This is a genomic window from Ruegeria sp. N10 (assembly GCF_056531545.1).
This window is the reverse complement of record NZ_JBQFLY010000003.1, coordinates 115344-169781: the sequence shown is the minus strand read 5'-3', so window position 1 is coordinate 169781 and position 54438 is coordinate 115344. Positions and strand designations below refer to the sequence as shown.

Genomic DNA, 54438 nt, shown 5'->3' with positions numbered 1-54438 from the left:
CGCCGACAGGCTGGGTTGGCTGACATTCAGCACTTCGGCGGCCAAACTGAACCGTCCGAGGCGGCTGACCGTGACGATGTATTCCAATTGGCGCAGGGTTGGACGCATTTCATAACCTGAAACTATATTAAACTTAAAAAGATAGTATTTGGCGAAATCAATTTTGCAAGGCACCTAGCCCTGAAACGAGGGATCAGGAGTCAAGTATGCCCGGAGTGATCGAGACGCTGTCCAGCAACCTGCTGGTGCCCACCATTTTGTTTTTTGCCCTAGGGCTTTTGGCCGCTTTTGTGCGCAGCGATTTGTCTATCCCGGCCGGAGCGGCCAAGTTCATGTCGCTCTACCTGCTGTTGGCCATCGGGTTCAAAGGCGGTGCCAGCCTGGCCGCGCACGGCATCCATTTGCAACTGTTCCTGACCCTGCTGGGCGGAGTGGCCCTGTCCTTTACCATCCCCTTCGTGGCCTTTGCCCTGCTGAGGATGATGACACGGCTGGATGCGTTGAACGCTGCGGCGGTCGCAGGGCATTACGGGTCGATTTCGATTGTCACCTTTGTCACCGCCACCAGCCTGCTGGATCTGGTAGGTCTTGCCCATGACGGGTTCATGGTAGCGGTGGCGGCAGCGATGGAGGTACCGGCCATTCTGTCGGCGCTGTGGCTGGCGCACAAGACCGGCGGCAATGGCGTCAAGGATGACAAGCTGTGGCGTGATCTGCTGGCCAATGGATCAATTGTGCTGCTGACCGGGGCGTTCCTGATCGGGGCCATAACCGGGGGTGAAGGCATGCAGATGATCGCGCCTTTCATCGTCACGCCTTTCACCGGCATCCTGTGCTTATTCCTGCTGGATATGGGGCTTTCGGCGGGGCGCAGCCTGATCAGCAATCGCGACAAACTGTCGGTTGGCCTGTTCGCCTTTGGCGTATTGATGCCCTTGATCGGCGCGCTGATGGCCTGGGCCGTCGGTGCGGTAATCGGATTGCCGCAAGGCAGCCTGTTCCTGTTCATGGTGCTGTCGGCCTCGGCGTCTTATATCGCGGTTCCGGCCGCCATGAAAATCGCACTGCCAAAGGCCGAGGCCGGGATTTATCTGACCCTGTCGCTGGGTGTGTCCTTTCCGTTCAACATCACAGTCGGATTGCCGCTGTACCTGTGGTGGGTCAGTTGACGAGCAAGACCGCCTCGACCCGGCGGTTCAGCTCTCGCCCTTCGGGGGTTGCGTTCGATGTGAGCGGGGACAGATAGCCGACGCCCTGTGCCTCGATCCGGTCGGCGGCCACGCCATGCGCATCAATCAGACGGGTGCGGACGGACTCGGCCCGACTTTTGCTGACCGCAATATTGGCCTGCAACGCGCCGGTGTCATCGGTGTGCCCCACCAGCGCCAGGCGCATCTTGGGGTTTTCGGCCAGATATCCGGCCAGCAGGGTCAGAGAGGCATAAGTCCCCTCGTCCAGCGCAACCTCACCGGTTGGGAAATGCAGATCGTCCAGTATCACGTGACCCGATGTTGCCAGTGCTTCGAGCAGCCCGCCCGACCCCTCGACAGCCTGTTCGATCACGACCGGAACAGGGTCCGGTGCATTCTGGGGCGTGACGCGGATCATCTGGACATACCCGTCCGGGGGGTTGCGGCTGACCAGCAGGCTGAGGGCAACAGACCCCTTGGTGGCCGACAGGAAACGGTAATCCTGAATGGCGACGTACATGTCCGGGGTCGGAACGACCTCGGTGCCAAAGCGGAAGTCGAACCCGCCACAGGCGCGGGCATCACATTCGAACAGAATCTTGTAGCCCTGCGCCTCGATCTGGTCGCGCAGCGGGGCCAGTAGCTGGAGGGTTGTGCTGGAGCCCGCCTGAAGCCGCCACGTGTAGCGTTCAACCCGGCCTTCGAGAGTGTCAGCAGGCACCGCGCCATTCGCAAAAGGCCCCGTTGGCAGGTCATAGCTGTCCAACGGCGAGGTGCGGTCGCTGATCTGGCGGGCGCTGGCTGGCAGGGTCAGGTCCTGCGCCAGAACCGGCCCCGCAAAAAGCGTGGCAATGAGGGCGGCTGACCGGATCATCGAAACTGCGCGTGATACTCGGGGTTGGGCACCATTGCCGTGGCGCTGGCCACCCGGTTGGACATGTTGAAGAACCCGGCAACATTGGCAATGTCCCAGATATCGCGGTCGGTAAAGCCTGCATCGCGCAGTTTCTGGCGGTCGGGTTCTTCGATCTCGGCGCTGGCGGTTGTCATTTTGGCGGCAAAGTCCAGCATCGCGCGCTGCCGGGGCTCGATCGGTGCAACACGGTAATTCATCACCAGCATCTCACCCAGTTGCGGGTTGCCCGAAAGCTGCCGGACCGCGGCACCATGCGCGACCAGACAGTAGAAGCACTTGTTGATCGACGAAACGACCACGGCAATCATCTCGCGCTCCAGCTTGGACAGGCCGCTGTCGGCCAGCATCAGATCGTTATACATAGCCGTGAACGTGTTCAGCTTGTCGATGTCGAAGGCGTTTGCCTTTAGCACATTCGGCACCATGCCCAGCTTTTCGACACAGATATCGAAATATTTCTGCGTTTCCGGCGGCAGTGGATCGACCATGGGCAGGTTCAGCGCGGTGGGCATGTCTTTCTGTGTCATGGCGACCCCTTTTGCTCAGACAAGGTGACGGTAATGGTATTCGCTGGTGATCTCCATCCCGAGGGCGCGATAGAGACCATTGGCACCTTCATTGGCCTTGGTGCAGATCACACTGAGGCTTTGTGCGCCGTTGTCACCTGCCCAAATCGCCGCGGCCCGCATGGTCCACTGACCCAGCCCCTGACGGCGGTGCGCGGGCAGGATTTCAAGCGCATGAAGCATCGCGACATCGTCATGCATTGCTACGAAGGCTGCACCGCTGGGCTTGTCGTTGTGGCGCAGAAGCAAACCGGTTTTGGGACCCTTCGCGCGCTCCATCACCGCCAGACGTTCGGGCCCGATCCCACCGGCCGCCCAGATTTCACGCATGATTTCAAGCGGCTCCCAGACCGAAAACACCATGACCGGAGGGATCGGCTGATCGGTGAGGTGAGAGACGGGGCACGTATAGATGTTGACCGGATCAAGGATGTCATATCCCCGTTGCGCCAGCTTTGCATCCAGCGCCTCATCCCCCGGACGCAGGCAGAATATGGATTTCTGCCCCATGGCCTGCATCGCGGCCTCGGCCGCGTCGATATCGGCATCGCTGGCCGGGGCCAGTGCATTGGCCGCAGAAACACGCGAGCCACCGCCCTGCCCTTCGCGCAGTTGAAACGGCCCCAGCCTGCGATACCGCGCGGCAGGCCATGTGCCATCGACGATGTCAGCCCAGTCGCCGCTCAAAGCGCAAGCTCTTTCGCCAGACGGGTCATGGCCGCGTCAATCCGGCTGCCATCGGTGCCGCGCACCACCACGTTGGCCCCAAAGGCCCCGTTGATTTGAAACGGATAGCAACCGATGGACAGATCGCTGAAATCCTCGGCCAGCGCAGACAGGTTTGCGGCGATATCGCCTTCGCCCCGGTCGACGCGCAGGGTTTGCGACAACAAGGGGCTGCCACCGGTCAGCGTGGGCAGGACGCTGGCGACCATAGCCTGAAACACCAGCGGCACCCCGGCCATCACATGCACGTTCTTCAGGGTGAAACCCGGCGCCGTCGAGACCGGATTGTCGATCAATGTCGCGCCCTCCGGGATACGCGCCATGCGCAGGCGGGCGGCGTTCAGTTCCAGCCCGGATTTGTCGTAATGCGCCTGCAACAGCGCGCGCGCGTCGTCGCGAACGTCAATCGGGGTGTCGAAGGCGCGCGCAATGCAATCGGCGGTGATATCGTCATGGGTCGGGCCGATGCCGCCGCTGGTAAAGACGGTGTCGTGGCTGTCAGACAGCGCTTTGACCGCCGCTTCGATGGCGGGGGCGTCATCGCTGACGATGCGGACCTCTTTCAGATCGATGCCGTGTTTTGCCAGCTCCTGCGCCAGATAATGCATGTTTGCATCGCGGGTGCGGCCCGACAGGATTTCATCCCCGATCACCAGCATTGCTGCGGTTGGATTGGCCATGGCGCGGACTCCTCTTGATCGTCTTCAGGGGCAGGTATAGGCCGTGAGACATGCGTTTTGGAACCCCTCTTGTCCCCGCCCGCCTGATCCGTCGCTACAAACGCTTTCTGGCCGATTGCAGGCTGGATGACGGGCGCGAAGTGACCGCCCATTGCGCCAATCCGGGATCCATGATGGGGCTGGCCGAGCCGGGCCAGTTAATCTGGCTTGAGCCCAACGACGACCCGAAGAAAAAGCTGAAATTCGGCTGGCGGCTGGTGGATCACGAAAACGGGCATTTCACCGGGGTCGATACTTCCGTCCCGAACCGCGCCCTGCGGGCAGCGCTTGAGGCGCGCGAGATCCCCGAGCTGGCCACTTATGACACTGTCCGGCCCGAGGTGAAATACGGGCAAAACAGCCGTATCGATTTCCTGCTGAGCGGCCCCGGCCTGCCAGATGCCTATATCGAGGTCAAAAGCGTGACGCTGTCCCGCCAGCCCGGTCTGGCCGAGTTCCCCGACAGCGTCACCGCGCGCGGCACCAAACATCTGGGCGAGCTGGCACAGATGGCAACGCAGGGGCACCGGGCGATCATGCTGTACCTGGTGCAACGCACCGATTGCGACCGGTTCGCGCTGGCCGCGGATATCGACCCGTCCTATGCAGCAGCGTTCGAGGCGGCACAGGCTATGGGCGTAGAGCGGATGATTTGCGGGACGCGGATATCACCGGATGGGGTTTGGGTTGACACGAGTGAAACCCGGTTTGGTGTCTGATGGCTCTGAATGGGTGCGAGTCGCCCAGAGTGGACATCGTCTTTAGCAAGTTGGTCTGAAGAGGCTTATCAACTATTGTCGAGTGCATGTCGAACAATGGACTACATTTGCAACGAAAGTTGGCGGCTATACTGGCCGCTGATGTCGTCGGGTATTCGGCACTCATGCATAACGATGAGCAAGCAACACTGCAAATGCTCGATCATCTGGAAACCGACATCGTCACTCCAACAATAGTGGGCCAATCAGGTCGGATCGTGAAAAGCGTGGGCGATGGTTGGTTGGTTCGATTTGACAGTGCGGCACAAGCTGTGACTGCAGCAATTCAGATACAGGAACAATTGGCTGAGCACCCGTTAATGAAAGTGCGGATCGGCGTTCATGTTGGGGATATTACAGAAAAAGCCGACGACATACTGGGTGACGGTGTAAACATTGCTGCGCGGCTTGAGAGCATTGCTCCATCCGGCGGCATCGCTATTTCTGAACCAGTACACTTGAACCTTGACCGCACTCTGGCGGCTGCTTTCGAATCTGTCGGGAAGAAGAAGCTTAAGAACATCGAGCGCAGCCTAGATGTCTGGATGCATCATGGACTGTACGTGGCACCCACGCATAGAGCAGTTTCTTTCGCTGAAACGAACTTGCCAAGGCTCTCCATTTATCCCGTCTCATGCCGCGACCAACGCGTTGAACTAAAGGAAATGGCCGCAGCTCTGACTTCGGATTTCGGTTCCTATTTTCGAACAATCAACTGGTTGAATGCAGCGGTATCCTCGACGGAACCATCAAAGGGATATGCACTTCGTAGCGTGCTACGTGGATACGGGGATCGATTGCGTCTGGAAGCCCGCTTACATGATCCTTCTGATTCTGAAATCTGGACCGAGAAGTTCGATGGGGTGGTCGAAGCCATCTTCGATTGGCAAGATGAGGTGGTAGAAAAGCTGTTGGACGCCGTAAGCGGAACCTTGATCGAGTTTGAGACCGCAAAGCTTTCGGTACTGCCTGAAAACGAACTAACTGCCGAGCAATGCGTCCTGAAGGGTATGATCGCTTGGTCTGGTGCCGGGATCGACAGCTACGAAGAAACGTTATCGTATCAAGCCAAGGCGATTGAAGCCAAACCAACTCTCACGGCCGCCTATGCCGAAGCTATTTGGACAATGAATGGCGCGAGGACTTACAATCTGCGTTGCGAACTGTCGACCTACTACGAGAAACTGCCATCTTGGATTGAGGCCGGGCGACGCATGGCAGGTCAAAACCCAACGCTTGATCTGAGTGTCGCCGTGGCTGACTATAATGTGGACGGGGATGCAGATAAGTTGTCCGTGGCGCTTGAACAAATCCAGAAAAGAGCACCGTTAGATGCCCGTCTTCATTTGTTTATGGGGTGGGGGTATAATTGGGCTGGGTTTCCTGAAATGGCATTAAGCTGCTTTCAAACGGCGCTTCGCTTGGGCCGGTATGGGGCTGTTTTCGTGGGCGCTTCCGGAGGTGCCGCCACTTCTTGCGTAATGCTCGGCCGAGACCGTGATGCCATCGCCTATGCAGAAGCAGGTATGCGATTCTCAAAGGATTATGCCGCTCTTCACAGCACGAGAGCTGCTGCACACGCAATGCTTGGGGAAACTGAAAAAGCGTCTGCAGCTTTGATGCAGATGCTGCAATTGGAACCTAGCGAAACGATCTCGAGGTGGCGTAGCAACGTGGATTATGGTGGTTCAGAAGGCGCTGAACGTTATTTTGAGGCGCTTCGACGGGCAGGGATGCCAGAATAGCGGCGCTGAAAACGGATTGTGCTGGCAAACACGTCCTCAAAGCCCGTAAAACCGTCAGTTCGCCCAGGTCCTGATTTTGCGCCCGTAGCGAATGCCGGCAATGTGGGTTGCACCCGCAGCACCCAGAACACCTTGTGAATCTTGGCCCTGGCCGCATTCACAAGAAAGTTCTACGGATTTCCCAAGTTAAGATGGCTTTGATGCCAAATATCGAGTGGCTGCGGAAAACAACTCTGCCTGTGAACTGACGCCCAGCTTGGAGTAGGCGTTGTGGCGATGCACTTTGACTGTACCTTCGGTGATCCCGAGAAATGCGGAAGCAGAGCCGGCTGAGTGGCCTTGCAAAACAAGGCGCACGACCTCGGCTTCTCTTGGGCTTAACCTGTCCGCACCAAAAGTGGCCAACCGTTCCTCAACCTGATTCAGGGCTTCCGGTTGTCTTTCGGCACCCCTCAGGTTCCAGTTTCGGATCACGGCGGCCGACAGGGTCTTATGGATGGAATTGATCTTCGCGACATCCTCAGGGGTAAACCGGGGCTGACGGGCGCCTCGCGACAGAGATATTACGACCCAGTCCCCGCTGTTTAGCCTTATCAGCACCCCCAACTCATCGCTGATCCGAACCTTGCGATAAAAGGTCCGGTAGTACTCTGAACGAAAGAACGCCTCATTGACTAAATCGGCCAGACGGTAAGCGCCGGGTTCTTTTCCCGATCTACACGCTTGCGAAAACGGATCCAGCAGGTATGGGCCGGTTGCATAAAACTGAATTGATATGGCCGCTTGCACGTCGTCGAGATCGTGATAGAGCGAGACAGGTGGTGCTTGATCCTGATAGCGCGTGAAGATCATCGATTCAAAACTGACATGCAGTTCCAACATCTTCCTCAGAGCTGTTGGGAAGAAGTCTGTTTCCAACCGCTCCAACAAGATTGCGTAGATCTCATCCCACTTGGCCGCCGAGATGTCGCCGCTATCTGGTAACATAGCCAATTCCTATAACTAAAGATATATATCCTACCGCAAATTTACAGTGATGGCCATTCGATTCCATTGTTGATGTCAGAACGCTCGCCCGGGGTGCTGACTGTGCCTCGTCACCAAAGCCTCTCCGGACGTGAAATTTCAGGGCGGAATCCTGCAACAAGGAGGAGAAACAATGAAACCGCATTTTGGCCTTTCGGCTGTTGCCATTGCCTCAAACCTCGCGATCGCTTTTCCGGCTTCAGCCGAAGACCTCTCAATCTACAATTGGGCTGATTACTTTGGTGAAACGACAGTTTCGGACTACGAAAAGGAGACCGGCACACATGTCAGCCTGGACTATTACGATTCAAACGAAGTTCTGGAAACCAAGCTGCTGACAGGGGCGTCAGGTTACGATGTCGTTTTCCCCGCCGCGTCCAATGCGCAACGAGAGTTTCAGGCCGGGGCGTTGCATCCGATCGACCCCGCGCGCCTGAGCAACTACGGCAATCTCAATCCGAAAATTCTGGCGTCGCTCGACAGTATACCCGGTGCCCGGCAATTGGGCGTACCTTACACTTGGGGCACAGTAGGGCTTGCCTACAATCCAACCATGATCAAAGAGCGACTGGGCACGGATGTCATCACATCCTGGGACGTTCTTTTTGATCCTCAGATCGCCGCCAAGCTTGCCGACTGTGGGATTGCCGTGCTGGACTCACCGGTAGAAATGGTCTCAGTGGCGCTGAACTATCTCGGGGCTGACCCGTACTCCGATGACCCCGCCGATCTCGACAGGGCTCAGGACCTCTTCGAGGCCGTCACGCCGTCCATTCGTTATTTTCACAACCAGAAAGCATCTACAGACTTGCCCGGTGGAGATGCCTGTTTGGCAGTGATGTACAGTGGTGATGCCGGCATAGCTCAGGCCCGCGCCATGGAGTCCGGCAATGGTGTCGAAATTCTGTATACAATTCCGAGCGAAGGCACGTTGATGTGGATCGACCTCATGTCCATCCCGGTGGATTCAACACGGGCGGATGAGGCATATCGATTCATTGACTACATGCTGCGGCCTGATGTCATCGCAGGAGTGTCCAACTACGTCTATTTTGCGAATGCGAATTCCGCAGCAGATACGTTCGTAGATGAAGCCATTCTGACCGACCCGGGAATCTACCCGGATGAGGCGACATTGAGACGGCTCTTCCCTGATCTGAGTGTCGGCGCGAAAACGCTGCGCAATCGCAACCGTCTTTGGACGAATGTAAAATCCGGCACCTGAACCCTGCCAAGCCCGGCAAAGGCGGGAAAGAATTGCAATACCCCGCCACTCGGGCAGCAATCATCAAAATGAACGGAGCCAATAATGGTGACTTCAACCGACCGCGCCTTTCTGGCGCAAAATGAAATGGGCATGGGGTATGAGCCGACCTTTAGCGGTGCGACAAGTCTGTTCCGGCGACAATATTGCCGCAATCTGGAGCGCGCGGATATGGTCACGTGGGGCGTTCCCTATGATCTCTCTGTGACCAATCGCCCGGGATGCAGGTTCGGGCCACGTGCCATTCGTGCTGTATCGACCAACCTCGCCTGGGATGGTGGGCCCTGGCCCTGGGGATTTGATCCCTTCGAAATCCTGAACATGGTTGATTACGGCGATTGTGATATCGACCCAGGCTTTCCAGAGCAGATTGCGCTACAAATTCAGGACCAAGCGCGGGAAATCCTGAAATCCGGTGCCTTTCTTCTGACGATGGGCGGAGATCACTCGGTCACCTATCCGATCCTGAAGGCGCAGGCAGAACGCCACGGCCCCATTTCGCTGATCCAGATTGATGCCCATTCGGATACATGGGAAGAACACCCAAAGCGGATCGACCATGGTTCAATGTTCTACCATGCCACTGTCGAAGGCATCATATCCCCTGAGACGTCAGTGCAGGCAGGCATGCGCACGCTGAATGAAAAGACTCACGGGTTCACGGTACTCGACGCAAATTGGGTTCACGAGAACGGGATTGATGCAACGGTTGCGCGCATCAAAGAGACAGTAGGAGACCGGCCTGCTTACCTGACCTTCGATATTGACGCGCTTGATCCGGCATTCGCGCCCGGAACCGGAACGCCGGTATGCGGAGGACTGTCTACCTATCAAGGGCAGTCTTTGGTACGCAAGCTCGACGGGGTCAACCTTGTCGGGGCCGATCTCGTCGAAGTCTCCCCTCCGTACGATCATGCAGAGATTACAGCTTTGGCCGGTGCATCGCTCTTGCTGGATATGGTTTGCTTAATAGCAAAGGCGCGAAAATAACGGATAAAGAGATGGCTTGTGAGTGATGCCGCCGCCCAAAACTCATTCGCACAGCGATCGGGGCCGTGCAACACGTCAGACGTCCAAGCGAAATGGTCGAAAAGTTGCATGTGGCGCGGTGAACCAGTTTCTTTTTGGGCGACGATAGAAATCGTGCAGATCAATGATCCATCCAGGACAAAGGGTGACAGTCAAATGTCGGTCAGACCTTGGTTTCCATTGAGTGAGTCGCGAGTTTTGCAGCTTTCTCAGCGGCCTCCAGAGCGCCTTCAAGATATCCGCCGAACCCGTGCGCGGTTTCGGTTGAGCAGAAATGGACACCTCGTGCTGCAAGGCTGTTAAGGATCGAAGGCAAGCCGTAGCTTGGGTGGAAGCGAGCCGGAACATGATCCTGCATGCGGGAGATTTCCGCGATTGTTGCCCAATCTTGCAGTTCCAGATCAAGGGGTTGCGCCATCTTGGGGCCAAACATGGCCGTGAGTTGCGCCAAGGCCTGGTCCATCATGGCTTCTTTGTGTGTCGCGCGCATATCGGCGGGGTATCCGACGAATCCGAACAGTGCATAAGGTCCTCCCTTCATGGGGGAGGCATCATGAATTTCGACCATGGGGCCGCGGTGGCTCATCGCGTCACCTGAAAGCCCAGCGTTGCGCCAATGGGGCTCATCGTAAACCGCGAGAATCTTGGCTTGCCCGGCCATCCAGGTCGGGATGTTTTTCAAGGCTTGGATCTGATCCGCATCCAGCGCTGGTTCAAAATTGACGGTATCCGCAATCACCCGCGGCGGGATGGCCAGCATGATCTGTCTGGCTTCGACAGAATAAGGTCCGCCGTCATGGTCGAGAAATGCGGTGATCTTGCCGGGAGAATGCCGGACCGATCTGAGTCTGGTATGTGTCAGGATACGCCCTGCACCCAGCGATCCGGCAAGCGCGCCGGTCAGGGCACCCATGCCTCCGGCCAGCCGGTAGGATCCTTGCATCGACGCATAGCCGCGGGCGCGTTGGACAGCGCCGGACTGGTCCTGATACATCTGATCCCCGGTTGAATACTGTTCGAAGACCGGGATGTCGAAGCGCTGCGCCAGGGTGGCCATACGCGGCTGGCCAGGCCAGAACCATGCCGGACCAAGGTCGAATTTTCCACCCGACAGCTCTTTGGTCAGGATGCGACCGCCGAGGCGGTTCTGCGCCTCGACCAGAAGGAAATCTGCACCCCTTTGCGTCAGGTGGTCCGCGAGGGCGAGGCCAGACAGGCCGCCGCCAACGATGAGAATATCCGTTTGCATCAGAATGTCTCCCCCATGGGTCTGAGATCCAGTTCGTGAGTCCAGGTGGATCTTGGCTGGCTGGCGAGCGCGAGATAGGTGTCTGCGATATCTGCCGGTTGCATCATCCGCGACGGATCCATGCTGTGCAGATCCCGGCTGGCTTTTGTATCGACGATCCCGTCAAGGATCACATGCACGACGTGCACACCTTTGGGTCCATATTCCCGGGCCAGAGACTGGGTCAATGCCCGCAGACCTGCCTTGGCCGAAGCGAAAGCCGAGAAGTTCTTGCCACCGCGCAGGCTGGCCGTGGCGCCAGACACGATGAAGGTGCCGCCCCCGGTGTCAGCCATCGCGGGCAAAACACCTTGCGCCAGAATGACCGCTGACAGGACCATGGAACGCCAGGTCGCCTCGAAGTCATCCGTGCTTGTCTCCTCGAAGGGCGAGATGACAAGGTTCGCCGTGTTGTGGACCACAAGCTTGGGCGGGCCATGGGTGCAGATCATGTCCCGGAGCTTTGCCCTGCTCCAGCGCTGTTCGGTCAGATCGACAGCCAGCGTGGTACTTGCGCCTTGCGGCACGGTCCGGTTCAGGCCAAAGGCCGTATATCCGTTCTGAGCAAATGACGTGACCAGCGTCTGTCCAAGGCCGGGGCCGGCACCGGCGACGATCGCGAGAGGTTTGTCCATTGTCCTATCCTTGGGTCGGGATGATTGGCGGTTGCGCCAGGTGGTCGGATTTGATCCAAAGACGGGCACCTTCCAACCCGGCCGTGGCATTGAGCGCCATGCCGGGTGGCAGACGCAGCCATGAGTTCTTCTGGAAGACCTCTCCGCCTTCGGTGAAGCTGCCGTCGATCACCAGTGCCTCGAACCCCTTGTGCCCGGTCACGTTTACATGTGCCGATGCGTCCCAGACCTCGATCCGGACCCGTTCACGGGAATCCTCAAAGAGCGGGATTTCGGATATGCCATCTGCAACCGGGCGCGGGTCCTGCGCGTTTGTCTCGATTGTCAGCTGTGTGCGGTCCTCCGGGTCGAACTGCCAAAGCTTGACCAGGATCGTTGCCCCGTCCGCCGCGCTTGGCGTATGCGACGTGGTCGGCGGATTGCGCACATAGGTGCCAACGGGAAAATCCCCGTGTTCGTCCTGAAAGACCCCATCCAGCACCAGAAACTCTTCGCCCCCTGTATGTGTATGGGCCGAAAAGGCGCTGCCCGGTGCATAGCGAACAATCGTTGTTGCCCGTGCAACCTCATCGCCGATCCTATCCAGCATCCGACGGTCGACACCTTTCATAGGTGAGGCGATCCACGGTTCATTTTCCGAATGGACAACCGCACGTTCATCAAAGTTTGCGTTGAATTCCATCTTCTTGTCCTTTTCTCAAAGGTTGAACTTCATGCCGACGCCGATTGGCACGACCCGCTTGCCGTACCGGCGTTCCAGTGCGTTCGTCGCACGCCACCCGGTACAGTGGCCGGGCATGATCAGGTCGACGTCGAATTGCGCAAAGTCGGCGACGGTCTGGTCGATGATCTTTTCATTGCCACCGGCAAAGTGAAAGCCGCCGGTTAGGCAATGGATCGGCACGCCGGGAAAATCGCGCTGAGCGGCATGAAGGACGTTGACGATACCCGCATGTGAACAGGCAGAAAACACCACCAGACCTTTGCCCGCAATATTCACCGCGACATAGCGTTCGTCCATGAGCAGCGGGTCGTCTTCCCAACCCGCGCCGTCTTCGGTGCGGCGGACATGGCCCGGAAACCCGACCTCGTAATCCGTGACACGGGGAATTTCGCCCGAAATATAGAACATATCGTCCAACACGCTGACCGGTTGATCCGTGACAACGGGTGTTGCGCCCTGCGCAGCCAGTTCTTCGGGTGTGGCGATTTCTTGTATTTCGATCAGTTCTCCTGACGAAAGCGGAAAAGCACGTTTTCGGAACATTCCGGGATGCAGATAAACCGGTAACTCGCCGGTCCGGCCGTCCTTGCGGATCAGATCGATGGCCGCTGGAATACCGCCCGCATGATCCCAATGGCCATGCGACAGAGCGATCGCGTCGATGGTGCCAAAGGATGCTCCAAGCCGCGACGCGTTGTATTCGACGGCAAAATCGACCGGCCCGGCGTCAAAGAGCAATGTATGTTCCGTCTCGCCGCGCCGGGCTGTGATGATCAACGCCAGGCCGTGATTTGCACAACATTGACCGGCACCCGAGATCTGCTCCATCCCGGCGTTGTGGAGATTGTCCCACTCATGGGTGAACCCCACGGGCACGCTGGACAGGCTGTCCGTCCGGTTGTCGATGAGAACAAGAATCTCGACACTGTCGATGGGTTGAAGCTTGGTGGGCATGGTCTTCTCCGTTTCGGGTTGCCAGGGCGGACAATTGCCCGCCCCGGCGATTTGCGTCAGGCAGCAAGACGCTGCTTGAGCGCTTCCGCGAGTGGGGGTGCCGACGCCGGGCTCTGGCCAGTCATCAGGGCGCCATCTTCGACCACGTTGGCTTCCCAGTTGGCCTTGCTGACGTAGGTGGCGCCACGACGTTTCAACTCGTCTTCAAGCGAGAACAGAAGGTGATGCAGAAGCTCGATCTCGTTGTCTTCGTCGTTCTTGAAGCCGGTCAGGCTGAGGCCCTCAACCAGGTAGCTGCCGTCTGACTTCTTGACATCCCGCAGTATGGCCGGCGCGTGGCAGACCATCGCGACAGGCCGGTCGGATTCGTAGAACTCCCGGATCATCTTGATGGCATAGCTGTCAGAAGCCAGATCCCAGATCAGGCCATAGCCGCCCGGAATGAAGAGCGCATCGAAGGTCGAATAGTCGATCTCACGCAGTTTGCGGGTATTCTGTACCGCGAACATGGCCACCGGATCGTTGAAGAAGCGGTCAGTGTTTTCGGTAGTGAACGGAGCCTTCATCGACAGCAGGTCAATGGGTGCGTTGCCGCCTTTGGGCGAGGCAAAAACAACCTCATAGCCCGCTTCCGTCAGGACGTAATACGGGGTTGCGACCTCTTCGAACCAGGTGCCGGTTTGCTTGCCCGAGATGCCCATCTCGTCAACGGACGACATGACCAGCAAGACGCGTTTTTGTTTGTTTCCAGTAGCCATCAGCGTGTTCCTTTCATGAATACCTATCTATCACTAGGTAGATAACAGTTAGAAGTTGATTCCTGGGCTGTCAACGTTTATCTATCAATCGGTAGATTGGAGGTAGTCATGCCACTGACAATGAAAGAAAAAATTCTTATCGCCGCCGAGAAACGCGTGCGCAGTGCGGGCTTTTCGGAGATGAGTTTCCGTGACCTGGCCAACGATGTGGGAATCAAAAGTGCCAGCGTACACTACCATTTCCCAACCAAACCGGATCTCGGGGAGGCTCTCGTCACCCGCTACGCCGAGCAGTTCAAGGCAGAACTGGACAAGATTGACCTGAACGACCTGCATTCTGCATTGGAAGGTTTCGTGGCGCTCTATTCCGGCGCGCTGGTGCTGAACGAGTCCATTTGCCTTTGCGCCATCATGGGTGCCGAAGCCATTGGGCTGCCCGAAAACGTCAATCAGCGCACTAAAGCCTTCTTTGAGATGAACAAGGCATGGTTAGAAAACCTATTCACCAAGCACGAGGTCAAGAATGCCGAAGATACCGCAGGCCTCATCGTCGCAGCCTTGGAGGGCGGCATGATTGTCGCCTCCGCTTCTAGCGACCGATCAATATTTGATCAGGTCGCCAAAGCGGCAATTCGCGGCATTGGCCAGGGATAGGAACCGAGTTTGGAGCTGCCCAGTTCGACTACGACATTCTTCATCAAAACGATGTTCTCGTAAGTGTCATCAAGGTAGAATGCGTAATCTCACCGTAGCCTTCCTTTCCAACGCGTGTATTGCGAACCGAGGCTTACAGTACGCTCCTTACGCAGGAACCGCCCTTCTCTTCGGTAAAAAATCTGGCGCAGCTGTTGTTGGTTGTTCCTGGATGCAGCAAAGAATTGTTCAGATTTTGTAGAAATCTGCACGGCTGAATGCCCGCAAGCGGGAACCTCGCGGCGCTACCGATGACCCATCGCTGTGAATGCGAGGGTTTTCTGCGTCACGAAACGCCATTCCCAACAATCAAAACACCCCTCGGTCAGCCGATGCTTGAACTTGCTGCTTTTTGCCCCATCTGACACCCGCAACCTGACGCCCTCTGGTACTTTCTGCACAAGCAGCGTAAAAGAAGTGCCGCGCGTAACATTTGGAGCTTTGCGTCGATGAAAGAGCATCGTGGCCGCCTGACCAAGGACGGTATTCGCATCTATGAACAGGGTGATTTTGCCGGGATGCACGCGGCGGGCGCTCTGGCGGCGCGGATTCTGGATGATATTGCCGCGCATGTCTTTCCCGGTCAGACCACGGGTGCGATTGACGGGCTGATCACGCAGATGGTCGAGGATGCGGGCGCGACCTCGGCCACGATCGGCTATAAGGGGTATGAGCACGCCAGCTGCATCAGTGTGAACCATGTGGTCTGCCACGGTATTCCCGGTGACAAGAAGTTGAAGGAAGGCGATATCCTGAACATCGATGTGACCGTCATCGTGGATGGCTGGTTCGGTGACACCTCGCGCATGTATGTGGCGGGCAAGCTGCCGCGCAAGGCCGAGCGTCTGATCCAGGTGACCCATGACGCACTGTTCAAGGGCATCGAGATGGTCAAGCCGGGCAACACGTTCGGCGATATCGGCCATGCCATTCAGGCCTATGTCGAAGCGCACCGGATGAGTGTTGTTCGCGACTTTTGCGGGCACGGTCTGGGCCGCGTGTTCCACGCGCCGCCGAATGTGCTGCATTATGGCCGTCCCGGCACCGGCGCGGTTCTTGAGGAAGGCATGTTCTTTACCATCGAGCCGATGGTCAATCTGGGCCGTCCCGAAACCAAGACGCTGGCCGACGACTGGACCGCCGTGACCCGCGACAAGTCGCTGTCGGCACAGTTCGAGCATTCGGTAGGCGTAACGGCGAATGGGGTCGATATCTTTACCCTATCACCGGGCGGCAAGTTTCACCCGACCTATTCGTCCTGATCGGCGGCCTGTTCGCGCAGGAGCTTCAGCAACATCGTCTCAGCCCCCCAAGGGGTAACCGCGTCGTGAATGAACACCGGCGCACGCAGGGGTTTGCGGTCAGGTTTCGTGGTGACCTCGGCGTCGCGGGAGATTTTCCAGGCAAAGGGTGTCAGAGCATGGTCCATGGCTGCACCATAGCACAGTTGGGGGTCAAAGTCGCAACAGCGGGTGTGCCTGAGACATATCCGTGATCACCTCGGCCCCCAGATCGGCCAGCCTGTCACCACCGCCATGCGGCGCGTAGGCCAGACAGCGCATATTGGCCCGGATTGCAGCTGTAACACCATTGTGGCTGTCTTCGATAACCACGGGGGCCTGTGCGCCAAAATGTTCCGCCGCCAGTTGGAACATCTTTGGATCAGGCTTGCCGGTGCCAAGCACATGGGCCGAGAACATCACATCTTTGAACCGGTCCCAGAGCCCGTTCTGGCCGAGCGTGATCTGCATCTTGTCCGGGCTGCCGTTTGAGGCCACGCAATAGGAGATGCCCCGCTGATCCAGCGCCGCAAGCAGGTCCGCGACACCCGGCACCAAAGGCACACCGGCGCGCAGGCGGTCGTAGGTTTCGGCATAGACCTGATCAATCCAATCTTCGGGCAGGTCTGCGCCCATCGCACGCGCCTTGTCGCACACCCCGACCATGGTTCCGCCCACAAACAAGGACATGCATTCGGGCAAGGTCAGGTGCAGGCCATAGCCCGCCAGATTGTCCGCCAGCACCTGGTTCGAGATCACCTCGCTGTCGACCAGAACGCCATCGCAATCGAAAATGACCAGATCATGCACTCTTATCACCGTTCCGCATCAATGAGATATACGTGTCGCCATATTTGCGGCTGTCGTGCAACGTGAACCCGGCCGGGGCCTGCATCCGTGAGTTTTCTTCCCAAACCAGCAGCGCATCATCCGCGATCCAGCCATTGGCCAGCGCGGCGATGGCTTTCTGTCCCATGGCCTTGCCATAGGGCGGGTCCAGAAAGATCAGATCGTAGGGCGCGTCCGGATTTTCGCCCAACCGGGTTGCATCGCGGCGGATCAGGTCGGTGCGCCCGGCACTGCGGGTCAGGTCGATATTCTTGCGGATCAAACCCTGCGCCACACGCCCGTCATCGACGAAGGTGACATGCGCCGCACCGCGTGACAGTGCTTCGAGCCCGAGCGCGCCGGTGCCAGCAAACAGGTCCAGCACGCGCAGGCCGTCGAAATCGATCTGATGGGCCAGCACGTTGAACAGGCTTTCGCGCACCCGGTCGGTGGTCGGGCGCAGATGCGCGCCCGCATCGCCTTTGCCGACGGGGGTCAGGGCGCGACCGCGGAACTCTCCAGCGATGATCCTCATGCCTTGAGCAGCGATTTAAGGTCTGCATCAGGGTCGGCCACGACAGCCGGGTCGGCCGTTTTTCCCATTTCGATCAGGCGTTTGCCGACCATATAGGCGCGCGGATCGTTCATCGCGTCGACCGCAATCAGTTTATCCCCGTTGTAGTACCAGAAGGATACGGTCTGCCCGTCGCCCTGCCGGGTCACCACGCGGTCATATCCGGTGTTCAGACCCGCGATCTGAAGCTTGACCTCGTATTGATCCGACCAGAACCACGGGGTTGCCACATAGTCCTTGGCCGCACCCAACATGTTCTGGGCCACGATCTCGGCCTGATCAATGGCATTGGGGACGCTTTCCAGACGGATGCGGCCTTCGCCATGCGGAAAGGAGGCGCAATCGCCAGCCGCCCAGATCGACGGGTCGGACGTGCGGCCTTGGGCGTCGGTTCTGATGCCGTTGTCCAGGTCCAGCCCCGCCATCTCGGCCAGTTGGGTTGCGGGTGCAATGCCGACGCCAACCACAACGAAATCAACGTCCAGCTTTGTTCCGTCAGTCAGAACCGCACCGGTGACCTTGCCGTTTTCGCCGATCAGATGATCCAGCCCGACGCCTTCGCGGATGTCAGCGCCGTATGCACTGTGCAACGCGCGGAAATAGTCGCTGGTCTCGGGCGCTGCGACACGTTGCAGGATACGGTCGGCCATCTCGACCAGAGTGACCTTGACGCCGCGCTTGGCGCAGACGGCGGCAGCTTCGAGGCCGATATACCCGCCGCCCACGATCAGCGCGCGGGCGCCTTCGGTCACTTTGGGCTCCATCTCGTCGATATGGGCCAGATCGCGCACCACATGCACACCGTCCAGATCGCCACCAATCGCTGCGGGCAGGCGGCGCGGGTCAGACCCGGTGGTCAGCGCCAGTTCGTCGTAAGAAATAACCTCATCCCCCAGGGTGACCGTTTTGGCCTTGGGGTCGATACCGGTGACGCGCTGACCCAAACGCAGGGTGATGTTGTTTTCCGTGTAAAAACTTTCGGGGCGCAGGAACAGACGCTCAAGCTCCATCTCGCCCAGCAGATAGGCTTTGGACAGGGGTGGGCGCTGATAGGGCAGATGCGGCTCGGCCCCGATCAGAGTGATCTCACCCGCAAACCCGTCCTTGCGCAGACGAGCCGCCAAAGAGGCGCCTGCCTGCCCCGCGCCGATCACGACAATATGGCTCATGCTTTGTCTACCCCGTAGTTTTCAAGTGGTCACTGTGACCAGACCACCTATATTGCGGCTAAGCCCATTTCTGCAAATCCAAACGACAGGAGCTGAATAATGATTTCAACAGGAGATACCCTACCCGAAGCAACGCTGATCCAGATGGGTGCGAACGGGCCGGAAGAGGTGCGGATTTCAGACAAGACCAAAGGCCGCAAGGTGGTGATCTTTGCCGTGCCGGGGGCCTATACCGGAACCTGCACGACCGCCCATGTGCCCAGTTTCATCCGCACAAAGAAACAGTTTGACGCCAAGGGCGTGGACGAGATCCTGTGCCTTTCGGTCAATGATCCGTTTGTGATGCAGGCGTGGGGGCAATCCACAGGCGCGACCGAGGCGGGGCTGACCATGGTGTCGGACGCAGCGGCAGAGTTCACCAAGGCCATCGGCATGGATTTCGACGCGCCGCCCGTGGGGCTTTTCGCGCGGTCCAAGCGGTATGCAATGCTGGTCGAGGATGGCACGGTCACGGTGCTGAATATGGAAGAAAACCCCGGCGCCTGCGAGATTTCCGCCGGTGAAGGCCTGTTGGATGTGATCTGATTTTGATCGGCCCCGGTCCGACCGGGGCCTTTCGCCGCCAAATTAACTTGAAGCACCGCCCCAGAGCGCGAATACTTGGCGTATTCATACGGGGAGTTTTTTCATGAAACTTAACGCGTTCTACCTATTACTGTCCGGCGCAGCCCTTTTGGCGGCCTGTGGACCGGCCCCAACCCCGCAACAGCAAGCTGCACGCCAGCACGAAATTGCCTGTCTGGGCGGAACGTTGGGCGGGGCGCTTATCGGGGGCGCGATCGGCAACCAGTTTGGTGGCGGATCAGGCAAGACGATCCTGACCGCAGCGGGCGCTGCCGCTGGCGGCATCGAAGGTCAGAGATTCGCGTGCTGAGGAGGTCGATATGAAACAGCTAAGCCTAGTGATGTTCATGGTGGCTTTGGCCGGTACGGGTCACGCCGAAAGCGTGGCTGAACTGCACGAAAACGAGTTGAAGGCCATCGACGCCAACAATGACGGGTTCCTGTCCAAAGACGAGTTCGATGCTTTCTCGGATTACGCCTTTCAGACGATGGACGAAGACAGGAACGGCACTTTGGGTCAGGCCGAGGCCAAACCGTTCATGGATATCAAACTGTTCCGCAGCGCTGACCGAAACGGCGACAACGTAATCTCAAGACCTGAATTTGACACCCAGATGGGCGAGGATTTCCAGTCCGCCGATCAGGATGGGAATGGTCAGCTTGACTAACAGCAGGAGCATGAGATGAACAAATGGCTTGGGGTGACGGCGCTGGGGCTGGTTGCAGCCTGTGACGTGCCGCAGGCCCCGATGGTGACAGGCCCGGACGGGCAGGCCCGCATACAGATCAACCTGTCTGGCCTGACCTGTTATGAAAACAAGTGTCTGGATATCAACCCGGCCGCGCGCAGCGTGCGGCAGATCGGAAACAAGACCACGGGTATTCCAAGGGCGATTGATGTCAGCGACGGCACTGTCACGCCTGTCGAGTTCCGGCAGATGGGCACTGCCGCATCGCTGGCTGGCGGTGAAGGGTCAGGCCGCAACGATCGCTAGCACAGACTGTCCATCTTGCGGGCCAGCTTGGCATCCAGCGACGACAGGCCGCCCACGTCATGGGTGGACAAGACAACTTCGACCGTGCGGTAGACATTGAACCATTCGGGGTGATGGTTCCACTTCTCAGCCCAGATTGCCACCTGTGTCATCCAGCCGAAGGCGTGGACAAAATTGTCGAAAATGAAGGTCTTGGTGATCGCATCGCGGCCTTCAACCATGGTCCAACCGTTTTTGAACAGCGGATCCAGCAGCGGGCCACGGGTTTCGGTCGACAAGAGTTCGGTCATTGCTGTTCCTCCGGGTTCGATTTCCTGAACGGGCCGTAATCCGTCAGAATCTCGATCTCTTCTTCCACTGCGTGGCCTTCGGCGTCCAGATATTTCTTGACCGCATCGGCAAAACCCGGATCGCCTACCCAATGCAAGCTATGCGTGCGTGTTGGCAGGTACCCTCGCGCCAGCTTGTGTTCACCCTGTGCGCCTGCCTCGACCCGGGCCAGACCTTGGGCAATGGCAAAGTCGATTGCCCTATAATAGCACAGTTCGAAATGCAGGCAGGCATGATGTTCGATGCAACCCCAATAACGCCCAAAAAGGGTTTCACGGCCGATATAGTTCAACGCACCCGCAATGGGAAATCCATTCCGTTCGGCCAGCACAAGGGCCATGTCATCTGCCATCGTATCCTGTGCAATATCAAAGAACCGCCGCGTCAGGTAGGGTGAGCCCCATTTGCGCGATCCGGTGTCCTGGTAGAACCGCCAGAACGCGTCCCAATGTTCGGGGCGCAGCTGGTCACCGGTCAGAGTGCGGATCTCACCACCAAAACCACAGGCCTGCGCACGTTCTTTCCGGATAGTCTTGCGCTTGCGCGACGACAGCGCGCTCAGAAAGCCGTCGAAATCCGAATAGTTATCGTTCAGCCAGTGAAACTGCTGCGATCGGCGCAGCATCAGACCCATCTGTTCGCCAGCCAATGCTTCATCCTCGGTACAGAAGGTCGCGTGAAGGGACGAAACCCGGTTGTCAGCCGCAAGCTGCACCGCCCCCTGAACCAGCGCCGACATACCGATCCGTTCATAGCCCGGACGCACCAGAAACCGCCGCCCGGTTGCCGGGGTGAACGGCACCGCGATTTGCAGTTTGGGGTAATACCGCCCGCCCGCGCTTTCATAGGCATGGGCCCAGCTGTGATCGAAGATGTATTCGCCCTGGCTGTGCGACTTGGCATACATCGGGGCCGCCGCGATCAGCATCCCGTCATGATAGGCCGTCAGGTATTGCGGCTGCCAGCCGGTGCCACGCCCTACCGAGCCGCTGTCTTCCAGCGCCAGCAAAAAGCGATGTGTGGTAAAGGGATCAAGCGGCCGCCCGCCATCGGCAGCTTCGGGGCAGGCGCAGGCATCCCACTCTGCCGCTGCAATCTGCGACAGAGCGCCCAGTACCTGAACCTCGATCTGTGCCTGATCCATATGTCCTCCGCGCCTGTCCTTTATCTGTGACCGCACGGAGGGGGTTCAAGTCGAATGCGCAGCCAAATAGCCTTCGAAGGTCACATTGTCGGCAACCTTGCGGGCTTCTGCCTCCTGTTCGGGCGACCGGATTGTCCAACACAGGATCGGCACGCCCCGCGCCTTGAGTTCCGCCACGCGGGGGCGCGACAGGTCTGCGGCTTCGTGGCTGATGAAACTGGCGCCGACACGGTCGAAATCCGGGATATCGCGCAAGTGATCGCAGACGCTTTGCGGCAAAAGCTCGACACTGGGCTCATACGCGCAGGTCGTGATCCCGCGCGGCAGATGCGGGGCCAGCCGCGCCAGTTCAGCGACCGAGTTGGGATTGAAGGACATCAGGGCCACCGGGCCTTTGTAGCCCTGCAACGCGCGTAAGGTGTCGCGTTCAAGCGCGCCCACCTTCGTGCCCATCGCCCCGTCCTGATCCTTTAATTCGATCAGCAACGGCACCCGGCCCGCGACAATTTCCAGCACATCATCCAGTGTCGGAATGCCATCATCCCCATGCAGAAGCGGCGTACCAGAGGCGGCCAGTGCCGTGACCTGCTGAATGGGCCCCGACCGCCCGGTCAGGCGGGTCATGTCATAATCGTGAAAGACCATTGCCTGGTCATCCGATGTCAGCTGAAGATCGATCTCGATCCCGTAGCCAGCTTCAATCGCGGCCCGAATGGCCGCCCGGCTGTTTTCCGGGCGGTTCTTGGTAATGTCGTGCAGCGCCCGATGCGCAAACGGGGCCTGCAAAAACACATCTGGTAGGGGCGGCGTCATTCGATTTCGAAAATGCCTTCGATCTCGACCGCGACACCCAGCGGAAGCGACGCCGCGCTGACGGCGGCACGCGAATGGCGACCGGCATCGCCCAGCACCTCGACCAGAAAATCGGACGCGCCGTTGATCACCTGCGGCTGTGCCGTGAAATCAGCGGTCGAGTTCACGAATCCGGTCAGCTTGATCACGCGGACCAGCTTTTCGATATCGCCGCCGCAAGCCGCCTTGACCTGTGCCAGCAGGTTGATCGCGCAGACACGCGCCGCCGCAGCCCCGGCTTCGACATCCAAGTCATCGCCCAGTTTTCCGGTGATCAGCTTATCAGTCTTCGAGATCTGGCCAGATACATAAAGGATGTTGCCGACACGCACGAAAGGCACATAGTTGGCCGCAGGCGCGGGCGCGTCTTCCAGCGTTACACCGAGGCTTTCCAGTTTTGCAGCGATGCTCATTGCGAGGGTCCTTCCCTAATATCAACTCAGCGGGACGCTAACCGGGAAGCACGGATTGGGAAAGACGGAAACCGGCAAATTTCGGCCTTCATGCGATCTGAGCGTATCTTTACTGAAAACTCACTGTTGATCGACGGTCACTTTACCCCACCGTGATGAACAGGTTACACGCAAGGTGTTTCATTTAAGACCTGAAACGACTATGTGACTGCAACTTGTGCCACCCCGGCACGTGGATTTTGGTGAATTATTGATTGAATGTCCGGCGGGCGCATGTGCCGGGCCATTTAGGAGAAACAAAGATCGTGTCGAGCAGATTTCGCCTGAAACACCTTGTTTTACTGTCGGTCATGGCCCTTGTGTCCGCTTGCGCAACAACGCCGCCAGAGGGTGCCTTGCGCAGCGACGTGTTTGATCCGTACGAAAATGCGAACCGGGGAATTCACAAGTTCAATCTGGGTGTTGACCGGTTCCTGTTCCGTCCGGCCTCGAAAGGGTATGTCAAAATCGTTCCTGACCCGATGGTCACCAGTTTCAGCACTTTTGCCGAAAACATCTCGCTGCCCGGTCAGGCAGTTGACTACCTGCTTCAGGGCAACCCAAAACAGATGGGCAATGCTCTGCTGCGCTTTGTGATCAACATGACCGTCGGCGGCTTTGGCTTGTCCTCGCCCGCTGATGAGCTGAACCTGCCACCCGTTGACACTGATTTCGGTGAGACCCTGCATGTCTGGGGGGTTGGCGAAGGCGCTTATGTCGAGCTGCCGTTCTATGGCCCGTCGACCCAAAGGGATGCGATCGGGGTTGTGGTCAACCTGTTCTCGAATCCGATCAATTTCAGCCCGACCCGACCCGCCGACAATCTTGGTGTCTACGCCGAAATCGTGCGGCGCATGGGGGATCGGGGCCGGTTCTCGGATACTGTCGATTCCATTCTTTACGAAAGTGCCGACAGCTATGCGCAGGCTCGCCTGATCTATCTACAAAACCGCCGCTTCGAACTGGCAAGAGATGACGAAGACGCCTATCTGGATTTGTATTCTGACCCCTATGCCGAAACCGGGACGGACCCGGTCAGGGACCCCTATCTTGACCCCTATGAGGACCCCTATGCTGAATAACGCGTTGAACCGTCGTCATTTTATCGCAGCCGGGCTTGCGCTGGCAGTGCTGCCCGTACCTGCCTTTGCCCAGACCGAGGCCGCCGCCAAGGCGCTTGTGACCAACGTGGTTTCCGACATCAACCGGGTGATCGAGTCGGGTAAATCCGAAAAAGCGATGCTGCGCGATTTCGAAAAGATCTTTGTTCAATATGCTGATGTGCCGATCATGGCGCGCTATGCGTTGGGTGCGGACGCCCGCACAGCCAGCCCGACCCAGCTGAAACAGTTCACCGCTGCATTTCAGGGCTATATCTCGCGTAAATACGGTCGCCGTTTTCGTGAATTTATCGGCGGTGAGGTCGATGTTCGCAATGCCCGCAAGATCAAAGCCGGGTACGAGGTTCGCACGTTGGTCAAGCTGCGCGGATCAGCCCCGTTCGACGTAACGTTCCTTGTTTCCGACAAATCAGGTCGGGACAAGTTCTACAACATGTTCATCGAAGGCGTGAATCTGTTGCTGACCGAGCGAACCGAAATCGGCGCGATGCTGGACGCCCGCAAAGGCAATCTGAATCAACTGATCACGGACCTGAAAAAGACGGGTTAAGCCGTTTCCGGCACAAAAGTGTGCCGGACAGCTCGTGTTTTTGGAAGTTCAAGAGGGTCGGGTCTGCCTGACCCTTTCTCGTGATGCGCGTGCCTGACAGATTTACGGCATGTAGCTGCGAACCAACGCGCCTGCGATCAAAGCCCACCCGTCAGCGATTACGAAAAACGCCAGCTTGAACGGCAAAGACACGATGGCAGGTGGCACCATCATCATGCCCATCGACATCAATACCGCTGCAACCACAAGATCAATGATCAGAAAGGGCAGGAAGATCAGGAACCCGATCTGAGAGGCGCGCGCGATCTCGGACAGCATGAAAGAGGGCATCAATACCGATAGAGGGGCCTGGGCTGACAGCTCGATCGCGTCACCGCCGGGGCGCAGGGCCGCCATTGCATAAAACGTATCTGAATCCAGCCGGTTCGCCATGAAGGTACGAAACGGCTCTAACGCGCGTTCCAGCGCGGGCTCGACCGCCATGGTTTCTTCCATCATCGGGCGTATTCCCGCGGTCCAGGCCTCGGTGAACACCGGGTCCATGATGAAATAGGTCAGAAACAGCGCAAGACTGACCAAAAGCATATTCGGCGGTGATTGCTGAAGGCCAACACCCTGCCGCAGGATCGACAGCACGGTGATCAGAAACGGGAAGCAGGTGATCATGATCGCCAGACCCGGAGCAACGCTGAGCACCGTGATCAACAGGATCAACTGTATGGTGCGGGCCGAGATCGAACCGCCTTCGCCCAGCGACAGGGTCACATCCTGAGCCGCCGCCATCGACGGCAGGGACACCACTACAGCCAGACCCAGCCAGATCACATAGCGCATCAGCCGATTCCGTTTTGCAGATCTGCAATCTCGGTCAGGCGCACGGCCAGTTGCCCCGCCTGATCGCCATCCATCTCCTCAAGCACCCCGCGCGCCACCAGCTGATCCCCGACATACAGGTCGACCGGGTCTTCGATCCGCTTGTCCAGGGTCAACACCGCGTTCTCACCCATGTTCAGCAAATCCCGGATCAACGGGCGGGCGCGACCTACCGAAACGGTCACTTCAATCGGAACAGTTTCAAAAGGATTGGGTTTTTCGGTTTTCGGGAATTGGGTGTCATTCATTGGACAAAGCCTTTCTTGCCTCAAAGACGTATGCGTCAAATGCCTGTGCGATGGTGGACAGCAGGGTCGCGCAATCAATCTCGCGCCGGCTTGTGCCGACCTGCAATCGCGCCTGTCCGGGGACCAGGCCAGGGTCTTCGATGACGCGCGGTGCGGAGTGCAGGGTCTGCGGCAGCAGGGATTGCACTGCTTGCGCGCACCCTTCCGGCACCATGATCTGCATCGGTTGTTCGATTTCCGTGCGCGCCATTTCGCAAAGCTGTTCGACGATCCGGGCGGCCAACCCGCGTTCGACCATGTCAGGCAATACGGTCTGAACCAGGCTTTCGAACATCGGTTCCAGAGACAATATCATCCGGGTAAGCGCCTCGTGATAGGTGAAGGACATATCCTCGAGCGATCCCGCCAGTTCGGCAGAAACGCGGTCGCGGTTCTGTTCCTGCGCCTGCGCGGCGTCTTCCCAACCGGCGCCGTACCCGTTTTCGAACGCGGCAAGGCGTTGTTCCTCCAGCGTTTCCTCGTCCAGATAAAGAACGGCTCCGGCGCTGGTCCGGGTGGTGAAATCCTCAAGCAGATGAGCGATGGACATCACACGCGCTCCTCACCTTCTTCAAGCCAGCTGCGCAGGATCTCGACCGTTTCTTCCTGCTTGTCGCCGATCATTGCGCGCAACCGATCAACCGGATCCCCGATGGCACTGACCCCAAGCACGGGAACGGCCCCTTGTTGGGGCAGCGGCGTGAACTCTGCCGTTCCGTCCGCCGCGATTTCACCGGTCAGGACCGACGGGGCCGGAGCCCCTCCGTCCGCGGCCGGCAACAGCGCCGGGACTATCGCGGGTTTCATCAGGATTGGACGGATCACGAACAACGCCAGCACCAGTGACACCAGCGCCAGCGCTGCCATCTGAATCAGTGACATGGCGTCCAGATGGATGTTTTGCCAAAGCGAAGAGGAAACCAGCGTGCCTTGCGGCGTGACCACTGGTAAATCCAATGATTTCAGCGTGATGACGTCCCCGCGCGCGGCGTCAAATCCCACAGCCGAGGCCACCAGCTCCTCAAGTGCGTCGAGTTCTGTTTGCGGCAGCGGCGTGAAGGATTCAGCGCCCGAAGCATCCAGCGCCCGCGTTCCGTTGACCAGAACGGCAACCGTCAGGCGTTTGATCGCACCGGGGGCGGTGTGCACTTCCAGCTCGGTTTCGGAAACCTCGTAATTCACCCGCTCACGTGTCTGGGTCGCGATCGAATTCGATTCGTCCCCCCCCGCACCATCGCCGTCGGGCAGGTTTGAGGCCACCGTGACATCGGCTGACTGGTTGCGCGCGCTGTCGGAGCGTTCCTCGACATCCGTGCTGATCGCCACCCTGCCCTTGGGGTCAAAGCGCCGCTCACGCAGGGATTCTGTCCTGGTTTCAGTATCGACGCTGACCTCGACAACCGCATTCCCCGTACCGACACGCGCTTCGACCAGACGCAGAACCCGTTCCCGCAGCTGCCGCGCCTTGTCATCTGCCGTGTCAGCGGCCACGGCGGTGTCCTGCCCGCCAATCACGGACCCGTTCGAATCGATCACAGTCACGCTTTCTGGCGACAGACCACTAACGGCCGAGGCGACAAGAAACCGGATGGCCTTGGCCTGATCACCGGTGATATCGCCCCCCGAGGGCACCAGATAAACCGAAGCCGTCGGTGCGACGCTGCGCTGAAACGGATTGGCCGAGCCATTGGCGATATGAACGCGGGCCTGGCTGACATGCGGGCTGCCCACGATCGTGCGCGCCAGTTCCCCCTCTTTCGCGCGCCAGTAGGCGGCATCAAACATCTGGGATGTTGTGCCGAAGCCGTTTAGCGAATCCAGCAGTTCATAGCCCTTGTTGCCGTTGGCAGGCAGTCCTTCGCTGGCCAAAGTCATCCGCAGCTCGTCCCGTTGCGCGTCAGAGACGTAAATTGATCCGCCCCGAATCTCGTAGGTCACGCCACGCTGATCCAGCGCACGCACGATATCCCCGGCGGCACTGCTTTCCAGACCCGCGTAAAGCAGGGTCATCGACGGTGCCGTCGCAAGGCGCGACATCCCGAGGATCCCCAGAAACACCAGCACAACCGCACCGGCAACGACGATTTGCTTACGCCTGTCCAAACTTGCCCAGACAGTTCCGATCTGCTGCACGCTCACCTCCGACTCGCCGACATTCTGCCCGGCGCATCCTCTGTTTGGACGATTGCCCTTAACAATCGGTTAGTCCCTGCAAGGTTATGACTGGGCGGATCACAGGAATGAGGACGTCATGACCGACGCAACGGCTGAACAGGCGGAAGCCCCGGAAAAGAAGGGAAAAAAAGGGATCATCGTCGGGGTGATTCTGGCCATCGCCGGTGCCGCCGGTGGGTATTTCCTGACCTCGTCCGGGCTGCTGCCGCTGGGGAACAAGGCCGAGAAGGCGGAAAGCCATGACGTGGAAAAAGAAGAACCGGCCAAGGCATTGGCGGATGTTGCCTTTCTCGATTTGCCGCCGGTGATCGTTTCAGTGAGTTCCGGCGGCGCGCGGCATCTGAAGTTTCACGCACAGCTTGAGGTTAACGCCCCGTACATGACTGACGTGGAAAAAATGCGACCGCGAATCATGGATGTCCTGAACGGGTATCTGCGGGCCGTCGAATTGAAGGATCTTGAGGATTCACTGGCGTTGACGCGTATCCGGGGCCACCTGCTGCGCCGTATCGAGATTGTCGTTGGCGAAGGTCGCGTGCGCGACGTGCTGGTGATGGAATTTGTTCTGAACTAGGAGGCGAAATTGGAGCTGATTGCGGATATTTTGCTGGTCGCCGGCGCCATGGGTGCGGGTCTGTATTGTCTTGTTCTGTCGCGCCGTCTCAAGCGTTTTGCCGATCTTGAAAAGGGCGTCGGCGGCGCGGTGTCGGTGCTGTCGACCCAGGCGGAAGAGTTGCGGAAATCACTGGATGATGCGCGCAACGCCTCTGACCAGTCGGGCGATCAGCTTAGGGCGCTGACGGGGCGCGCCGAAACGGTGGCACAGCGGCTGGAACTCATGATGGCGTCAATGCACGACGTCGTGCCCGAAAAAGACGCTGATCCCCAACCCGAGGCAGAGGTTTCAGAGACAAGTACCATCACCGAAGTTCAGGAGAGCGTGAAGCACGAAGGCAAACCCGAGCCGCAGGCCAGCGAAGCCGCTGCGCCCGAAGAACAGACACGCGTACCTGAGGGGCTGATGTTCTTCCGGCATGACCGCAAGCAAGGCGAGGCGCAGATATGAGCCGCCCGCGGATCAACACTCCCAACGCGCGGCCCCGCGGAGGTGTACTTGCCGTGATCTCATTGCTGATGATCGGCTCGGCTGCCATCCGCATCGGGCTGGAAGCCGGACCCGCCTTTGCCAAACCTGCTAAACCTGAGGCGGAACACGATGAACCCGCCCCGTCCGACACTCGTGACATGCGGGTTCTGCTGACTGAACTTCTGCGCCGGGAAGAACGTGTCAAACAAAAGGAAGACATGCTGCGCGAGCGGGAAAACGCTCTGGAAATCGCGGGTCAGGCTATCGAGATGCGCATGGCCGCGCTTGAGGAGGCCGAGGAGTCGTTGCGCACCACTCTCGCGCTGGCAGACAGGGCGGCGGAAAACGACCTGACGCGCCTGACCGATGTCTATCAGAACATGAAGCCGAAGGATGCAGCAGCGCTGTTCGAAACCATGGACCCAACCTTTGCCGCCGGGTTTCTGTCACGCATGTCACCGGATGCGGCAGCTGGGGTTCTGGCGGGGCTCAGCCCCGAAGCGGCCTATACGATCAGCGTTGTCATGGCGGGCCGAAACGCCTCGGCCCCGCAGGAATAGTCGCCCGTGTTCCCCGCGGTTGCAACACACATAGCCGGAGATCTCAGATGATTGGAATTGTTGGAATTGTCGTCATTTTCGTGATGGTCTTCGGCGGCTATCTGGCCGCTGGCGGCAAGATGACCATCATTCTGAAATCGCTTCCGTTTGAAATGATGATGATCGGTGGTGCCGCGGTTGGTGCCTTTTTGATCAGCAACGACATCGGCGGCGTGAAACACACGATCAAGGACATGGGGAAGGTCTTTAAAGGCCCGAAATGGAAGCCCGAGGATTACCGCGACCTGTTGTGCCTGCTGTTTTCCCTCATCCGCATTGCCCGCGCCAATCCAGTAGAGGTGGAACAGCATATCGAAGACCCCGGCAGTTCTGACCTGTTTTCGTCCTACCCTAGAATTCAAGCCGACAAGGAAGCGGTTGATCTGATTTGCGACACGATGCGATCGGCAGCAATGAATTACGACGATCCGCATCAGGTCGAAGAGGTTCTGGAAAAGCGAATGGAGGCGAATTTCCACCATGCCCTGCATTCGAGCCACGCCTTGCAAACCGTGGCCGACGGCCTGCCCGCGCTTGGAATTGTCGCCGCCGTTCTGGGGGTAATCAAGACAATGGGGTCCATTGATCAGCCACCGGAAGTTCTGGGAAAACTGATCGGCGGTGCCCTTGTGGGTACCTTTCTGGGTGTCTTTCTGGCCTACGGTCTGGTTGGTCCCTTTGCGGCCAAGCTGAAATCCGTGGTCGAGGAAGACAACCACTTCTATCAGCTGATCAAGGAAGTTCTGGTTGCAAACCTGCACAACCACAATGCCGCCATGTGCATTGAGGTCGGACGCCAGAACACACCAACGCACAACCGCCCCGGTTTCTCTGAGCTTGAGGATGCGTTGAAAGAGCTCAAACGGGCCGCAGCATGAGGCAAACCGCGATACTGGTTGCAGCGTTGATCACGCTTGCAACGGCCGCAACCTCTGAAGAGGTGACTGTGCGGTCCGGTGAACATGACGGCTACACCCGGCTGGTTTTCACCGTTCCACCGGATACGGGTTGGGTTCTGAGCCAACGCAAGAACGGCGCCAAGCTGGCAATTGACCTGAAGGGTGTCACATTTCGGACGGGTTCGGTGTTCGGGCGGTTGACATCAGATCGGCTGGCCGCGCTGTCGCAAGCGCAACCCGGTGGCGCGCTTGAGCTGGAATTCGGTTGCAACTGCACCGCGTCGGCGTTCCTGTTTCGAAACTCGATGATCGTTCTGGACATTGCGCCAGCAATAGCCCTGCCCCCCTTGCTTGCGGAAATCCCTCCGCCGACTCGAAAAAAACCGGCAGCGCCGAAAGCTTCTCCCGCGGAACACAAGCTTCTTTCCCAGCTGGACCTGCCGCTTCTGACCGGGAAGACGCACGGGATCAGGGATCAGTTGTCGACCCGTCTGGTGCAAGGGGCGGACCGTGAGCTGCTGGACCTGAATCTGGCACCTGTCGGACCGCGCCGTTCTGCCTCGTCCGAGGCCGTGACACCGTTACCCGGATTGACGTCGAACATACGCGTGACCTCGGTTCTGGATGATCTGCAGGACATTCTGAACTCTGGTTTGCAGCAGATCGATAACAACCCGGTTTGTATCTCAACGGCTGAACTGGGCTTCACGACATGGTCCGGGACGCGCCCGTTTCCAGAGCAGGTGTCCGTCCTGCGCACCGCCCTGTACAAAGAGTTCGACCGTCTTGACGCGGAAAGCGCGCTGAGCCTGGCAAAGCTCTATGCCTATCACGGCTTTGGGGCCGAGGCGCAAAAGGTTTTGCAGTTATTGAACACCCCATCGGAAGAGGCTGGACATGTTGAAGGGATTGCACGGCTGGTGGATGAGCGGCCAGCACAGGTGCCAAATCCATTCAGGGGCCAGCAACGGTGTAACGGCGACGTGGCACTTTGGGCCGTGCTGTCCGAAGGTCAGCTGGCATCCGACGCACATCTTGAAGCCATCGAACACAGCTTTGCAAAGCTGCCAGAGCATCTTCGCCGCCATCTTGGCGCGCGGCTTTCGGATATCCTGACAAACGCGCAAGAGCTTGAGGCCGCGCGCAGGATCATGCGTTCGGTCGACCGGGTTGAACAGAACCCGTCCCCGAACGCCACGCTGGCCCGGGCTGGTGTCGCCGAAGCTGAAGGCGACAGCGCCCTTGAAGAGGCGCTGCTGACCAAGGTCACGACCTCGGCCGGGGCCAAGAGCGAAGCGCCGGTGGCTTTGGCGCGGCTGGTGGAAAAGCGGTGGTTCGACCGCAAGACCGTGTCTTCAAGGGAACTTGAACTGGCCGCGTCTTACGCGATCGAATTCCGGCGATCCGATCTGGGCCCGATGATGAACCGCACCTATGCGATTGCTCTGGGTCTGAGCCAGGATTTCGACAGCGCATTCGATGTGATCCAATCTTTGCCAGACGGCCCGGACAGCAACAGCGCCATCAATCGTCACCTGCAATTGCTGGCGGAGCGATCCGACGACCTTACCTTTTTGCGTCAGGTTACGCTGGTGCAGCAGTCGGGTCGGGCGGCGGCGCTATCCACGGATACCGCGATTACACTGGCCGAACGCCTGGCCGTGCTTGGCTTTGCCGATCAGGCCGTTGCGCTGGCAAACAGGCCTGAAGATCGGGCCCGGCGGTCAGAGCGTGCCCGTCTGCGCGCCCGTGCGGCGTTGTTGTCGGACCGCCCGCAACAGGCCATGCTTGAGCTGGCCAATGATACCTCGGACGCGGCGCTCGTCCTGCAGGCGCAGGCGTTGGACAAGGTGCAGGACTACGCCGCAGTGGCCGAACTCATGCAGAACCGCGGGCAACAGGAAGAAGCAAACCGATACCTATGGCTGGCCGGGTTACCGGAGGAAAGGATTGGGCCCTCTGACGGAAAGTACGCAAGCCTCAACCAAACCTCCGAGGCCCTTTTGGCCCCGCCGGCTCGCGTGTCAGGCAAGCCGTTGGCGGATGCGGGAAGCCTGCTGGAGGACAGTCTGGCAACGCGGCAGAGGATCGTCGAAATGTTGAACACGGTCAGGGTGGAGTGAGGTTTCCCAGCCAACCGGAGCAGTTGCTCCGGATCGATGCAGGCGGGACGGGGGCGCGGTTCACGGTTCTGGCGGATCAATAATCAGCGGTGTCAGGTCTGCATACCGCGCGCTTTTGTCCGGCCAGCCAAGTATCACTTGACGGATGCGGTCGGCACGATCCTGTCCAAGCACAGGGGCTGCAAACTGCATGTATTTGGCGATGACGTCGTCCCGTGTCATGGGGGCCTCGGGGCCGCCGCGGGCATGAATATCCCCGGATTTCAGAACACGGCCATCCGTTGTTGTGATCGTGACATCTGCCCAGCGCCCTTCAGGAAACCGGACGCTGTGGTGTTCGCTTTCCGCGACCGTGATGCGGGACATCAGATTGGCGACCGCGGGATCAGACAGGCCAGACCTTGAGATATGTTCAACGCCGATGCGCCCGTAAACGGCCTGAACTGCCACGGCAAATGGCAGGGAATACTGCGCTTGCGAAGTTGTTTCGGGCAGCCCCGCAAAAAGACAGGCCGCCTGATGAAAGCTGTTGATATGCACTGTTTCGATCTGCGCGCTGGTCAGGTCATGCGCGATCATGACAGCGCGCACGCCATCAATCGCGGCATGGGCCCAGCGACAGATCGGATAGGGTTTTACATATTGATGTTCGACCTGCCAGAAGGTGCCCAGATCATCCCAGTAGGGTTTGACCTCTTCCGCCTCGATGGTGATGGCGGGCGCGCCGGTAAAGCCGCGTTCAGCCAGAACAGCGGCGGAAAGCCCCACCATCGCGCCCCAGCCCGACCCGTCATGCAGCATTGTCGGGTTGGCAATCTCGCGCATCATCTGGCTGCGTGGCCCGTGATATTCGGCGATCCCCATCGCCTGCTGCATCTGGTCGACAGATAATCCGCGCAGGCGCGCCGCCATCGCAACCACGCCCAGCGCGTTCCAGGCACCGGATGTGTGGTAATCGCTGACACTGGCGTGCAGCGACAGGCCCGCGCGCCCGGCCACCTCGTACCCGGTAACGACCGCCGCCAAAGCCTCGGGTCCGGTCAGGTTCGGGCAATGTTCGGCCAGTGCGGCCAGCGTTGGCAACACAACCACCCCGATATGGCCCTTGGTTGGGTTGTATCCATCGTGACCATCCAGATTGTCGGTCTGCGTGGCGGCGGCATAGGCGGCACCCGCCATGCTGACGGTACGGCCATCGAATAGCATCCGTGCGCCATATGCAGGATCCGTGCTGGCATAAAGCAATGCCGCCGTGTCCCGCGCGATCACGCCTGCCTGCATCGGGCCGGATGCGATCAGGATCCCCATCGTGTCGAGCATCATCAGCGCCGCAGCCTCTAGTGCGCTTTCAGGCATGTCCGAGACCGCGCGGGTCAGCGTGAAATCGGCAACCCTGGAAAATGTATTTGTCTGCGGGTTATGCGTCATGAGAGCTCTCCTGTCGGGCGGGGCCGGTACAGGAAAGTCAGCCACAGGTAAGGGCGGGCTTGTACTCTGTTCCCGACGCCAGATGTCGGGAACAGAGGAAAACGAACGAAGAAGAGACCCTAGTAAGGGGCTTCGACGCCGTTCATGGACACGTAGACTGTTTTCATTTCCGAAAAATGGTTGATCGCCAGCTTCGAATTCTCGCGTCCGACACCGGACATTTTCGATCCCCCGAACGGGGCCTCGACCGGGGCAAGGTTATAGGTGTTGATATAACAGGTCCCCGCCTCGAACCCGGCCACAACACGGTGCGCGCGGGTCAGGTCATTGGTGAAGACGCCTGCGGCCAGACCAAATTCGGTGTCATTGGCACGGGCCATGACCTCGGATTCCGTGTCGAAATCCAGCACCGACATGACAGGGCCAAAGATTTCCTCGCGCGCGATGGTCATGTCATCGTTCACATCCGCAAAAACGGTTGGCTGCATGTAGAAACCGTCGCCTTCGATCCGGTTGCCGCCGAACACCAGCCTTGCGCCCTCGGCCCTGGCTTTGTCGACATAGCTCAGCGCGATGTTCAACTGGTTTTCGCTGACCATCGGGCCAAAGCTGACGTCCTCGTCCATCGGGTCGCCGATTTTGGCATTGGCCAGACGTTCGGACAGGCGTTTCAGGAAGGCATCTTTGATCCCTTTTTGCACAAAGACGCGGGTACCGTTGGAGCAGACCTGGCCCGATGAATAGAAATTGCCAAGGATCGCGCCGGACACCGCGTTTTCGATGTCGGCATCGTCAAAGACGATCATCGGAGATTTGCCGCCCAGCTCCATGGTGACGTGCTTCATGCCGTCAGCTGCCGCGGCATAGACCTTGCGGCCTGTCGGCACCGATCCGGTCAGCGAGACCTTGGCTACACGCGGATCGGTGACCAGTGCGGCCCCCACGTCGGCATAGCCCTGAATCACGTTGTAGACACCCTTGGGTGCGCCGGCTTCGACCAGAATTTCGGCCACTTTCAATGCCGAAAGGGGCGTGGTTTCCGAAGGCTTGAAGACCATTGTGTTGCCGCAGGCCAGCGCCGGGGCACCTTTCCAGCAGGCAATCTGCGTGGGATAGTTCCACGCCCCGATGCCCACGCAAACGCCCAGCGCCTGACGGATGGTGTAGACGAAATCGCCACCGCCCAGCGGAATATGCTCGCCGGTCAGAGAGGCGGCCAACCCGCCGAAATATTCCAGCGCATCTGCACCCGATGTGGCATCTGCCACCGTGGTTTCCTGAATCGGTTTGCCGGTGTCATGGGTTTCCAGAACCGACAGGTCGTAGTTGCGGTCGCGCATAATGTCGGCCGCGCGGCGCAGAATGCGGCCGCGTTCTGTTCCGGTCAGTGCGGCCCAAGCTGCCTGAGCGGTTTTCGCGCTGTTCAGAGCCTTTTCTACAATCGCCGGTGTTGCCGAATGCAGACGGGCAATCACCTCGCCGGTAGCGGGGTAGATCACGTCAATGGCCGCGCCATCGGTATCCTCGACATAGGTGCCGTCGATGAAATGGCTGGCCTTGGGCTGAAACTTCATACCGTGTCCTTTTCGCTCGACCCCGTCCGGGCGGGGCATTTGGTCATTTTGAATCGGCCCTAATGGTTATTGACTGGCCAGTCAATAAAATCATCCAAGCGGCAAGGTCACGCCTGCCACCGCGCACAAATCTTGAAATTCTTTGGTTAATGTTCTATATATGTTCCACATAGTCAGAGGACAAACCGATGACCCAGCACATGCGCCACGCGGCCCTGAACGGGCCAAACAATGACTACCACCTGCTTCCGGTAACAGACCGGCAGATGCGCTATGCGCGCGCCATTGCCGAGAAATCAGCGCTTGAGATCCCGGTCGAAGTTCAACGTGACAGGCGATTGTTGTCCGACTGGATTTCGGCCCACAAATCATGTGGCACCTCGCAATTCGACAATTACCCGACGGGCAAGCAGGTGGCGTTCGCTGAACGGATTTCACGCAGCAAGCGTCGCCCGATCCCGTCCGAGTGTTTTCGAGACAAGAAAATGATGTCCCGCTGGATTGAGCACAACAGATAAACCTTATTTTGGGTCTTCTGGCGCATGATTGCGGGTATAAAGCGCAACCGCAGCCGCAACAAACATACCCAGCAGAATGTAACCGGTCACAGCCTCGGACACGGCAAGCCCGCGGCACAGGCCGGTCGGGGACATGTCGCCATACCCGACCGTGGTGAAGGTGACATATGAAAAATACAGGACATCCCCCGGACCCTGCGCCCCGACCACACAATTATCGTTGTACCCAAAAGCTCCGTAGACGGCGGCAAACAGGAACGGGACGACCTGGATGAATGACACACCCATCAGGAACAAAAGCCGCCGCGGTGATGTCACCTGGGTCATGTAATACCAGGATTGCGACACCAGCCAGATCAGCAGGCCAACCGACGCGATTGTTCCGATCATGTCACCCGCAGCGGTTTCGTTAAGACGCGATAGCCCGAACCAGGCAAGAAAACTTGTCAGAACCAGCCCCAATGCAGCAATCAGGGTCGATTTCCATTCTTCCAGAGTTGTGGGTTTGCGGTGCATGAACGCCCTCTCAGCCTAGTCTGACGGTGATCATCCGACCTAAAGCAAGGGCCTGCAACCCGCTTTCAGTCCTGCCGCAAATGCGGCTCGCCCCGCTTGCGCGCAAGCACTATCTGCTTTTGCCGTTCACGAAAGCGCATCTTGTCAGCCTCGGAGGTCTCGTCGATGCATTGGTGACAGGACACGCCATGTTCATATTCGGGGCGTTTCATATCCTCGGGCAGGATCGGGCGACGGCAGCCATGGCACAGCTTGTGCGGCCCTTCAACAAGGCCGTGGCCAACCGAGACGCGGTTGTCGAACACAAAGCAGTCACCCTGCCACGAGCTGTCTTCGGATGGCATCTCTTCAAGATAGCGCAGGATACCGCCTTTGAGGTGATAGACATCCTCGACCCCCTGCCCCAGCAGGTAATTGGTGGACTTCTCGCACCGGATACCGCCGGTGCAGAACATGGCAACGCGCTTGTTGTGAAAGCGGTCCTTGTTCGCCTCCCACCAGGCCGGAAATTCGCGGAAACTGGCTGTTTCAGGGTCTATTGCGCCTTCAAACGTGCCGATCGCCACTTCGTAGTCATTGCGGGTGTCGATCGCCACGACATCGTCCGAACGGATCAGATCGTTCCAGTCCTGCGGATCGACATAGTTGCCGACACGGGCGCGCGGATCGACATCCGGCTGACCCATGGTCACAATCTCTTTCTTCAGCCGCACTTTCATCTTGCCGAAAGGCGGATGGTCCGAGGACGCCTCTTTCCACTCCAGATCCGAGCAACCGGGCAGAGCCCGGATATGCGCAAGAACCGCATCGATCCCGGCGCGTGGGCCTGCGATGGTGCCATTGATGCCTTCTTGCGCCAGCAACAGCGTTCCCGTGACGGACTGCGCGCGGCACAGATCAAGCAACGGTTCGCGCAGCGCGACAGGGTCCGGGAATCGGGTAAAGTGATAGAGGGCAGCGATCGTGTACATATGCGCGATCTACCCTCGCAAACCCGGAGTCGCAAGGGATTGCATTGACGCCCCGCGCCCAGCCCCCTACCGATAAGGCAGTTATACGGAGGCCGCCATGACCCATGCCCTGCTTGTCATTGATGTCCAGAACGACTTTTGCCCCGGCGGTGCCTTGGCAGTGGCCGGAGGAGATGAAATCGTCGCGCCGATCAACGCCATGATGGAGGAGTTTGACGCCGTGATCCTGACGCAGGACTGGCATCCGGCGGGGCATTCTTCGTTCGCGAGCTTCCATGATGACAAAGACCCCTTTGATACGACCGAGTTGCATTACGGGCCGCAGGTCTTGTGGCCGGATCATTGTGTTCAGGGAACCGAAGGCGCAGATTTTCACCCTGACCTACGCACTCATGCCGATCTGGTCATACGAAAAGGCTTTCGACCGGGCATCGACAGCTATTCCGCCTTTTTCGAGAATGACCGGAAAACGCCGACAGGTTTGAAAGGCTACCTGGAGACGCGTGGAATAACCCAATTGACGCTGGTCGGACTTGCAACGGATTTTTGTGTCTGCTTTTCCGCGATTGACGCTGCGAAGCTGGGCTTTGATGTCACAGTCCGTATGGATGCCTGCCGCGCGATTGACATGGACGGATCGCTGGCTGCCGCAAAACAGGCCATGCGCGATGCCGGTGTTACGCTGGCCTAAGGTGTCGCCCCGGCAGCGGCCAGCAGCTTGATCGTCACAAACAGAATAACGGCCAGCCCGAACGCCAGCCCGATACGCCCCGAAATAGAACGCCGACGTGCCGAAACGGGCTGCTGTGGCGGTGGCGGCGGTTTGCGCACCTGACGCGTACGCACGATTCCGGCCATGGGCTGCGCCATCCGTATGTAATGCAGAAAGTCCCACAGGTTGAACTCGCCGCAATACTCCCCCTGAACGCCGCGCGATTTTATGTTCTCAAACAAAGAACGCAGAATCCTGACCCGGTCCACCTGATCTTCGGCCGGAAACACACCGGGCACGATGCCGCTGTTCCGCGACTCGAGGCTGAACCCCGCATCCAGGAAAATCTTGCGGATTTTCGGCGATGTTCCCCGTAGCGCATCCGCTGTTCTGATGTCGCGAAACACCGCACACACCTGGCGTTCCCCATCAGAGGCTGACCCCAGTTTTTCGGGGTCGAAATCGTTCAGTGCTACATTAACAATGTCAAAATCGTACTCGAGACCCATTCACAAACTCAGTTTCGTCTTACCATCCCCTTCTCTCACTAACCGGCGAAGACACTGCACAATAAGCCCGTAATGTGACGTCATGCTGGCATTGTCACCAAATCAGCGACTCTTGCCATTCCCGAAATCGATTGATCTAACTACGGAAATCGCAGGAGTTCCCCATGGTCGACATCGCGACCCGTGTCTACAATCACAAATGGAAGATTGACCCGATTGTCCGGTCTTTAATCGACACAGACTTCTACAAACTGCTGATGTGCCAGTCAGTGTTTCGAAACAAGCCCCAAACAAATGTGGTGTTTTCCCTGATCAACCGGTCGAATCACGTGCCTTTGGCCCGTTTGATTGATGAAGGCGAGCTGCGGGAACAGCTGGATCATATCCGCTCGCTTAGTCTCAGCCGGGGGGAAAGCACCTGGCTGCGGGGCAATATGTTTTATGGAAAGCGCCAGATGTTCCGTTCCGATTTCATGGAATGGTTCGAGAATATGCGCCTGCCGCCTTACCACCTTGAACGCAAAGGCGATCAGTACGAACTGACCTTCGAAGGCAAATGGCACGAGGTCATGTTGTGGGAAATTCCGGCGCTGGCGGTATTGATGGAATTGCGGTCGCGCGCGGTGCTGAACGACATGCGCCGGTTTGCGCTACAGGTGCTTTATGCCCGCGCGATGACCCGCGTGTGGGAAAAGATCGAAAAGCTGAGTACGATCAACGGTTTGGGCATCGCGGATTTTGGCACGCGGCGACGGCATTCTTTCCTGTGGCAGGACTGGTGTGTGCAGGCGATGATCGAAGGGCTCGGCCACGCGTTTACCGGGACGTCGAACTGCCTGATCGCGATGCGGCGTGAGGTTGAGGCCATCGGCACCAACGCGCATGAGCTGCCGATGGTCTATTCCGCGTTGGCCGACACCGATGCCGAACTGGCGCAGGCCCCTTATGACGTTCTCAGCGATTGGCACGACGAACATGACGGCAATCTGCGCATCATCCTGCCCGATACCTACGGCACCAAGGGCTTTCTGGACAACGCGCCCGACTGGCTGGCGGGCTGGACCGGTATTCGCATCGACAGCGGCGACCCGGCTACCGCCGCCGAGGTGGCCATCGACTGGTGGAAAGCGCGCGGAGAGGACCCGACCCAAAAACGGATTATATTCTCGGACGGGTTGGACGTAGGCAGTATTCAGGAATTGCATGCACAATTTGCGGACCGCACCAAAGTATCTTTCGGTTGGGGTACCTTGCTGACCAACGATTTCCGCGGACTGGTCCCTCATGACGCGCTGGCACCGTTCTCACTGGTCTGCAAAGCCGTATCCGCCAACGGACGCCCGACGGTAAAGCTGTCGGACAATCCGGAAAAGGCAATGGGCCCCGCGGATCTGATCAAGCGATACAAACGGGTGTTTGGCGTGGGCGCACAGGAAGCGATCAAAGTGATTGTCTGAGCTAAGGCATAATACCAAACACTTACCCTCAATTCATATGATGTCAGGACTGAACGACCACCGACTGGCGTCGGTAGGATCGGCGATATGGTTTTCGAGGTATTGCAGCACGATATCTTCGGTGATGGCACCGTTGGTGGTTGAGAAATACCTCCTGCCCCAGAACCGGCGACCCCAGTAGCGGCTGCGCAGCGCGGGAAGTTCCCGTTGCACCTTGTGAGACGAACGGCCCTTCATCTTGCGTACCGGACCCGAGATGGCAATCTTCGGCGGCACCGACACGAACAAATGCACGGGATTGCTCGACAACACCCCGCGCAAGATGTCGACCTCGTTCTCGTGGCAGACCCAACGGATGATGGCGCGCACCCGCAAGCGCACCGCACCGGTCAGCACCTAGTAGCGATACTTGGTCGACCAGACGATATGGTAGCGGTGATAGAAAACACAGTGCTTGCCAGTGTCATACTACATGACCTTACCCTCTGGAAAATGAGCCTTCGAACCGGCTGCGGCTCATTTTCCAGAGGGTGAAGCCATAACACGATTCTCCGCGCTGAAGCAGGTCCGACTGGAGGTCGGAGGGTTTACTCCAATGCGTGGATACCAAACAGTTGGTTCATAATTCGCAGCTGCGCAATCTCACATTGATGATTATCACTCAGCGGATACCATCAACAAGCTTTCGAGAAGTGTAACACGTGAACCGCCCATCAAAGTCTTCAATGCCTGTTATTGAGCGCAAAATTTCCGTTTGCGGTAACCTGCTTTGAGGCTGCACTTCAGACCAAGGTGCGTTTCCTGGAACTGGTCCGAGTATCAATATGTACATGGTGTTTTAATCTTCGGAAAACTGGTGCCGCTGAAGGGACTCGAACCCCCGACCCCATCATTACGAATGACGTGCTCTACCAGCTGAGCTACAGCGGCACCTTGAGTCATCCGGAACTGGCCTCTACCGGATGAGATGGCCCATTTAAACTGTCAGCCTAAAGCCTGCAAGACCAGTTATGTCCGTTCGGGCCTTTCCCCCCTTTTCACCAGAGGTTGTCGTTGACGTATTGGGCCAATGATCAATCCAATGGGGCGAGCTTCCAGTTTGTGAAATTTTTGTAACGACGCATGAGTAGTTTTGACTCTAAACTTATTATTCTATATTTCATGAAATATGATAGAAGAGATAACCGACCAGCTGGCCATCCTTGGCCACCCACAACGTATCACCGTATTTCGCATGTTGATGCGACGATATCCTGACACTGTTCCAGCGGGGGAACTGGCGTCGGAACTGGGGATCAAGTCCAGCACCTTGTCGAACTATCTCAACGCGTTGCAGCGATCCGGGCTGGTCAAGCAGGAACGATCCGGGACGTCACTGCTCTATTCGATTGAGATGAAGAACGTGCAGCACATGTTCGATTTCCTGCTCGTGGATTGCTGCCGTGGCCGACCCGATCTTTGCATGCCCTTGGCCAAAGGGCGCGAAACCATGGCTGACCGAAAGTTCAATGTGTTGTTCATTTGCGTGGGTAATTCTGCCCGGTCGATCTTTGCCGAATCCCTTTTGCGGGATATCGGCGGGGATCGGTTCAATGTGTATTCGGCCGGCATACGACCGTTTTCCGAACTCAACCCGTTTGCAATTCGGGTTCTGCAAGACAAGGGGCATGATACATCGGCGCTCCGCTCGAAGAATGTATCCGAGTTCTCGGGGCCGGGCGCACCTGAAATGGATTTCGTCTTTACGGTCTGCAATCAGGCTGCGAACGAAGAATGCCCCGCGTGGGAAGGCCAGCCGATCAGCGGTCACTGGGGCATGGCGGATCCGGTCAAGGCAGAAGGCACCGATGCCGAGAAAAGCCTGGCCTTTCAAAACGCGTACGGCGCGCTGAAGCGTCGGGTTCAAGCCTTTACATCGCTGCCGGTTGAAAGCCTGGACCGGATCGCACTGCAATCCGCCGTTGATGAAATCGCGCGGTCGCCACTTGAGGATGCGCCATGACGACTTACGCTGTGAACGGCCTTGGCCGAATGGGGAAACTGGCCCTGAAGCCCTTGTTGGAACGGGGCGCAAAGATTGCCTGGATCAACGATGCCTTCGGCGACCCCCAGATGCACGCGCATCTGTTGGAGTTCGACACGGTACACGGGCGTTGGGATGCAGAATTCAGCTTTGATGCCGACAGCATCACTGTGAATGGAACCCGCCTGCCGTTCATCGGCACGAAAGACCTGAACACCCTGCCGCTGGATGGCGTTGATGTCGTGATCGACTGTACGGGCGTGTTCAAGACCGAGGCCAAGCTGGCCCCATATTTTGATGCCGGGGTAAAGAAAGTCGTCGTCTCTGCCCCGGTCAAAGACGGCCCGACGGCAAATATCGTTGTTGGAGTGAATGAAAGCACATATGACCCCGCGACCCATAAAATTGTGACAGCGGCCTCTTGCACAACGAATTGCCTGGCGCCGGTGGTCAAGGTGATCCACGAGAATCTGGGTATCCGCCACGGGTCGATGACTACGATCCATGACGTGACCAACACGCAAACAATCGTTGATCGGCCCGCAAAGGACTTGCGGCGCGCACGGTCGGCCCTCAACTCACTGATCCCGACGACCACCGGTTCGGCCACCGCCATCACACTGATCTATCCGGAACTCAAAGGGCGTCTGAACGGTCACGCCGTCAGGGTGCCGCTTTTGAACGCCTCGCTGACCGATTGCGTATTCGAAGTTGAGCGGGCCACCACGGTTGACGAGGTCAACGCCCTCTTAAAAGCGGCGGCTGAGGGTGACCTGAAGGATATTCTGGGTTATGAAACCCGCCCTCTGGTATCTACCGATTACACCAATGACAAACGCTCCTCGATTGTCGATGCGCCCTCGACCATGGTGACAAACGGGACACAGGTGAAAATCTATGCGTGGTACGACAATGAGATGGGCTATGCGCACCGCTTGGTGGATGTGGCGCTGATGGTCGGGTCCTCGCTGTGACCCAGCGGCCCGAAGGACTGTCGGCTTATGTCGCGGTCACGGCGGCTTATTGGGCCTTCATGCTGACCGACGGGGCGCTAAGGATGTTGGTGCTGCTGCACTTTCACACCATGGGGTTCTCACCGGTTCAGCTGGCCTATCTGTTTGTACTTTACGAGATTGCTGGGATCGTCACCAACCTGACCGCAGGCTGGATTGCCGCCCGGTTCGGGCTAACGTCCACCCTGTATGCAGGATTGGGGCTGCAGGTGGTGGCGTTGCTTGCCATGACACAGCTTGATCCGCACTGGACCGTTACCGCCTCGGTCAGCTTTGTGATGATGGTGCAGGGGGCAAGCGGAGTGGCCAAGGATCTGGCCAAGATGTCGTCGAAATCATCAGTCAAATTACTGGCCCCGGCCGAAAGCGGCGGGTTGTTTCGGTGGGTCGCTGCGCTGACCGGATCAAAAAATGCCGTCAAAGGCCTGGGTTTCCTGTTGGGCGCGGCCATGCTGGCCACGTTGGGATTCATGGTGGCAATCCTGGTCATGGCGGCGGTTCTGGCACTGATCCTGTTCGCAGTTATCCTGTTCATGCCAGCGGGCCTGCCGAAGGGGCGAAAAGGGGCGAAATTCTCGGAAGTATTGTCAAAATCCGCCAATGTGAACTGGCTGTCCGCGGCGCGGGTCTTTCTGTTCGGTGCGCGCGATGTCTGGTTCGTGGTCGGCATCCCGATCTATTTCTATGCCGTCCTGTCGGATGGCACCGAGGACGGCAACCGTTCCGCGTTCTTCATGATCGGAACATTCATGGCGCTGTGGGTCATCCTATATGGTGCGGTGCAGGCTATCGCGCCAAAGATTCTTCGTGCGGCGGATCGAACCGAAGGTGATTTGATCCGTGCGGCACGCAGGTGGGCGATTGTCCTTTTCTACGTTCCTGCGGCTCTAACATTGGCGGTATCGCTGTCAAATGGGCCTGAAACCTGGCTGACCATAACGCTTGTAGCTGGGCTGCTGATCTTCGGAGCAATCTTTGCGGTGAATTCATCGCTGCATTCCTATCTGATCCTGGCTTTCACCCGGTCCGAACGTGTGACAATGGATGTCGGATTTTATTACATGGCAAATGCAACAGGCCGGCTGATCGGCACGGTTCTGTCCGGCCTGACCTATCAGATCGGGGGATTGCCACTGGTCCTCGGGACCGCGACCGTGATGGTGGCCCTTGCTGCGCTGACTTCAGGCAAACTGACGGATCAAACCTCCGAAGCACTGACGTGACCATTTCGAATGATATCTCACGGACTGGATCGCTCTTGCCATGATCGGTGGCGTTCTGATCAGAGGGGCTGCGCAAGGTTATTGAAGAACGATTGGCGAGAATTTTATATGTTTCGGCATATGCCCTCGCAAAGTTCTGTAAACCATGACGGCGCCGCTGGCTGCGGAAACCCGGTAACTGTTAAACAATACGTTTTATTGGTGACCCCGGCAGGATTCGAACCTGCAACCTGCCCCTTAGGAGGGGGCTGCTCTATCCAGTTGAGCCACGGGGCCGTGCCAGGCTCTCTGTAACCGGGATTTTCCGGGTTGTCATCGCCTTTGCACAATTGTTGTACACGCCGACCTGTTCACGCTACCATCGGACAAAACAACAACGCAGGTGCCTCCCGTGAACAGTGAAACCAAACGCCCGCTTACCCTTCGTGATGTGTCCGAGGCTTCCGGAGTATCCGAGATGACGGTAAGCCGGGTTCTGCGTAACCGGGGGGATGTGTCTGACGCCACCCGCACCCGCGTTCTGGCCGCCGCCAAGGAGCTTGGCTATGTCCCCAACAAGATCGCGGGCGCATTGGCGTCCAGCCGGGTTAATCTGATCGCGGTGATCATCCCTTCGCTTTCGAATATGGTCTTCCCCGAGGTGATGACAGGCATCAATCAGGTGTTGGAAGACACCGAATTGCAACCGGTGGTCGGGGTAACCGATTATCTGCCCGAGAAAGAGGAGAAAGTGCTGTACGAGATGCTCTCGTGGCGGCCTTCCGGCGTGATCATTGCGGGGCTTGAACATACCGAGGCCGCGCGCGCTATGCTGGATTCGGCAGGTATTCCGGTGGTCGAGATCATGGACACGGATGGCAAGCCGGTGGATGCGATGGTGGGGATCTCACACCGCCGCGCGGGGCGCGAAATGGCACAGGCAATCCTGAAGGCCGGGTATCAGCATATCGGTTTCATGGGCACCAAGATGCCACTGGATCACCGCGCACGAAAGCGGTTCGAAGGCTTTACCGAAGTTCTTGGCAAGCACGGGATCGAGATCGAGGATCGCGAGTTCTATTCCGGTGGATCGGCTCTGGCCAAAGGGCGCGAGATGACCCAAACCATGCTGGAACGCTCACCCGAGCTGGATTTCCTGTATTACTCGAACGATATGATCGGGGCCGGTGGCCTGCTGTACCTGCTGGAACAGGGTATCGATATTCCGGGACAGATCGGCCTGGCCGGGTTCAACAATGTCGAGCTTTTGCAGGGCTTGCCCCGAAAACTCGCTACGATGGACGCCTGTCGTCTGGAAATCGGCCGCCAAGCTGCCCAGATCATCGCCGAACGTCTGGAAAATCCTGATACTGAGATCGAGACACGCGTTACTCTGACCCCCACGATTAGTTATGGTGACACGCTGAAACGGCGATGAACACATCCCTGAAAAGGCTCGACAACCGGACGGTCCGGGCGATCTTCATGGACCGGCACGTATTGGGTGAACAACCCTCAGGCTCGGCCAAAGGTTCCGCGCTTCTGGATCTGATCCACCGGCTTGGATTTGTTCAGCTTGATAGCATCAACACCGTTGCCCGTGCCCATGACATGATCCTGTTCTCGCGCAGGCCCGCCTATCGCAGCGCCGACCTAAAAAGGCTCTATGAAAGGGATAATGCGCTTTTCGAACATTGGACGCACGATGCGGCGGTGATTCCGATGAAGTTCTATCAGCATTGGCATCTGCGCTTTCAGCGGGATGCTGATATGTTGAAGGCGCGGTGGAAGAACTGGCGGCGGGATGGGTTCGAACAGCAGTTTGACACAGTCCTGCAACACATCCGCGACCATGGTGCGGTGTCGTCCTCGGATGTTGGCAAGGATGAAAAGAAGGGCTCGGGCGGATGGTGGGACTGGCACCCATCGAAAACCGCGCTGGAGTATCTGTGGCGCTCGGGTGCTCTGACCGTCGTCGGTCGGGATGGGTTCCAGAAACGCTATGATCTGACAGAGCGCGTGATTGAAACACATCTCTGTCCCGGCAGCACGCCCTGTGATGCCGAGGCGACCGTGGATTGGCTGTGCAACGCCGCATTGGACCGGCTTGGATTTGCAACATCCGGAGAGTTGGCGGCTTTCTGGGACACCGTCAGCGCGGCTGAGGCAAAAGACTGGTGCGCGGCGTCGCTGGAAAGTGGCGATATTGAAGAAATCGAGGTCACCTGTGCCGATGGGTGCCTGCGCAAGACATACGCCCGCCCAAACCTGATGACCAAAGTACCGCAGCCGCCAGGCCGCATTCGCGTGCTCAGTCCGTTTGACCCCATGCTGCGCGACCGCCGCCGGGCCGAGCGGCTGTTCGGCTTTCGCTACCGCATCGAGGTTTTCGTCCCCGAGGCCAAACGAACCTATGGATACTACGTTTTTCCGCTGCTCGAGGGCGACCGTATGATTGGCCGTATCGATATGAAAGCCCACCGCGATCGTGACCTGCTGCACGTCAAAGCGCTCTGGCCTGAGCGCGGTGTGCGCTGGTCAGATGCCCGTACCCGACGCCTGAACGCCGAGCTGGACCGGGTGCGGCGACTGGCCGGTGTTGAACATGTGACTTTCGCCAAGGACTGGCTGAAAGACCCTAAATAGGGTCTACTCTGCGTCGGACAGGGACAATTTGATCGGTTCCAGCCCATCAATCTCACCTGTCAGAACATCCCCTGCAACGACTGGACCAACGCCAGCCGGCGTACCGGTCAGGATTAGGTCACCGGGGCGCAGGTGGTAAAAGCCGGACAGGTGCATGACAATCTCGTCGATCTTCCAGATCAGCTCCTCCAGGGTGGCGTTCTGGCGCAACTCTCCGTTTACGCTTAGCCGAATGCGCTTGTCATCCTCCGGGGTCCAGTCGGCAGCTGGTGTCAACGGCGCAAAGACCGCTCCGTTTTCGACGTCCTTTCCCAGATCCCAGGGCCGCTGCTTGTTGCGCTCGCGGATTTGCAGATCACGGCGCGTCATATCCAGGGCGCAGCCATAGGCAAAAATGGCATCCCACGCCTGCGCACTGGTGGCGCGAAACACGGGTTTTCCAATGGCCAATGCCAATTCCATCTCATGGTGGTAATTTTCGGTCCCGGCAGGATAAGGAACCGTCGCACCTGAGAGTACAGCGTTCGGGGCGGATTTAGTGAAATAGAAAGGTGCCTCGCGATCCACCTCGTTCCCCATTTCTGCGGCATGGGCAGCATAATTTCGACCGACACAGAAGATCCGTCCAATGGGATATCCGGCCGCCGCGCCGACAACGGGGATGGTGATCGGGTCCGGAAGCGAAAACAGGCTGTTTGGCATGATAATCCCTGAAGGTTGCGTAACTGCCATATTACGTCTGCCAGACCCGCCAGCAAGCCCGGAAAACACGCTGTATTTCGCCAATCTCGAGGAGGTGTTTCAGCGTGAAACGGCTCAATTCTGACCTGAATGACTGACGCCGTGTCAAAAATTGGTTTCATCAGTTTTTATGGTCTCACCAGTACACAAACAGATCGAAACAACTCTTGGCTCAGTCAAAAGCCGGGCTAAATCCTCAGGTAGTCAGGCCCGTGCCGATTTCGGTGCGGCGTCAAAATTCAGAACAGCAGCTTTGGTAAAGCATTCCACCAAAGTGACGTCGACAAACCATACGCTGACCCATTTACCGATCGGCAACTGCCTAAACCAGTTTCGGAGAGTATAGGTGCTAGGCCCCTCCCCCATGGGCCAAAAAGACCCTGTTCAGAGCCACATTTCAGGCTTTTCGTATACTCCGAAGCACAGGCCGGACCGTCAGGTTTGACGTAACCGGTCTTGGGCCAGGCACCAACGACCAGTCCGGGTCTGGCCGCCCCGTCGGAGACTCCCCCTACAGTTTCCGGCGGGGTCACTACCAACGACATCGGATACAGTGCCAAAAATCAGGAGTCGAGGTCCTTCAACTCGTTCAGCAGATCCAGCAGTAACTCATGCTTGTCCGGTCCAAGCTGAGATCGAATACGTTCCGCCTGGGCCGTGCTTGCAGCCAGATTGGCACGAATGATCTGAACCCCTTTTGTATTGATCTCAACAACCTGACGCCGTCGGTCAGCCGGATGGCTGCGCCGCGTGATCAGTCCACGGTTCTCCAACTTCTGAAGAATGCGCGTCAGGCTTGGCAGCAACAGGCAGGCGCGATCGGCGATGTGGGTCGGCTCTTGTGGGCCTTCTTCGTTCAACACCCGCAACACCCGCCACTGCTGTTCCGTGACGCCAGCGTCAGCCAGCATTGCTCGAATGGGTCCCATAACCTTTTCCCGCGCCCGCAAAAGCGCAATGGGCAAAGATCGCGACGTCAGAGGGAGATCGTCGGTCATAAGAAAATTATCACCGAAATCCGGGATATAAGCAAGCAACCCGACACGCAGCAGCAGCGCCCGCACCCGAATTTGCACCGTCATGCGGGCCGATTTCGGGCTGGACAATTCAAAACGACCGTTGAAGATGCCATCGACATCCGCTTCTTGTCCTTCTCACCCCCTGCGGTCGAAATATGAGGTTTCAGCATGGCAGCCCCACAAAACGCATTCAAACAGGCTCTAATACAGGGCAAACTGCAGGTTGGCTGCTGGATGAGCTTTGCTGAATCCGTCACCGCCGAGATCATGGGAACCGCGGGTTTCGATTGGCTGGTGATCGATGGTGAACACGCACCAAATGATATCCGCTCGATCCGGGATCAGCTGACAGCTTTGGCCAGCAGCGCATCTCATCCCGTTGTGCGGGTTCCTGTCGGAGAGACCTGGCTGATCAAGATGGTTCTGGATGCTGGCGCCCAAACAGTACTGGTTCCGATTGTCGAAAGCGCCGCTCAGGCGCAGGACTTGGTCCGTGCCTGCCGTTATCCGCCGGACGGGGTGCGGGGTGTTGGTGCAGCGGCATCGCGCGCCACGATGTATGGGTCGACAAGCGACTATATCCAGACCGCAGATCAGGAAATCTGCCTGTTGTTGCAGGTGGAAACCCGCGCCGGATTGGCCGCGTTGGATGACATTCTTCAAGTCGAAGGTGTGGATGGCGTTTTCATCGGTCCCGCTGATCTGTCAACCGACATGGGGTACAAGGGCAACAGCGCCGCACCCGAGGTGCGCGAGGTCATCGCGGACGCCCTGGCCCGGATCAAGGCCGCAGGCAGAGCGCCGGGCATCCTTGCCACCAATGACGAAGCACGTCAGACCTATCTGGACATGGGCGCACAATTTCTGGCGGTCGGCATAGATGTGATGCTGCTGGCGCAGGCGGCTCGCGCGCTGGCCGGGCAATGGAAACCATCCTAAACAGTCAACTGCGCATGGCCGCAGCGGCCTGCGCATAGCCGCCCGAGGCTCCATCAACAAAATGCACATGGTCATCCCGCATGGCCGAGGGGACGATACATGTCATCATCGCCTCCTCCTGTGCGTGCAAACCGTATCTGATCTTCCCCCGGCGACGCGCCTCTTCAAGCAGGTGTTCGATTTGGCGCAACGTGTCCGGATCGCAGTCGAGCGTCATTTTCAGCCCGTCATCAAACTTTCGGTAATCGGCATTACTGCTGACCATATGTCTGTAATGGTCCGGCTCAAAGCGTCCCATCCGCAGGCCAGTTTTGAACAATACTGCGATCAACAGGTTCTGAACCAGCAGGACGAGTTTGTGCAAAATCACATGACGCCCGTTGCGCGACACATGAGCGTCGATGTCAAGGCCGGGTGGAGGCCACGCTATGGGCGGACCCTTTTCCGACACCGGATGGCCTGCGCGATCCAGTGTTTCAGACGCGGACAGGACGGATTGCGCAAGATCGGCAAAGTCCCGTTCGGTTGCTGACGGTGTGGGCTGTACGACCAGCGAAACGATCTGACCGTGACGGGCCGGGCTGTTGGACCACCTGCAAGACAGGCCTGTCAGATCCGGCTGCGCACCTGGCCCGGCGGGTGTGACCATATTTTTCCCGGCTTTCATCCCGGCCTCGGCCCAGGCCAGACCACCGCCGGAAAACATGGCGTAATCCACTCCGGTAGAGGGTGCATAGCGCGCAACGCGCAGATCCTTACCCGCTTTGCGAATATCAGCCACCGACACCAGCGCTGCCCGCAAAGGCATGGAGAATTCTTCATCTGCCCAGCGCCGCAAATCCGCCAGCGTAGTCCGGGCGGTTTCAGCTTTTCCGGGCGGGACAGCAAACCCCGCCCCATCGCCGCCAAAGACATATGGAAACAACGCGCCGTCCATTGCGTTGATCATGGCCGAAATTACCGCAGCGCCCACAGTATTGACAGTCTTGTACCGGCCCCGCGCGATTTCGCCCGTTGAATCGACAATATCAGCAACACCCAGAACCCAATCATCGGGCAGTTTTGAAAACTGCGCGGGGTCTGCCAGACGGGTAAAATCGCGCTGCAAGGGAAGGTTTTCGTAAAATGCGGACTGGAGGTCTTTCATGCTCCCCCTCGGAATCAGTGTTTTGACAAAGATAGCCGTAAGGCGAGCCATGTCCTAACTTTGAAACAATATACACAGGCTTGTGCGTTGCATCACGGCGTGCCAAGCATTTCCCTCGGACGAGCAGGAAAGGGCTGAATATGCAGGCAGGTTTGGTGGTTTTATGCCTGGGCTATGTGCTCAGCCAGTTTTTCCGTGCTTTCCTTGCGGTTCTCAGCCTGGATCTGGAGCGTGACATTAGTGCCGCGCCCGAAGATCTGGCCTTTGCTTCCGGTCTTTGGTTTATCGTGTTCGCCGTCATGCAGATCCCGGTCGGATGGGCGCTGGACAGGATTGGGCCCCGCCTCACGTCCGCCGCGCTGCTTCTGGTGGGCGGGGCAGGTGGGGCGGCGGTTTTCGCAGCCGCAACAACGCCCCTGCACATCAGCATAGCCATGGGCCTGATCGGTGTCGGGTGCTCTCCGGTCCTTATGGCCTCCTACTATATCTTTGCACGCGAATACCCTCCGGCGCGGTTTGCTACATTAGCGGCCGTGATGCTGGGCGCAGGGTCCGTTGGAAATCTGGTGGCTTCTTATCCAACCGCGCTTGCCGTGGAATGGATGGGGTGGCGCGGTACGATGGTCGGGCTTGCCGCGGTGTCCGCCGCGATCGCATTGGGCCTTTGGCTGACTGTTCACGACCCTGCGAAGGTCGAAACAGAACACAAGGGATCGCTGCTGGATCTGCTGAAGGAGCCTGCCTTGTGGCTGATCCTGCCCCTGATGCTGGTTGCTTACGCCCCCGCTGCAGCGCTGCGCGGGCTGTGGGCCGGGCCGTACCTGAATGACGTTTTCGACCTCAGTTCCACTCAGATCGGCACCGCAACGCTGATCATGGGCTCGGCCATGATTGCGGGCACTTTTGTCTACGGACCACTGGACCGTATTTTTGGCACCCGGAAATGGGTGGTTTTCGCTGGCAACGCTTTGGGTTCAGTTGCGCTGGGCCTGCTCTGCCTGTGGATTGATAATGCAATATGGCTGTCCGTCCTGCTGATGGCCGTGATCGGCTTTACCGGTGCCAGCTTTCCGGTCATCATGGCTCATGGCCGGGCCTTCGTGCCTGCGCATCTGGTGGGGCGTGGTGTGACATTGCTGAATCTTTTCGGCATCGGCGGCGTTGGCATTGCTCAATTCGTCACCGGGCGTATTCACGCAGCCACCGTGCAAGACGGATCAACCGTGCCGTACACAGCAATATTCGGGTTTTTTGCGGTTACCCTTGCCATTGGTTGCGTGATCTATCTATTCAGCCGGGATAGTGTGGATTGACGCAGCCATCAGGAGAGTCCGTTGAACGACCCCGTTGTCATAGCCCCAAATCTGAAACGCAGACTTTCGGGCGTAACGGCGACCATAGCAAGGCTGGTTCCGCTGCAAGCGCAATGGATCGATATCGCCGCCACTGGTCCGGGTCTGCCCGCCGACACTCCGCACATCCCGCTGGGTCGACTGCCTTTCCTGTCGCGTCGTAAAAGGCGGGTCTGGCACGCACGCCGCAACACCGAGATGTTGCTGGGGCTCATCCTGCGCAATGTGTTCCGGTTGAAACTCAAAATGCTGTTCACAAGCGCGTCCCAAAGGCCGCACACAGGCTATACCAAATGGCTGATCGGCAAGATGGATGCTGTCGTTGCAACCTCGCGCAAAACCGCAGGGTATCTTGAGCGAGACTCACAGGTGGTAATGCATGGCATTAACCTCCAGGACTTTGTTCCACCTTCAGACAAGGCCACTGTCCGTGCCCGACTGGGGCTGCCGGATGGGGTACTGTTGGGGTGTTATGGCCGTATCCGACACCAAAAAGGCACGGATGCCTTTGTCGACGCCATGATTGACGTGTGCGGACGGTTCGAAACAGTGTCAGGCATCGTCATGGGCCGGGCAACCGAGAAACACACCGCTTTTCTGGCCGAACTGAAGACTAAAGTCGCCAAAGCTGGCTTGTCTGATCGCATCCTTTTCAAGCCCGAGGTGACCGTAGATCAGATTGCTGAATGGTATCAGGTCCTGGACCTGTTTGTTGCGCCACAAAGGTGGGAGGGATTTGGTTTGACCCCTCTCGAAGCAATGGCCTGCGGTGTTCCGGTCGTGGCCACAGATGTCGGCGCGTTTTCCGAAATCATTACTGATCCATCCTTTGGCAAGGTGGTGGCCCCCGATGATGTTCCCGCCTTGGTCGAGGCGATTGCCCTAATGCTGAAAAGCAATGATTCCCTGTCACAAGCGGGCCTGGCATCCCGCGCCCATGTCGAGCAGAATTTTGACATTCAGGGCGAAGCAAAGACGCTGGTTGCGCTTTATGAACGACTTTTGAACGATTGAACCGCTTGAATTCGGCATCAGTCGTTGAAAACACCGCTGATAGCCCTTTTTTCTTCGCCGCAACGCGGCTATGAACGCGCGTCCTTAACTTTGGAGACATGAAATGGGCTATCGCGTCGTAGTCGTCGGCGCCACGGGTAATGTGGGCCGCGAAATGCTGAACATTCTGGCTGAACGCCAGTTCCCGGTTGATGAACTTGCCGCACTGGCAAGCCGTCGCTCGCTGGGTACCGAAGTAAGCTTTGGCGACAAGACCCTTACGACCAAAGATCTGGACACGTTCGATTTCACCGGCTGGGACATGGCGCTGTTTGCCGTGGGTTCCGAGGCGACCAAAGTCTACGCTCCAAAAGCGGCGGCGGCGGGTTGCGTGGTGATTGATAACTCGTCGCTCTATCGCTATGACCCGGAGATTCCGCTGATCGTGCCGGAATGTAACCCGCAGGCGATCCACGACTACAAAAACAAGAACATAATCGCCAACCCCAACTGCTCGACCGCGCAGATGGTTGTCGCGCTGAAGCCGCTGCATGACCGCGCCAAGATCAAGCGCGTTGTTGTGTCGACCTATCAGTCGGTTTCGGGTGCCGGCAAGGAAGGTATGGATGAGCTTTGGGATCAGACCAAGGCCGTCTACAACCCAACCACCGAAGTCGCACCGAAGAAGTTCCAGAAACAGATCGCCTTCAACGTCATTCCGCAGA

General features: G+C 58.2%; 61 protein-coding genes, 2 tRNA genes and 1 pseudogene (2 of these 64 running past the window's edge). 30 read left to right on the top strand and 34 right to left on the bottom strand.

Translation table 11 applies throughout. The features are described from left to right. Positions 1–108 carry the start of a hydrogen peroxide-inducible genes activator gene (locus tag ACR0JI_RS06415; RefSeq protein ID WP_480474272.1) on the bottom strand. It extends 810 nt beyond the left edge of the window, so the window shows 108 of its 918 coding nt (coding positions 1–108); the start codon lies at positions 106–108; its stop codon lies beyond the left edge, outside the window. Positions 109–206: 98 nt separating this feature from the next. Between ACR0JI_RS06415 and ACR0JI_RS06410 the strand changes: the two genes are divergently transcribed. Then, positions 207–1169 carry a sodium-dependent bicarbonate transport family permease gene (locus tag ACR0JI_RS06410; protein WP_480493955.1) on the top strand — a complete coding sequence of 321 codons (963 nt, stop codon included), beginning with the start codon at positions 207–209 and terminating at the stop codon, positions 1167–1169. On the opposite strand, the gene ACR0JI_RS06405 is transcribed toward ACR0JI_RS06410, so the two are convergent. Genes ACR0JI_RS06405 through ACR0JI_RS06390 form a run of 4 tightly spaced genes read right to left on the bottom strand, consistent with a single transcriptional unit; the run spans position 1162 to position 4078 of the window. Continuing rightward, complete coding sequence (locus ACR0JI_RS06405) at positions 1162–2064, bottom strand: OmpA family protein (protein WP_480474274.1); 903 nt, start codon at positions 2062–2064, stop codon at positions 1162–1164. The genes ACR0JI_RS06410 and ACR0JI_RS06405 overlap by 8 nt on opposite strands. Continuing rightward, complete coding sequence (locus ACR0JI_RS06400; RefSeq protein ID WP_480474275.1) at positions 2061–2633, bottom strand: peroxidase-related enzyme; 573 nt, start codon at positions 2631–2633, stop codon at positions 2061–2063. The genes ACR0JI_RS06405 and ACR0JI_RS06400 overlap by 4 nt, the downstream gene beginning before the upstream one ends. Positions 2634–2648: 15 nt before the next feature. After that, on the bottom strand, positions 2649–3359 hold the full coding sequence (locus tag ACR0JI_RS06395) for a GNAT family N-acetyltransferase (protein ID WP_480493956.1): 711 nt from the start codon (positions 3357–3359) through the stop codon (positions 2649–2651). Then, the gene (locus ACR0JI_RS06390; protein ID WP_480493957.1) at positions 3356–4078 is read right to left on the bottom strand and encodes a competence/damage-inducible protein A; all 723 of its coding nucleotides are present in this window, start codon (positions 4076–4078) and stop codon (positions 3356–3358) included. Before ACR0JI_RS06390 ends, ACR0JI_RS06395 begins: the two co-directional genes overlap by 4 nt. A gap of 50 nt (positions 4079–4128) precedes the next feature. Here ACR0JI_RS06390 and sfsA point away from each other — a divergent pair, with 50 nt between their 5' ends. Together sfsA and ACR0JI_RS06380 are read left to right on the top strand one after the other, a co-directional pair. Beyond that, on the top strand, positions 4129–4836 hold the full coding sequence (sfsA, locus tag ACR0JI_RS06385; RefSeq protein WP_480493958.1) for a DNA/RNA nuclease SfsA: 708 nt from the start codon (positions 4129–4131) through the stop codon (positions 4834–4836). A gap of 86 nt (positions 4837–4922) precedes the next feature. Further along, positions 4923–6620, top strand: coding sequence for an adenylate/guanylate cyclase domain-containing protein (locus tag ACR0JI_RS06380; protein ID WP_480493959.1), 1698 nt, complete (start codon positions 4923–4925; stop codon positions 6618–6620). 186 nt (positions 6621–6806) lie between these two features. Here ACR0JI_RS06380 and ACR0JI_RS06375 read toward each other — a convergent pair whose 3' ends face one another. Then, positions 6807–7607, bottom strand: a complete 801-nt coding sequence (locus ACR0JI_RS06375) for a helix-turn-helix transcriptional regulator (protein ID WP_480474280.1) — start codon at positions 7605–7607, stop codon at positions 6807–6809. 172 nt (positions 7608–7779) lie between these two features. On the opposite strand from ACR0JI_RS06375, the gene ACR0JI_RS06370 reads away from it, so the two are divergent. After that, positions 7780–8871 carry an extracellular solute-binding protein gene (locus tag ACR0JI_RS06370; RefSeq protein WP_480474281.1) on the top strand — a complete coding sequence of 364 codons (1092 nt, stop codon included), beginning with the start codon at positions 7780–7782 and terminating at the stop codon, positions 8869–8871. Positions 8872–8955: 84 nt separating this feature from the next. Further along, positions 8956–9900 (top strand): agmatinase, encoded by a 945-nt coding sequence (speB, locus tag ACR0JI_RS06365; RefSeq protein ID WP_480474282.1) that lies wholly within the window; start codon positions 8956–8958, stop codon positions 9898–9900. Between the two features lie 202 nt (positions 9901–10102). On the opposite strand, the gene ACR0JI_RS06360 is transcribed toward speB, so the two are convergent. Genes ACR0JI_RS06360 through ACR0JI_RS06340 form a run of 5 tightly spaced genes read right to left on the bottom strand, consistent with a single transcriptional unit; the run spans position 10103 to position 14298 of the window. Further along, complete coding sequence (locus ACR0JI_RS06360) at positions 10103–11188, bottom strand: flavin monoamine oxidase family protein (RefSeq protein ID WP_480493960.1); 1086 nt, start codon at positions 11186–11188, stop codon at positions 10103–10105. Then, positions 11188–11862: an SDR family NAD(P)-dependent oxidoreductase gene (locus ACR0JI_RS06355; protein WP_480493961.1), complete on the bottom strand. Its 675-nt coding sequence runs from the start codon at positions 11860–11862 to the stop codon at positions 11188–11190. Before ACR0JI_RS06355 ends, ACR0JI_RS06360 begins: the two co-directional genes overlap by 1 nt. 4 nt (positions 11863–11866) lie before the next feature. Then, positions 11867–12544 carry a cupin domain-containing protein gene (locus ACR0JI_RS06350; protein WP_480493962.1) on the bottom strand — a complete coding sequence of 226 codons (678 nt, stop codon included), beginning with the start codon at positions 12542–12544 and terminating at the stop codon, positions 11867–11869. A 15-nt stretch (positions 12545–12559) separates the two neighbouring features. Continuing rightward, complete coding sequence (locus ACR0JI_RS06345) at positions 12560–13540, bottom strand: MBL fold metallo-hydrolase (protein WP_480493963.1); 981 nt, start codon at positions 13538–13540, stop codon at positions 12560–12562. A 56-nt stretch (positions 13541–13596) separates the two neighbouring features. Then, positions 13597–14298 (bottom strand): type 1 glutamine amidotransferase domain-containing protein, encoded by a 702-nt coding sequence (locus ACR0JI_RS06340; protein ID WP_480493964.1) that lies wholly within the window; start codon positions 14296–14298, stop codon positions 13597–13599. A gap of 108 nt (positions 14299–14406) precedes the next feature. Between ACR0JI_RS06340 and ACR0JI_RS06335 the strand changes: the two genes are divergently transcribed. Both ACR0JI_RS06335 and map read left to right on the top strand, forming a co-directional pair. Further along, positions 14407–14952, top strand: a complete 546-nt coding sequence (locus ACR0JI_RS06335; protein WP_480474288.1) for a TetR/AcrR family transcriptional regulator — start codon at positions 14407–14409, stop codon at positions 14950–14952. Between the two features lie 488 nt (positions 14953–15440). After that, the gene (gene map, locus ACR0JI_RS06330; RefSeq protein ID WP_480493965.1) at positions 15441–16253 is read left to right on the top strand and encodes a type I methionyl aminopeptidase; all 813 of its coding nucleotides are present in this window, start codon (positions 15441–15443) and stop codon (positions 16251–16253) included. Here the strand turns inward: map and ACR0JI_RS06325 are convergent. The 4 genes from ACR0JI_RS06325 to ACR0JI_RS06310 are packed head-to-tail and all read right to left on the bottom strand — an operon-like array spanning position 16241 to position 18842. Beyond that, entirely contained in the window at positions 16241–16420 is a 180-nt protein-coding gene (locus ACR0JI_RS06325) for a hypothetical protein (RefSeq protein ID WP_480493966.1), read from the bottom strand. The two genes, map and ACR0JI_RS06325, sit on opposite strands and share 13 nt — an antisense overlap. Before the next feature lie 25 nt (positions 16421–16445). After that, positions 16446–17081, bottom strand: a complete 636-nt coding sequence (locus tag ACR0JI_RS06320) for an HAD family hydrolase (protein ID WP_480493967.1) — start codon at positions 17079–17081, stop codon at positions 16446–16448. After that, positions 17074–17634, bottom strand: coding sequence for a 16S rRNA (guanine(966)-N(2))-methyltransferase RsmD (gene rsmD / locus ACR0JI_RS06315; protein ID WP_480493968.1), 561 nt, complete (start codon positions 17632–17634; stop codon positions 17074–17076). The genes ACR0JI_RS06320 and rsmD overlap by 8 nt, the downstream gene beginning before the upstream one ends. Next, positions 17631–18842, bottom strand: coding sequence for an NAD(P)/FAD-dependent oxidoreductase (locus ACR0JI_RS06310; protein ID WP_480493969.1), 1212 nt, complete (start codon positions 18840–18842; stop codon positions 17631–17633). Before ACR0JI_RS06310 ends, rsmD begins: the two co-directional genes overlap by 4 nt. Positions 18843–18941: 99 nt before the next feature. Here ACR0JI_RS06310 and ACR0JI_RS06305 point away from each other — a divergent pair, with 99 nt between their 5' ends. The 4 genes from ACR0JI_RS06305 (at position 18942) to ACR0JI_RS06290 (ending at position 20461) form a co-directional block, all read left to right on the top strand. After that, complete coding sequence (locus tag ACR0JI_RS06305) at positions 18942–19427, top strand: redoxin family protein (protein ID WP_480474293.1); 486 nt, start codon at positions 18942–18944, stop codon at positions 19425–19427. Between the two features lie 103 nt (positions 19428–19530). Continuing rightward, positions 19531–19776 carry a glycine zipper 2TM domain-containing protein gene (locus ACR0JI_RS06300; RefSeq protein ID WP_209598444.1) on the top strand — a complete coding sequence of 82 codons (246 nt, stop codon included), beginning with the start codon at positions 19531–19533 and terminating at the stop codon, positions 19774–19776. Positions 19777–19786: 10 nt separating this feature from the next. Next, a complete protein-coding gene (locus ACR0JI_RS06295; RefSeq protein ID WP_480493970.1) occupies positions 19787–20134 on the top strand; it encodes an EF-hand domain-containing protein in 348 nt (115 codons plus the stop codon). Between the two features lie 15 nt (positions 20135–20149). Further along, positions 20150–20461: a hypothetical protein gene (locus ACR0JI_RS06290; protein ID WP_480474295.1), complete on the top strand. Its 312-nt coding sequence runs from the start codon at positions 20150–20152 to the stop codon at positions 20459–20461. On the opposite strand, the gene ACR0JI_RS06285 is transcribed toward ACR0JI_RS06290, so the two are convergent. Genes ACR0JI_RS06285 through ACR0JI_RS06270 form a run of 4 tightly spaced genes read right to left on the bottom strand, consistent with a single transcriptional unit; the run spans position 20458 to position 23200 of the window. Beyond that, a complete protein-coding gene (locus tag ACR0JI_RS06285; RefSeq protein ID WP_209505128.1) occupies positions 20458–20751 on the bottom strand; it encodes a 4a-hydroxytetrahydrobiopterin dehydratase in 294 nt (97 codons plus the stop codon). The genes ACR0JI_RS06290 and ACR0JI_RS06285 overlap by 4 nt on opposite strands. Then, positions 20748–21935: a GNAT family N-acetyltransferase gene (locus ACR0JI_RS06280; RefSeq protein WP_480484565.1), complete on the bottom strand. Its 1188-nt coding sequence runs from the start codon at positions 21933–21935 to the stop codon at positions 20748–20750. The genes ACR0JI_RS06285 and ACR0JI_RS06280 overlap by 4 nt, the downstream gene beginning before the upstream one ends. 45 nt (positions 21936–21980) lie before the next feature. Next, entirely contained in the window at positions 21981–22748 is a 768-nt protein-coding gene (locus tag ACR0JI_RS06275; protein WP_480493971.1) for a glycerophosphodiester phosphodiesterase family protein, read from the bottom strand. Continuing rightward, on the bottom strand, positions 22745–23200 hold the full coding sequence (locus tag ACR0JI_RS06270) for a RidA family protein (RefSeq protein ID WP_480493972.1): 456 nt from the start codon (positions 23198–23200) through the stop codon (positions 22745–22747). The genes ACR0JI_RS06275 and ACR0JI_RS06270 overlap by 4 nt, the downstream gene beginning before the upstream one ends. Before the next feature lie 350 nt (positions 23201–23550). On the opposite strand from ACR0JI_RS06270, the gene ACR0JI_RS06265 reads away from it, so the two are divergent. Then, positions 23551–24321, top strand: a complete 771-nt coding sequence (locus ACR0JI_RS06265) for an MlaA family lipoprotein (protein WP_480476848.1) — start codon at positions 23551–23553, stop codon at positions 24319–24321. Then, on the top strand, positions 24311–24910 hold the full coding sequence (locus tag ACR0JI_RS06260; RefSeq protein WP_480474300.1) for an MlaC/ttg2D family ABC transporter substrate-binding protein: 600 nt from the start codon (positions 24311–24313) through the stop codon (positions 24908–24910). The genes ACR0JI_RS06265 and ACR0JI_RS06260 overlap by 11 nt, the downstream gene beginning before the upstream one ends. Positions 24911–25012: 102 nt before the next feature. Here the strand turns inward: ACR0JI_RS06260 and fliP are convergent, their stop codons facing one another. The 4 genes from fliP to fliF are packed head-to-tail and all read right to left on the bottom strand — an operon-like array spanning position 25013 to position 28203. Continuing rightward, positions 25013–25744, bottom strand: a complete 732-nt coding sequence (gene fliP / locus ACR0JI_RS06255) for a flagellar type III secretion system pore protein FliP (RefSeq protein ID WP_480493973.1) — start codon at positions 25742–25744, stop codon at positions 25013–25015. Continuing rightward, entirely contained in the window at positions 25744–26031 is a 288-nt protein-coding gene (locus ACR0JI_RS06250; protein WP_209598452.1) for a FliM/FliN family flagellar motor switch protein, read from the bottom strand. The genes fliP and ACR0JI_RS06250 overlap by 1 nt, the downstream gene beginning before the upstream one ends. Next, on the bottom strand, positions 26024–26620 hold the full coding sequence (locus ACR0JI_RS06245) for a FliH/SctL family protein (protein ID WP_480493974.1): 597 nt from the start codon (positions 26618–26620) through the stop codon (positions 26024–26026). The genes ACR0JI_RS06250 and ACR0JI_RS06245 overlap by 8 nt, the downstream gene beginning before the upstream one ends. Beyond that, positions 26620–28203, bottom strand: coding sequence for a flagellar basal-body MS-ring/collar protein FliF (gene fliF, locus ACR0JI_RS06240; protein ID WP_480493975.1), 1584 nt, complete (start codon positions 28201–28203; stop codon positions 26620–26622). The genes ACR0JI_RS06245 and fliF overlap by 1 nt, the downstream gene beginning before the upstream one ends. 118 nt (positions 28204–28321) lie before the next feature. Here fliF and ACR0JI_RS06235 point away from each other — a divergent pair, with 118 nt between their 5' ends. Genes ACR0JI_RS06235 through ACR0JI_RS06215 form a run of 5 tightly spaced genes read left to right on the top strand, consistent with a single transcriptional unit; the run spans position 28322 to position 32953 of the window. Beyond that, the gene (locus ACR0JI_RS06235; protein WP_480493976.1) at positions 28322–28819 is read left to right on the top strand and encodes a flagellar basal body-associated FliL family protein; all 498 of its coding nucleotides are present in this window, start codon (positions 28322–28324) and stop codon (positions 28817–28819) included. Between the two features lie 9 nt (positions 28820–28828). Then, complete coding sequence (locus ACR0JI_RS06230; protein ID WP_480493977.1) at positions 28829–29311, top strand: hypothetical protein; 483 nt, start codon at positions 28829–28831, stop codon at positions 29309–29311. Then, the gene (locus ACR0JI_RS06225) at positions 29308–29892 is read left to right on the top strand and encodes a MotE family protein (protein WP_480493978.1); all 585 of its coding nucleotides are present in this window, start codon (positions 29308–29310) and stop codon (positions 29890–29892) included. Before ACR0JI_RS06230 ends, ACR0JI_RS06225 begins: the two co-directional genes overlap by 4 nt. A 47-nt stretch (positions 29893–29939) precedes the next feature. Continuing rightward, the gene (gene motA, locus ACR0JI_RS06220; protein WP_209505140.1) at positions 29940–30809 is read left to right on the top strand and encodes a flagellar motor stator protein MotA; all 870 of its coding nucleotides are present in this window, start codon (positions 29940–29942) and stop codon (positions 30807–30809) included. Beyond that, positions 30806–32953 carry a hypothetical protein gene (locus tag ACR0JI_RS06215; protein ID WP_480493979.1) on the top strand — a complete coding sequence of 716 codons (2148 nt, stop codon included), beginning with the start codon at positions 30806–30808 and terminating at the stop codon, positions 32951–32953. The genes motA and ACR0JI_RS06215 overlap by 4 nt, the downstream gene beginning before the upstream one ends. 60 nt (positions 32954–33013) lie before the next feature. On the opposite strand, the gene ACR0JI_RS06210 is transcribed toward ACR0JI_RS06215, so the two are convergent. Further along, positions 33014–34381 (bottom strand): MmgE/PrpD family protein, encoded by a 1368-nt coding sequence (locus ACR0JI_RS06210; RefSeq protein ID WP_480493980.1) that lies wholly within the window; start codon positions 34379–34381, stop codon positions 33014–33016. 119 nt (positions 34382–34500) lie between these two features. Then, positions 34501–35955 carry a betaine-aldehyde dehydrogenase gene (gene betB / locus ACR0JI_RS06205; RefSeq protein WP_480493981.1) on the bottom strand — a complete coding sequence of 485 codons (1455 nt, stop codon included), beginning with the start codon at positions 35953–35955 and terminating at the stop codon, positions 34501–34503. A gap of 188 nt (positions 35956–36143) precedes the next feature. Between betB and ACR0JI_RS06200 the strand changes: the two genes are divergently transcribed. Beyond that, on the top strand, positions 36144–36473 hold the full coding sequence (locus tag ACR0JI_RS06200; RefSeq protein ID WP_480493982.1) for a hypothetical protein: 330 nt from the start codon (positions 36144–36146) through the stop codon (positions 36471–36473). A gap of 3 nt (positions 36474–36476) precedes the next feature. Here the strand turns inward: ACR0JI_RS06200 and ACR0JI_RS06195 are convergent, their stop codons facing one another. Both ACR0JI_RS06195 and trhO read right to left on the bottom strand, forming a co-directional pair. Beyond that, entirely contained in the window at positions 36477–36989 is a 513-nt protein-coding gene (locus ACR0JI_RS06195) for a potassium channel family protein (protein ID WP_209505145.1), read from the bottom strand. A gap of 65 nt (positions 36990–37054) precedes the next feature. After that, entirely contained in the window at positions 37055–37960 is a 906-nt protein-coding gene (trhO, locus tag ACR0JI_RS06190) for an oxygen-dependent tRNA uridine(34) hydroxylase TrhO (RefSeq protein WP_480493983.1), read from the bottom strand. Between the two features lie 97 nt (positions 37961–38057). Between trhO and pncA the strand changes: the two genes are divergently transcribed. Continuing rightward, on the top strand, positions 38058–38651 hold the full coding sequence (pncA, locus tag ACR0JI_RS06185) for a bifunctional nicotinamidase/pyrazinamidase (protein ID WP_480474313.1): 594 nt from the start codon (positions 38058–38060) through the stop codon (positions 38649–38651). On the opposite strand, the gene ACR0JI_RS06180 is transcribed toward pncA, so the two are convergent. Beyond that, a complete protein-coding gene (locus ACR0JI_RS06180; protein WP_480493984.1) occupies positions 38648–39181 on the bottom strand; it encodes a hypothetical protein in 534 nt (177 codons plus the stop codon). The genes pncA and ACR0JI_RS06180 overlap by 4 nt on opposite strands. Before the next feature lie 164 nt (positions 39182–39345). On the opposite strand from ACR0JI_RS06180, the gene pncB reads away from it, so the two are divergent. After that, a complete protein-coding gene (gene pncB, locus ACR0JI_RS06175) occupies positions 39346–40638 on the top strand; it encodes a nicotinate phosphoribosyltransferase (RefSeq protein WP_480493985.1) in 1293 nt (430 codons plus the stop codon). 33 nt (positions 40639–40671) lie between these two features. Here pncB and tnpA read toward each other — a convergent pair. Both tnpA and ACR0JI_RS06165 read right to left on the bottom strand, forming a co-directional pair. After that, a pseudogene (tnpA, locus tag ACR0JI_RS06170) lies at positions 40672–41064 on the bottom strand (IS200/IS605 family transposase). Positions 41065–41492: 428 nt separating this feature from the next. After that, positions 41493–41568 (bottom strand) — tRNA-Thr (locus ACR0JI_RS06165). 238 nt (positions 41569–41806) lie between these two features. Between ACR0JI_RS06165 and ACR0JI_RS06160 the strand changes: the two genes are divergently transcribed. The 3 genes from ACR0JI_RS06160 to arsJ are packed head-to-tail and all read left to right on the top strand — an operon-like array spanning position 41807 to position 44897. Continuing rightward, the gene (locus ACR0JI_RS06160) at positions 41807–42640 is read left to right on the top strand and encodes an arsenate reductase/protein-tyrosine-phosphatase family protein (RefSeq protein ID WP_480493986.1); all 834 of its coding nucleotides are present in this window, start codon (positions 41807–41809) and stop codon (positions 42638–42640) included. Further along, the gene (locus ACR0JI_RS06155) at positions 42637–43635 is read left to right on the top strand and encodes an ArsJ-associated glyceraldehyde-3-phosphate dehydrogenase (protein WP_480493987.1); all 999 of its coding nucleotides are present in this window, start codon (positions 42637–42639) and stop codon (positions 43633–43635) included. Before ACR0JI_RS06160 ends, ACR0JI_RS06155 begins: the two co-directional genes overlap by 4 nt. Then, a complete protein-coding gene (gene arsJ / locus ACR0JI_RS06150) occupies positions 43632–44897 on the top strand; it encodes an organoarsenical effux MFS transporter ArsJ (protein ID WP_480493988.1) in 1266 nt (421 codons plus the stop codon). The genes ACR0JI_RS06155 and arsJ overlap by 4 nt, the downstream gene beginning before the upstream one ends. Positions 44898–45096: 199 nt before the next feature. Here the strand turns inward: arsJ and ACR0JI_RS06145 are convergent. Beyond that, positions 45097–45173: transfer RNA gene (locus ACR0JI_RS06145), tRNA-Arg, on the bottom strand. Positions 45174–45288: 115 nt separating this feature from the next. On the opposite strand from ACR0JI_RS06145, the gene ACR0JI_RS06140 reads away from it, so the two are divergent. Continuing rightward, positions 45289–46314: a LacI family DNA-binding transcriptional regulator gene (locus ACR0JI_RS06140; RefSeq protein WP_480493989.1), complete on the top strand. Its 1026-nt coding sequence runs from the start codon at positions 45289–45291 to the stop codon at positions 46312–46314. Next, on the top strand, positions 46311–47522 hold the full coding sequence (locus ACR0JI_RS06135) for a winged helix-turn-helix domain-containing protein (RefSeq protein WP_480493990.1): 1212 nt from the start codon (positions 46311–46313) through the stop codon (positions 47520–47522). The genes ACR0JI_RS06140 and ACR0JI_RS06135 overlap by 4 nt, the downstream gene beginning before the upstream one ends. Before the next feature lie 3 nt (positions 47523–47525). Here the strand turns inward: ACR0JI_RS06135 and ACR0JI_RS06130 are convergent, their stop codons facing one another. After that, a complete protein-coding gene (locus ACR0JI_RS06130) occupies positions 47526–48224 on the bottom strand; it encodes a fumarylacetoacetate hydrolase family protein (protein WP_480493991.1) in 699 nt (232 codons plus the stop codon). 602 nt (positions 48225–48826) lie between these two features. Beyond that, positions 48827–49261 carry a homoprotocatechuate degradation operon regulator HpaR gene (hpaR, locus tag ACR0JI_RS06125; RefSeq protein WP_480494048.1) on the bottom strand — a complete coding sequence of 145 codons (435 nt, stop codon included), beginning with the start codon at positions 49259–49261 and terminating at the stop codon, positions 48827–48829. Positions 49262–49450: 189 nt separating this feature from the next. On the opposite strand from hpaR, the gene ACR0JI_RS06120 reads away from it, so the two are divergent. Then, entirely contained in the window at positions 49451–50221 is a 771-nt protein-coding gene (locus ACR0JI_RS06120) for an HpcH/HpaI aldolase family protein (RefSeq protein WP_480474321.1), read from the top strand. Between the two features lie 4 nt (positions 50222–50225). Here the strand turns inward: ACR0JI_RS06120 and ACR0JI_RS06115 are convergent, their stop codons facing one another. Next, positions 50226–51368, bottom strand: coding sequence for a DUF3095 domain-containing protein (locus tag ACR0JI_RS06115; protein WP_480474322.1), 1143 nt, complete (start codon positions 51366–51368; stop codon positions 50226–50228). Between the two features lie 140 nt (positions 51369–51508). Between ACR0JI_RS06115 and ACR0JI_RS06110 the strand changes: the two genes are divergently transcribed. The 3 genes from ACR0JI_RS06110 to ACR0JI_RS06100 all read left to right on the top strand — a co-directional run. Beyond that, on the top strand, positions 51509–52681 hold the full coding sequence (locus tag ACR0JI_RS06110) for an MFS transporter (protein WP_480474323.1): 1173 nt from the start codon (positions 51509–51511) through the stop codon (positions 52679–52681). A gap of 21 nt (positions 52682–52702) precedes the next feature. Beyond that, the gene (locus ACR0JI_RS06105; RefSeq protein WP_480474324.1) at positions 52703–53734 is read left to right on the top strand and encodes a glycosyltransferase family 4 protein; all 1032 of its coding nucleotides are present in this window, start codon (positions 52703–52705) and stop codon (positions 53732–53734) included. Between the two features lie 103 nt (positions 53735–53837). Beyond that, positions 53838–54438, top strand: the 5' portion of a protein-coding gene (locus tag ACR0JI_RS06100) for an aspartate-semialdehyde dehydrogenase (protein ID WP_480474325.1). Its footprint extends 422 nt past the window's final position; 601 of the gene's 1023 nt are visible here — the first part of the coding sequence; its start codon is at positions 53838–53840; its stop codon lies off the right edge, out of view.

Coding starts and splice junctions, on each gene's coding strand:
- ACR0JI_RS06410 (WP_480493955.1), top strand. CDS start 207: ATGCCCGGAGTGATCGAGACGCTGTCCAGCAACCTGCTGGTGCCCACC.
- ACR0JI_RS06405 (WP_480474274.1), bottom strand. CDS start 2,064: ATGATCCGGTCAGCCGCCCTCATTGCCACGCTTTTTGCGGGGCCGGTT.
- ACR0JI_RS06400 (WP_480474275.1), bottom strand. CDS start 2,633: ATGACACAGAAAGACATGCCCACCGCGCTGAACCTGCCCATGGTCGAT.
- ACR0JI_RS06390 (WP_480493957.1), bottom strand. CDS start 4,078: ATGGCCAATCCAACCGCAGCAATGCTGGTGATCGGGGATGAAATCCTG.
- sfsA (WP_480493958.1), top strand. CDS start 4,129: ATGCGTTTTGGAACCCCTCTTGTCCCCGCCCGCCTGATCCGTCGCTAC.
- ACR0JI_RS06380 (WP_480493959.1), top strand. CDS start 4,923: ATGTCGAACAATGGACTACATTTGCAACGAAAGTTGGCGGCTATACTG.
- ACR0JI_RS06375 (WP_480474280.1), bottom strand. CDS start 7,607: ATGTTACCAGATAGCGGCGACATCTCGGCGGCCAAGTGGGATGAGATC.
- ACR0JI_RS06370 (WP_480474281.1), top strand. CDS start 7,780: ATGAAACCGCATTTTGGCCTTTCGGCTGTTGCCATTGCCTCAAACCTC.
- speB (WP_480474282.1), top strand. CDS start 8,956: ATGGTGACTTCAACCGACCGCGCCTTTCTGGCGCAAAATGAAATGGGC.
- ACR0JI_RS06360 (WP_480493960.1), bottom strand. CDS start 11,188: ATGCAAACGGATATTCTCATCGTTGGCGGCGGCCTGTCTGGCCTCGCC.
- ACR0JI_RS06355 (WP_480493961.1), bottom strand. CDS start 11,862: ATGGACAAACCTCTCGCGATCGTCGCCGGTGCCGGCCCCGGCCTTGGA.
- ACR0JI_RS06350 (WP_480493962.1), bottom strand. CDS start 12,544: ATGGAATTCAACGCAAACTTTGATGAACGTGCGGTTGTCCATTCGGAA.
- ACR0JI_RS06345 (WP_480493963.1), bottom strand. CDS start 13,540: ATGCCCACCAAGCTTCAACCCATCGACAGTGTCGAGATTCTTGTTCTC.
- ACR0JI_RS06340 (WP_480493964.1), bottom strand. CDS start 14,298: ATGGCTACTGGAAACAAACAAAAACGCGTCTTGCTGGTCATGTCGTCC.
- ACR0JI_RS06335 (WP_480474288.1), top strand. CDS start 14,407: ATGCCACTGACAATGAAAGAAAAAATTCTTATCGCCGCCGAGAAACGC.
- map (WP_480493965.1), top strand. CDS start 15,441: ATGAAAGAGCATCGTGGCCGCCTGACCAAGGACGGTATTCGCATCTAT.
- ACR0JI_RS06325 (WP_480493966.1), bottom strand. CDS start 16,420: ATGGACCATGCTCTGACACCCTTTGCCTGGAAAATCTCCCGCGACGCC.
- rsmD (WP_480493968.1), bottom strand. CDS start 17,634: ATGAGGATCATCGCTGGAGAGTTCCGCGGTCGCGCCCTGACCCCCGTC.
- ACR0JI_RS06310 (WP_480493969.1), bottom strand. CDS start 18,842: ATGAGCCATATTGTCGTGATCGGCGCGGGGCAGGCAGGCGCCTCTTTG.
- ACR0JI_RS06305 (WP_480474293.1), top strand. CDS start 18,942: ATGATTTCAACAGGAGATACCCTACCCGAAGCAACGCTGATCCAGATG.
- ACR0JI_RS06300 (WP_209598444.1), top strand. CDS start 19,531: ATGAAACTTAACGCGTTCTACCTATTACTGTCCGGCGCAGCCCTTTTG.
- ACR0JI_RS06295 (WP_480493970.1), top strand. CDS start 19,787: ATGAAACAGCTAAGCCTAGTGATGTTCATGGTGGCTTTGGCCGGTACG.
- ACR0JI_RS06290 (WP_480474295.1), top strand. CDS start 20,150: ATGAACAAATGGCTTGGGGTGACGGCGCTGGGGCTGGTTGCAGCCTGT.
- ACR0JI_RS06285 (WP_209505128.1), bottom strand. CDS start 20,751: ATGACCGAACTCTTGTCGACCGAAACCCGTGGCCCGCTGCTGGATCCG.
- ACR0JI_RS06280 (WP_480484565.1), bottom strand. CDS start 21,935: ATGGATCAGGCACAGATCGAGGTTCAGGTACTGGGCGCTCTGTCGCAG.
- ACR0JI_RS06275 (WP_480493971.1), bottom strand. CDS start 22,748: ATGACGCCGCCCCTACCAGATGTGTTTTTGCAGGCCCCGTTTGCGCAT.
- ACR0JI_RS06270 (WP_480493972.1), bottom strand. CDS start 23,200: ATGAGCATCGCTGCAAAACTGGAAAGCCTCGGTGTAACGCTGGAAGAC.
- ACR0JI_RS06265 (WP_480476848.1), top strand. CDS start 23,551: ATGGCCCTTGTGTCCGCTTGCGCAACAACGCCGCCAGAGGGTGCCTTG.
- ACR0JI_RS06260 (WP_480474300.1), top strand. CDS start 24,311: ATGCTGAATAACGCGTTGAACCGTCGTCATTTTATCGCAGCCGGGCTT.
- fliP (WP_480493973.1), bottom strand. CDS start 25,744: ATGCGCTATGTGATCTGGCTGGGTCTGGCTGTAGTGGTGTCCCTGCCG.
- ACR0JI_RS06250 (WP_209598452.1), bottom strand. CDS start 26,031: ATGAATGACACCCAATTCCCGAAAACCGAAAAACCCAATCCTTTTGAA.
- ACR0JI_RS06245 (WP_480493974.1), bottom strand. CDS start 26,620: ATGTCCATCGCTCATCTGCTTGAGGATTTCACCACCCGGACCAGCGCC.
- ACR0JI_RS06235 (WP_480493976.1), top strand. CDS start 28,322: ATGACCGACGCAACGGCTGAACAGGCGGAAGCCCCGGAAAAGAAGGGA.
- ACR0JI_RS06225 (WP_480493978.1), top strand. CDS start 29,308: ATGAGCCGCCCGCGGATCAACACTCCCAACGCGCGGCCCCGCGGAGGT.
- motA (WP_209505140.1), top strand. CDS start 29,940: ATGATTGGAATTGTTGGAATTGTCGTCATTTTCGTGATGGTCTTCGGC.
- ACR0JI_RS06215 (WP_480493979.1), top strand. CDS start 30,806: ATGAGGCAAACCGCGATACTGGTTGCAGCGTTGATCACGCTTGCAACG.
- ACR0JI_RS06210 (WP_480493980.1), bottom strand. CDS start 34,381: ATGACGCATAACCCGCAGACAAATACATTTTCCAGGGTTGCCGATTTC.
- betB (WP_480493981.1), bottom strand. CDS start 35,955: ATGAAGTTTCAGCCCAAGGCCAGCCATTTCATCGACGGCACCTATGTC.
- ACR0JI_RS06200 (WP_480493982.1), top strand. CDS start 36,144: ATGACCCAGCACATGCGCCACGCGGCCCTGAACGGGCCAAACAATGAC.
- ACR0JI_RS06195 (WP_209505145.1), bottom strand. CDS start 36,989: ATGCACCGCAAACCCACAACTCTGGAAGAATGGAAATCGACCCTGATT.
- trhO (WP_480493983.1), bottom strand. CDS start 37,960: ATGTACACGATCGCTGCCCTCTATCACTTTACCCGATTCCCGGACCCT.
- pncA (WP_480474313.1), top strand. CDS start 38,058: ATGACCCATGCCCTGCTTGTCATTGATGTCCAGAACGACTTTTGCCCC.
- ACR0JI_RS06180 (WP_480493984.1), bottom strand. CDS start 39,181: ATGGGTCTCGAGTACGATTTTGACATTGTTAATGTAGCACTGAACGAT.
- pncB (WP_480493985.1), top strand. CDS start 39,346: ATGGTCGACATCGCGACCCGTGTCTACAATCACAAATGGAAGATTGAC.
- ACR0JI_RS06160 (WP_480493986.1), top strand. CDS start 41,807: ATGATAGAAGAGATAACCGACCAGCTGGCCATCCTTGGCCACCCACAA.
- ACR0JI_RS06155 (WP_480493987.1), top strand. CDS start 42,637: ATGACGACTTACGCTGTGAACGGCCTTGGCCGAATGGGGAAACTGGCC.
- ACR0JI_RS06135 (WP_480493990.1), top strand. CDS start 46,311: ATGAACACATCCCTGAAAAGGCTCGACAACCGGACGGTCCGGGCGATC.
- ACR0JI_RS06130 (WP_480493991.1), bottom strand. CDS start 48,224: ATGCCAAACAGCCTGTTTTCGCTTCCGGACCCGATCACCATCCCCGTT.
- hpaR (WP_480494048.1), bottom strand. CDS start 49,261: ATGACCGACGATCTCCCTCTGACGTCGCGATCTTTGCCCATTGCGCTT.
- ACR0JI_RS06120 (WP_480474321.1), top strand. CDS start 49,451: ATGGCAGCCCCACAAAACGCATTCAAACAGGCTCTAATACAGGGCAAA.
- ACR0JI_RS06115 (WP_480474322.1), bottom strand. CDS start 51,368: ATGAAAGACCTCCAGTCCGCATTTTACGAAAACCTTCCCTTGCAGCGC.
- ACR0JI_RS06110 (WP_480474323.1), top strand. CDS start 51,509: ATGCAGGCAGGTTTGGTGGTTTTATGCCTGGGCTATGTGCTCAGCCAG.